Origin of the sequence: Mumia sp. zg.B53 (genome assembly GCF_019550935.1) — a bacterium.
Classification (GTDB): domain Bacteria; phylum Actinomycetota; class Actinomycetes; order Propionibacteriales; family Nocardioidaceae; genus Mumia.
In genome coordinates this window covers 1-57,240 of sequence record NZ_JAHWCK010000005.1, presented here as the reverse complement: position 1 = coordinate 57,240, position 57,240 = coordinate 1, and the positions used below count along the sequence as shown (strand labels likewise).

Sequence of the window (57,240 nt, the reverse complement as noted above, 5' to 3'; positions counted from 1 at the left end):
CATGATGGTGAAGGCGATCAGTGCCCAGGGGTAGGCGCCCCACGTGGTCTCGAACGTCGTCCCGAGATCGCCCTCGCCGACGGACCCGACCACGTGGTAGGTGCCGAACGCGGCGAACGGCAGCTCGACGTTCATCTCCAGACGACTGCTCTGGAGGGGCTGGATCGTCAGGTCACGGCCGACCCCCACGGTCGGCTCGGTCTCCGCCGACTGGCCGACGCCGATCTTGATCGGCGGGTTGACGGCCGGCGCGGTGCCGCGGTTCTCGATGGTCACGACCAGCTTGCGGGCGGGAGCGGCCCCGAAGAGGCCCCAGAACCCGCCGCTGCCCTCGAGCCTGACCTCCTTCACGTGGAGGTTCGGCAACGGCAGCACGGGTGTCGGGGGCGTCCCCGTCGGGTGTCCGGTGATCACGAGCGGCGAGTCCACGGCGAGCGCCGGCCCGGTGTACGAGGCGAGCCGGACGACGCACGGGCAGGGTCGCGGCGGGTTGCCGACGACGAGGTCGAGATCCACCTCACCGTCGACGTTGGCGACCCCGAGGACGGCGGTGCCCTGGTCGCAGGCAGACGACCCGCCGATCGCGAGGTCGCCGCAGACCACGGCCTGCACCTGCGTCATCGCCGGCCAGCCGACGCCCTTGACCTTCACCCGGTCGGCGTACCCGGCGGTGCCCGGAGAGACCGTGGCGGAGAGACCGCTCGCCGGCTCGTCCGCGGCCTGGGTCGGCGCCCAGAAACCGCCGGCGAACGTCAGCGTCGCCAGCAGTGCCAGCAGGATCCCGAGCTTTCGTGCTGTCCTCACCGGCTGCTCCCGATCGTAAGCGTGGGGGCGGTCGCGACGGCTTCGAAGGCTCGCCGTCGCTCGGCCCGTCGTCTCAGCCACCACCACAGGGCGCCGGCGAGGGCGAGCAGGAGAATCACGACGAGCGGCCAGGGGACGATCCAGGCGGTGGTCGACCTCTCGTCGCGGACGCCCTCCGGCGTCGCGAGGGTGACGTCGACCGACACCCGGTCGGCAGAGCCGATGCCCGCGACGTCGGCGCTCAGCTTCGCGGTCTGACCCGGGAGGAGATCGACCACGGCTGCGGTCTCCACCTCGTCGAGCTCGCGGCCCCCCAGGCCGGAGACAGTGATCACGCTCGCCGGCGACAGCCGCAGGTTGCCGGTGTTCTCGACGGTGTAGGTCACGCGGCCCTTGCCGGACCCCGACCAGGGGAAGAGTCCACGGTCGTGGTCGAGCTGGACGTCACTGACCTCGAGTGCGGGGGTCGTCGGACCACTCACGCGGAGGTAGAGGCGTGCGGCGACCGCGCGCTTGATGCCGACGTCGAGTCCGCCGGACTCGGCCGAGCCCTCGATGGCACCGTTGAGGGCGACGATGCCACCCACGTGGTCGCCGGGGGTCGCGTTGGCAGGGATCTGGATGGTGATCGGGACGTCCACCTGAGTCCGGCGCGCGACTTTGACCTGTTGGACGGGAAGCTTCACCCAGGCACCGACGTCGACCTGCGGACGGTCGAGCGTCCGCAGCGCGAAGAAACCGCCCTGCTCGGTGTTGTAGCCGTCGGCTCCGTAGAGCGAGAAGGTCAGCGCCCGCTTCGTGTAGTTGCGGATCCGCACCTTGTCGGTGAGCGTCGCGCCGGGAGCGCCTTCGAGAACGAAGTAGCTGCGAGGCGTCGGCGACGACTCGGAGCCGGGGGTGGGCGTGACCGACCAGGCGCCGTTGTCCGCAGCATGCACCGGCGACGGCACGACGGCCGTCGCCACGGCGAGCATGACGAAGGCGATCAGGGCACCCGCCAGGTGCTTGGTTCGGATCATCGGTCGGCACTCCTCGCCGAAGGGGGACGTGGCGATCCGGGTGGGTGCCGCGAGAGCGGCACCCACCCGGACCGGTGCTACGTGGTGCGTGTCATGACAGATGACGTGTCGAGAGCGGACTCACGACAGCGTCAACGTGAGGAGGCCGGTGTAGGTACCGGCCGCCTGGCTGGCTCCGACCTCGAGCGAGAGCCCGGCGTCGGCGACAGCGTCGCCTCCGCTGGTCCCGTCGGCACCGAGACCCGACGTCGCCACCGCGCACAGCGGCAGGTCGGTCGAGGCATCGGCGAACGATGCCGATGCGCCCGCGACGACGGTGTCGTCGGTGTTGCTCTGGGCGGCGCACTTCGGCGTCCAGGTCAGGGCGTTCGGAGCGATGGTGAAGTTGCCGCCGCTCGGCTTCGCGGGACCGTTGAGGCCCGAGAAGCGACCGACGAGCGACCACCCGAGGGAACCTCCGCGGTAGTCCTTCACCGTGACGTCCTTGAGATCGCCGGTCGAGGTCTGGTCCGTACCGTCGAGCGAGACGCCCGACATCAGAACGTTTCCTGCGTCCTTCGACATCTTCAGGTCGCCCGCGACGACCGTCAGGTCGAGCGTCTCGAGCAGCGAGCAGCTGCCCGTGGTCGCCGCTCCCTGCTTCGCCGTGCAGGTGTCACCGGAGAAGGTGAACGCCTGCGAGGCGAAGATGGCGACCGGCGGGGGGCCGGGCGCGTGGATGCGACTCGCACCGATGTAGGCAGTCCCGGAATCGTTCACGATGAACGTGGCCGAGATGTTGCCCGCGGAGTCGGCGGTCGTCGTGACAGCCGGGTCGGACGAGGCCGGCGGCGGGAACGGCGGACCGCTCTTGGTGCCGCTGACGCTCACCGGCTGGTTCGGGTCCCAGTTGGAGCCCGTGACGGTGACGACCGTGCCGGCGCCACCACCGGTGACGTTCGTCGAGACGGTGACGTTGCCCAGGATGGTGATCGGGGTCAGGCTCGTCTCACCGCCGGAGGTGACCTTCAGGGACCGCGCCCCGGTCGTCGGCGTGGCGGACACCGCGAGGGTGCCCGAGCCCGTGCCGTCGCCCGCGATCGAGAGCGTCGAGGACGTCGCGTCGCAGCTGGTCCCGCTGGTGTTGCAGAGCTCGGCCGTACCGGTGCCGGCCGCTGAGAAGTTCGTGACGCCGAAGCTGATCACGTCGTTCTTGCGTGCCGCGTTGGTGACGACCTGGTTGCTGATCCCCGTGATGGAGGCCGACGGACCGACCGCCGAGAAGCTCGCGCTGATGTTGGTGTCGACCGGCGTGGTGGCCGGGTTGACCCCGTTCGCCACTCCGCCCGACTGCCCGTTGCACTGGACGCGCAGCGTGTAGTCGGGGATGTCGTAGATCACCTTGCGAAGCTTCAGGGTGTTGGTCCCCGAGCTGGTGACCGGGAACGAGCCCTGGACCGTGTCCCCGGGGATCGGACCGAAGCCCGGCGCGGAGAACCCCTTCTGGACCACCGGCAGGTTCACGCCGTTGACCGAGAAGTAGTAGTAGACCGTGCCGGACGCCGCCGGACCGCCGTTGGTCGGTCCGGTGTTGAAGGTCAGCGTGAAGTTGCGTGAGCTGCCGACCGTGCTCCCGCCACTGGTGGTGAGGGTGTAGTCGGCATTGTTGCCCCACGCCGCCAGCGAGCTGGAGAGGTTGCCCGTCGTCGAGGTGTCCTCGAGGGCGGCACCAGCCGCCACGGAGTAGACCCAACACCCGCCTGACGGGGTCGCCGCGGACGCCGAGGTGGCGCCCACGGTGACTGCTGTCGTCGCAAGCATGCTGGCTCCAGCCAGCAGGGCCACGACGCGTTTCTTAGATCTCATCTACCCGCGCTCCTTCTTCGGGTAGGGGGCCCCGAGGGGCCCGACCTGAGTCGCAGTCCTGTCCACTGCATTGCACACATCGGGAGTGCAAGTAGGGATAGGCTCAACCACGCAGACGATATTGTCAATGATATATCCGAGAGGATTTTGATGGGCAGGTCCGTGATGAGCCAGTCCGCGAGGGTGGCCGGCACCGTGGTGCGCTCCGGCGCGGAGCTGCTGGTCACCGGTGGCGTGGTCGTGCTGCTCTTCGCCGTCTACCTCGTGGTCTGGAGCGATGTGCAGACCGCGGCCGCACAGGTCGACCTGCGAGACGACTTCGAGAGCCAAGTCGAGGCCGCCGCCGCCACACCGAGCTCGAACGTGCCCGCCGAGCCGGCCAAGGTCGCTCCCCCACGAGGGTCGGGTATCGCCGTCATGAGGATCCCCCGGCTCGGCGACGACTGGTCGTGGGTCGTGGTGGAAGGCGTGTCGGACGAGCAGCTCGCGCGTGGTCCCGGACACTTCCCCGAGACGGCGCAGCCGGGTCAGGTCGGCAACTTCGGCGTTGCCGGTCACCGCGCCACCCACGGTGAGCCGTTCGCGCACATCGACCGCGTCCGCAAGGGCGACACCGTGGTCGTCGAGGCGGTCGGAGACACCTACACCTACGTCGTCGACCGCACCGAGATCGTCGCACCGACCGCGGTCGACATCCTGCTCCCCGTCCCGGGCAAGCCCGAGGCCAGAGCCCGAAAGGCCCGGCTGACCATCGTGACCTGCCATCCCCGATGGGGCTCCAGCGAGCGCCTCATCGTGCACGGACACCTCGTCGAGACCCGCTCCGGATCGGAGGCCTGACGTGTACGCAGCCCTGTGGCGGATCCTTCCCGGGCCCACGGCCGTGAAGGCGCTGATCGCCGTGGCCCTGTTCGTGGGGGTCGTCCTCATCTTGTTCCTCGTGGTGTTCCCTGAGGTGGAACCGCTGCTGCCGTTCGACCAGATCACCCTCGAGCCCGAGCAGACGGCGGGCACGGTCGGCGGCGAGTCCGGGGTGGGGGAACCGTAACCTCCGAACTGGAACACTGTCTCGCGATTCCAGGAACCGTCTCAGTGCCCGGCACAGCACGCCCGGCACAGCACGTCTCCGCCGCCCGGCCGGAGGCGCGGGCGGCGGAGACGTGGACGGTGCAGACCGTGCAGGGCCGGGCCGGGGGAACACGGCCCTGCACGGAGACGGGGGGTGGTCAGTGGTCGCGCAGCAACGACCCGAAGCCGTGGAGCTTGTCCTCGATGCCGTTCTCGCGCAGCGCCATCCACCAGGTGGCGGCGTTGATCGCGATGACCGGCTTGCCCAGCCAACGCTCGGCCTCGTCGGCCAGCTCGGTCATGCAGAGGTTCGTCCCGCACTGGACGATCGCGTCGACGTCGGGTCCGTCCACCTCGATGATCGCCTCACGCAGCGTCTGCTCGCTGACGTGCGCGATCGCGACGGCGCTCTCGCAGCTGAGGCCCTTGATCTTGTCGACCTCGAAGCCGAGCTCGGTGAAGAACTTCCGGACGTTCTCGTCACCGATCGGGGTGTACGGCGTGACGATGCCGATCTTCCTGGCACCGTAGAGCTGGAGCGCGCGCTCGCAGGCCTCGGCGCCGGTGGCGACGCCGAGCCCGCCCGAGAGGTCCTGGATCTGCTGGACGAACTGGCGGTTGCCCTCGACGCCGTCCCAGAAGGTCTCGGCGCTCATGCCCATGACCATGTAGTCGGGCTCCATCGTCACGACGCCCTCGACGCAGTCGGCCATCGCGGCACGGATCTGGACGAGCAGGTTCTGCATGCCCTCGTCGTCGGCGATACGGCCGTCTCGGATGAGGATCCGTCCGTAGTGCGACGTGACACCGGGGACGCGCATCATGTCGAACTCGGGCTGGACGATCGTGTTGGTGCTCGGGGCGATCACACCGAACTTGCGGCGGTAGCCGAGGCGGTCGGTCATGAGAGGGAGGCTCCTTCGGGGACGGAGGGACGCTCGGCGTGCGGGAGCCGCCTGCTCAGGCGGAGCGCGCCGATGAGGAAGCAGAGCTGGACGCCGGAGTTCGTGAGCTGCTCGATCCACTGCAAGGCCTCGGTCTGGTTCGGCCGAGCGGCGAGCGGAGGGAGCACGAGGGTTCCGACGAGGTAGAAGATGAACAGCCAGCGTCCGAGCTGGTCGCCGTGGCGACGGGCGAGCGCCGAGGCCATGGCTCCGACCGCGACCGCGGAGAGGGCGGCGATGGCGAGCATCGGGGTGAGGTTGCGCGCGGCGCCGGAGATGCATGCACCGACGAAGGGCACGAGGGCGAACGGCGCCCAGGACACGACCTTGCCGACGTACACGCTGGCCAGTGCCCAGGCGATCGCGGAGAACCCGATCGCCAGGCAGGGGAAGAGCATCTGCTCGAGGAAGGGGATCTCCACGCAGGGGCCTGCGACGAGCAGCTTCCAGACCGCCTTGCCGAGGCCGCCCGCAGTGACGACGAGACCACCCAGAAGTGCGCCCACCCGTACGGCGGGAATCGCCTTGCCGAGCGCGTTCGCCAGGACGACCAGGCCCGCGCCGGCGAGGAGCACCGGCACGAAGTCCTCGATCGCCAGCGCCAGGCCGTACTCGGTGCACGGATCGATCGCCATCAGGCCACCGCTCCCGTGCTCGTGGCCGGGGACTCGTCGGTCGCGAAGATGTCCCGTGAGCGGAAGCCGGCGGTGAGGAACCGGCCCATCGCCTTCGACCGGGTCAGCCAGGCGACCCTTGTCCCGTTCTTGCTCGCGGCGAGCACGTGGTCGGCCAGCCACGGGGTGACGGTCTCGACCCGGTCACCGAGGATGTTGAAGATCTTGCGCGCCTTCTCGAACGCCTCGGGCTGGCCGTCGTAGTCGTCGACGAGCAGATCGGTCGCGACGATGCCGGGCGACAGGTAGCCGACTCGGACGTCGGTGCCCTTCGCCTCCTTGACCATCGCGGCGGTGAGGTAGGTGACTGCGCGCTTGCTCGCCCCGTAGACCGCCATGCCGGGTTGGAGCTGGCCGTCGGAGCCGAAGCCCTCCATGTTCCAGATCCATCCGCCGCCGGCCTGGGCCGACAATCCGGCGAGCGCGACGGCGCTGCCGTTGATGGCACCGACGAGATTGGTACGGATCACGCTCTCGACCGAAGCCGCGGGGATCTCCGGCAACGGACGGCGGGGCGCGGAGACGCCGGCGTTGTTGATCCACACGTCCACCCGGCCGAACGTCTCGGTCGTGTGGTCCCACAGCTTCTGCAGGGACTCCCGGTCGGTGACGTCGGCGGCGATCCCGCTCACGCGGTCACCACCGACGGCGCCGAGCTCGGCGACGGCGGTGTCGACCGCTGCCGACGACCGGCCGCAGACGACCACACGGCAGCCCCGCTCGAGGAGCTGGCCGGCGAGCCCGAGGCCGATGCCTCGAGTGCCGCCGGTCACGACGACCACCCGGGAGGCGCTCACGTCGCAGGCTCCCAGGTCAGCAGTCCGTGGACGAAGTGCGTCGTCCGCTCACCGCTGAGCAGCTGCCACACGATCGAGAGCTCTCGCGTCTGCGGGTCGAGCAGGAACTCACGACCGCGGATCTTCTCGACCCCGCGCGCGTCAGCCCCCATGAGGTGCTGCGTGGTGAAGAGCGCCCGGCCGTACGAGACCGCGTTGCCGAAGACGTCCGGCCCGTCGTACTGCACCCGCGCACCGTCGCGGTAGCGCTCGAGGGTGTAGGAGCGGTCGAGCGCGCCCTCCCACGTGACCCGCTGGCGGGCGCGCAGGAGAGAGAGCGGCTCGTGGTCGATGCGTACATCGGTCTGGCCGACGGTCGTCTGCGTCGCGGCGTCCTCGACCGAGAGGCTGCCTGTCCAGGCGCCCGCCTCCTTGGTGGGGAGGACCTGAGGGATGGACCCGCGACGGGTCTCGGCGGCGATCCATTCGTCGACGAACGTCTGGGTCTCAGGGTTCGTCTCGTGGTCCAGCGTGCGCTTGTAGACGCCGTTGAAGACCGCACAGACGGCCCATCCGTCGTGGAGGACCGACGAGTAGACCTGAGTCACGCCGTCGGGCAGCACCTGGTTCCAGGTCCGCAGGTCCGCCTGCCAGCCGGGCGAGTAGTAGTTCGCCTCGACGAAGAAGCCGTACGGCTGACCCGTCCCGTAGAAGTCGGGACCGCAGTAGACGCGGTTCTGGTCGGAGTCGACGATGCCGAAGTCGAAGTCCGCGCCGAGCTCGAAGCGGTTGCGCAGCGGGCCGCTGCCCTCGAGGTTCGTGCGCATCCAGTAGCGGGAGACGCCGTCCTCGACGACGCTCGCGCGGACCACGTGCTCGTAGCCGACGTGGTTGCCCTGGGCGTCGAACAGCGACGGCCGGCCGTGCCACTCCCCCTCGATGCGCTGCTGCCACTCGCTGGTGGTGTCGGCTCCTACCTCGGGATCGGCGGTCGCCGTCACGCGCGCACCTCGTTGTCGAGCAGGTGCGTGCGCACGTCCTCGGCCGACTCCTCGCCGATGAGGCGCGAGATCTGCGCCCAGACCTTGTCGACCTCGGGGCTGAAGACCAGGGCCCGGCTGCGGGCGTCACGTGCCACCAGGTCGGTGTCCTCGACGTCGGCGAGCACCTCGGACGGCACCTCGGCGTCGAGCAGCCCGAACCAGTGCTCGAGGTAGGTGGTGACCGCACTCCCGATCGCCACGAAGGCGTCCGCATCGGCCCGGTTGACCAGCATCCACGGCGACATCATCGCGTTCTGCCGGGGACCGATCGCCGCCTTGCTCAGGCCCGACCAGGTCGACACCTCCTCGTACGTCTCCGTCAGCGGCTCGTAGGCCCAGTCGAGGTACGGGAGGTGGGTGCCCAGGTCGGCCCGAGGGATGAGGTCCAGGTGGAACGCGTACGTGCCCTGACCCTGCACGGAGTCGAGCGTGAAGTGCGGGATCGGCGAACCGCCGCGGGTGAACGCGAACACCATGTGGCTGTCGAGACCGATCATCTCGACGGCGAGGCCGACGTAGACGAGCTTGGCGACCGGCTCGGCCTCGTCCTCGGAGACGAAGACCCGCACCTGTCCCACCGGCTCGGGCGTCATCGGCGAGGTGAGCGTCCGCAGGGCCGACCCGTCGTCGGCGGTGACCTCGACCAGGCGGCGCTCGGTGACGATGCGCTCCCAGGTACGGCGGCACAGGCCTTCGGGCAGGCTGACCGGGGCCTCGGACTCGGTGGTGCTCATGCGGGGACCTCTTCTCCACGGGTCTGATCGGTCGACTCGGTCGTGCCGTTGGTGTCGGTGCGGGGGACGTCGCCGCGCGCCTCGCGCTCGACGCGCTTGCCGAGCAGCTCCTTGCTGCGGACCTCCTTGAAGTTCCACGCCGACGCCAGCTCGGGGACCTCCTTGCGGATGGGCGACGGGATCACGCGCGCCTCCACCCGGGCCGGCCCCTCGCCGACGATCGTGTTGCCCTCGACCGACCAGCCCCTGTCGATGAGCTCCTGGCGCCGACGGCGGTAGAGCACGGCGTTGTAGTCGCTCTTGACGTGCAGCTCGGCCGACAGGTCGAACGGGAGCAGCTCGGGTCGGACCGCGTTGACGACGGCCTCGTCCTCGTACAGGACCTTGAACACCCGGCGTCGGGCGTCACGGTCGGCCCACTTGCCCTTGAAGAACGTGCGCAGGGCGATGAACTTGACGAGCGTGGTCTCCTCGTCGATCGGGATGTTCACGTCGAAGATCTTGAGCGCACCCATGGGCGTGTCGATCTCGAGGAGGATCATGTTGGGCAGCCACCACGTGGTCGACACCGGGACCGGCGGGCGGTTCTTGAGGTCCTGCTTGTTGGGGTTGATCATCCCCCAGATGCCCTTGGAGCGCGGCGGGTTGAGCTTCACCGACACCTTGCAGTGCCACTCGGACTCCTCGACCTCGAAGTCGGGGACCTCCGGCTTCTCGCGGTTGCCGAAGACACCGCCGTGCACGAACGGCGTGTGCGCGACGTCGACGCCGTTCTCGAGGATGCGCTCGTAGTTGGACTTCCAGAGGAAGCTGCCGGTCACCGCACGATAGGTCTCGGTGTCGTCGATGGCGGACCAGTCGGGCAGCGGCGGGCGCTCGGCCTCGGGCAGGTCACCCATGTAGATCCAGATGAAGCGGTGCTTCTCCTGGACGGGGTAGGAGTCGATGCGCGCCTTGCGAGGGATGCCCTTGTCGGGGTGCGCGGGGATCTTGCGCACCGAGCCGTCGGGCTCGTACTCCCAGCCGTGGTAGGGGCAGACGAGGCAGTCGTCCTTGATCTCGCCACCGGACAGCGCGGCACCGCGGTGCACGCAGAGGTCCGACATCGCGACCACGCTGTTGTCGCTGGACTTGCGATAGATGACGAGCTGCTGCCCGAGGAGCTTCACCTTCTTGGGCTGCCCCGCCGGGAGGTCCTCACTGAAATCGACGGCGTACCAGAAATTCTTGAACATCGCGGGTCTCCTCCTAGCGTCGCCGGATCTCGGCGATCTCCGGGCAGGGCTGCTCCGCCAGCAGCTCCAGGGCGTTCTTCGCCTCGGCATCCCCGCGCAGGCTGGCGCGGAGGAACGAGGTGACGGTGGTGGCGAGCGCGTCGCGTCGTGCGGCGTCGTCGCCGGTCGGCGGGTCCTCGAGGAACCCGCGTGCGGTGGTTGGATCGTGGGGATGGGCGGCGAGCATGTGCGATGCGCCCGCGAGGTGGACGAGCCACGCCTCGGTCGTCGACGGGAGCGCCCGCTCCCAGGTGGCTGTCACCGGGTCGTGCGTAGGCGCGCCGGGCTCCTCGCCGTACCGGACGGCGCTGGCGGCGACGACACCGTCCGCCGTGCCCGCCAGCAGCATCACGGGGGCCTCGACCGGTGCCGGCAGCAGGGTGCGCGGCGGGTGGCCGAGCATCTGCGACGCCATCGTGTGCGCGCCGTAGGTGACGACGGCGCGCACCTCGGGGAACCACCGAGGGCTCGCCGACTGGAGCGCGACGGTGCCACCGGCCGAGTGGCCGAACAGGGCGACGGTGTCGACGTCCAGGAGGCCCGCGAGCGGTCCTGCCTCCCCGAGCGCGGCGACGGCGTCGAGCACCGGACGCAGCGCCGGGGTCGTCGGACCGCTCCCGTAGGTCTGCGGGCCGACGGTGGCGAGATCGACGCCGGGGGTGAGCCCGACGTCTGCGGGACCGTCCTTGCCGGGGAAGAGCTCCGCGACCCAGTCATAGGTGACCGCGACGAAGCCGGCCTCGACGAGCCGCACCGCCAACCACGAGTACGCGTCGGCGGCGACGTTGACGCCGGAGAGGATGACGGCCAGCGGGTACGGAGCACCTGCTGGGTCCGCCGGGAGGCGGCCGCTCATCCGCTCGGCCGTGGTCGTCGCCGGCAGGGCCGGGTAGCGCACGGTGACGTGCGCGGTGTCGTACGGGGCAGGAGCCCCGGGGACACCGACGGCGGTACGGACCGCGCGGACGAGGACGGCAGGGCTCATCGGGACCGGTGTGCCTCGTGCTCGTGGGCGCGGGGCAGCACCCGGTCGCCGCCCCACAGCGCGCGGACGAGCTGCTGGGTGGTCTCGGCCCCGAAGTAGCGGTCGCCCATCACGTTGGCCGGGTCGCGCTCGGCGATGTTGCGTCGGATGGCCTCGTCGTCGGCCGCGAGGGCAGCCTGCTCCTCGACCGGGACGGTCTCGGCCTGGTCGACCCAGCCGAGCCAGCGATCGAGGTGCTCCTCGGCCAGCTCGGTGACGAGGCTCGTCATCTCGTCGGCGGCAGGCGCCATGTAGCAGAACGCGGTCGGTGACAGACCCGCGCGGACGAACGCCGACCGGCTGACGAAGGGCTCCAGGAAGGAGTTCTCGTTGCGGACCTGCTCCCACCGCTCGTTGACCGGCTCGTAGTAGCGGTCGAACGAGTCGGTGTCGGTGACGAGGTAGCTGCGGGGGACGGAGTCGAGATAGACCCATCCCTGCGGGAAGCAGCCCAGCGCCATCCCGAAGTGCGGGACCTTGACCTGGGGGCCGAGCCAGATCGTCAGGTGCACGTTGCAGAAGCCGGCGGCGGCGTTCTCCATGTGCGAGTGGACCATCCAGTCGATCTCCGGACCGGAGTAGGTGCGGACGCGGCCCCTGGCCCCGGTCTCTCCGCCGAAGTCCTCGAGGGCCTCCGACGACGGGTCGCGTTCGAGGGCGAACCGCTCGGACACCCGGGCCTTGAGCCGCTCCACGAGCGCCGCCCAGGTCGCGAAGGTCTCGCTGACGTCGGTGGGGCCCGACTCGTCGAGGTGCTCCTGCACGTACTTCAGACTCTGGCTCACGGGGGCTCCTTTAGGGCGTGCGACGTGGGTCACGTTGCTCAGACTATATATGATCTATTCCCGCGGCGGACAGGGTTCGAATGAGAATCTTGGCCCGTCGCGGGCGGCCGAGGACCGCCATGAGGGCAGCCGTGACCGAAACTTGATAGGTCGTCAGCTCGGGTACGCCGTCGCCGCCAACGCGACGCCGCCGGCCCTGAACGCGGCCGGCGCGTGGAGGACGCAGGTCTGCACGTGCTCGAGGACCCCCTCGTCGCCGTACTCCCTCCCCCACCCCGAGCGCTTCACGCCACCGAACGGCGCCCTCAGCGCCAGGCCGGTGCGGTTGTGCGTGTTGATGAAGGTGAACCCGGCATCGACACGCGCCCCGACGGCGAACGCGTGCTCCTCGTCGCGCGACCAGACCGAGGCGCCGAGCCCCAGCTCGCCGGCGTTCGCCCTCGCGACCACCTCGTCCTCGGAGTCGAACGCGAGGATGGGAAGCGTCGGACCGAACTGCTCCGTCGCCACCACGTCGTCGTCGTCGGCAGCACCGAGGACCAGGGTGGGTCGGACGAAGTATCCGCCCTCGAACGCGGTCGCGTCGTCGAGCGACCCCAGCTCGAGCACCTCGGCACCGCGGGCGCTCGCCCCCGCGACGAGCCCGCGCACACGCTCGGCCGAGGCCGCGCTCACGACCGGTCCCATCGTCACGCCGGGGTGGAGCGGGTCGCCTGTGCGCAGCACACGGGCCGCTGCTTCGCGGTAGGCGCCGACCACCTCGTCGTAGCGTGAGCGGTGGACGTAGAGGCGCTTCACCGCCATGCAGACCTGCCCGCTCGTCGCGAACGACGCCATCACGAGACGGTCCATGGCGCCGTCGTCGAGCGAGACGTCGGGGAGCAGGATCGCCGGGTCGTTGCCTCCGAGCTCGAGCAACGAGGGCGTCAGCGCCGAGGCGGCGGTCCGCGCGATCGCCCGTCCGGCGACGTCGCCCCCGGTGAAGGCCACCCGATCGACCCCGGGGTGCCCGACCAGCGCGGTCGCGGTGTCGGCGTGACCGTGGACGGTCTGGAGGAGCCCCTCGGGGAGCACCTCCCCCATCGTGGCGAGCAGCCGCTCGACCGCGAACGGAGCGAGGGGTGACGGCTTGACGACGACGGCGTTGCCGCCGACCAACGCCGGGGCGACCTTGAGCATGGTGAGGACGACCGGCGCGTTCCAGGGGGTCACCGCCGCGACCACGCCGTACGGCCGGTGGCGGCGGACGAGCCGGCCCTCGGCGTCGTCGACGACGTGGTCGACGAGCAGGGCCTCCCCGCGGTCTGCGGCCCACCGCAGGACGGCCACGCCGAACCCGACCTCGCCGCGGCAGTCCGCGAGCGGCTTGCCCGTCTCCCGCGCCATCAGGACGGCGAGATCGTCGAGTCCAGGCTCGAGCAGTTCCGCCGCGGCGCGCAGCGTCGCGGCGCGGTCGGCGGGTGCCGCGACGACCCAGCCGGCCTGGGCAAAGCGGGCTCGGGCCACCGCGACGTCGACCTCAGCAGCGCTGGCGACCGGAGTCTCGCCGACGATCTCGGTGGTGCGGGCCGGGTTCTCCCGCGGCGTGGTGGCCGCACCGCTCACCGGGCGCCCCCGAGAGTCGGGTCGAGCGGCCGCAACGAGTCGATCATGGACGTCCGGCGAAGGTAGGCCCGCTCCGCGGCCGGGTCGGCTGCCAGGGCGCGGAGCTCGGCGTGGTGGGTGGCGCGCGCGGCAGGGTCCTGCTCGCGCAGCTGCTTCCAGTTGTCGTGCGTGACGGTGCGTACGTACGAGAGGGCGACGTCACGCCTGCGCTCCATCACGTCGTCCAGATCGGCGACGGTGGCGGTGCCGGCCAGCACGTCGGCAAGGGCCGTCGCGGCGAGCACCGCGTCGTGGACGCCGCTGTTCATCCCCATCCCGCCGAGCGGGTTGTTGACGTGGGCGGCGTCTCCGACCAGGAGCACACGACCGGTCCGGAACCGGTCGGCGACGCGCTGGTGCACGGCGTACAGCGACGCGTGGAGCACCGCCCAGTCGCGCCCCAGGTCGGCCACGCGCCGAAGCCGCTCCTGCACGCGGGCGGCGGCGACCTCGTCCTCCGCCGGGCTGTCGGGGTCGGTCGGGAAGAGGATGCGCCAGTGCTCCGGCGTCCGCAGCAGGACCAACCACTCCGACGGGTCGAACACGTAGTTGACGTCGGCGATCCCCGGGAGGGCGGCAGTGAGGTCCTCCGTCGTGGAGACCACGAGGAAGCGCTCGGGATAGGTGATCCCCTCGAACGCGGCACCGACGGCCTTGCGCACCACGGAGCTCGCGCCGTCCGCTCCGACGACCCAGCCGGCCGACCACTCCCGTCCGGTCGCGCTCGTCACGCGCACTCCGGCGTCGTCCTGGACGACGCCGGTCACCGGCTCGCCGAACTCGACCGTGCAGCCCTCGTGCTGAAGCAGCCGCTCGAGGAGGATGGGAGTCAGCTTGCTCTGCTCGCACTGCACACGGAACGGGTACGGGGTGTCACCGGCCAGCGCGCCGAGGTCGAGCTCGGCGATCGGACCCTCGTGCCGGTCACGATACTGGAAGAGCCGGGAGACGATGCCGCGCTCCATCAGCGCGTCGAGCACACCGAGCTGCTCGAGCATCTCGAGCGTCGGCGGGTGGTACGTGCTCGCGCGCGACTCCGCCGAGAGGGTCTCCCCCGCCTCGAGCACCGTCACCGGATGGCCGGCGTGAGCCAGCGTCAACGCCGCGGTGAGTCCGACCGGGCCTGCGCCCACGACAACGACCGTGTCGGTCATCGCACGGTCACCTCCTCTGCATAGCGCTCCTCGAGCAGGAGCTGGTCATCGAGTCCGAGCAAGGCGGTCAGGTCGTCCCACGCCCAGCGCGGAGCCTCCCCGGCGCGTCCGGACCGCGCGATCGCCGCATAGACGTCGGCCACCGCGCGCGTCGCCGCGAGAAGGGCCGAGACCGGATGAATCACCAGCCGCACGCCGAGCGCGGCCAGGGTCGCGTCGTCCGGGACCTCGCCGTCGGAACCCGCTGCCTCCGAACGGTTCAGCACGAACGGGGCAGGCGTGCCGAGGGCAGCACGGACCTCGGCCAGGTCGGCAGGTGCGGCACCCTCGACGAAGACCGCGTCGGCGCCGGCGTCGACGAACGCGCGCGCCCGTTCCACGACCGAGCCGATGCCCTCGACCGAGAGGGCGTCGGTCCTCGCCACGACCACGATGCCGGTGCGGGCGTCGACCGCCGCGCGGACGCGGCCTGCGGCCTCGGCGACCCCGATCACCGCCTTGCCGCTCATGTGGCCGCACCGCTTCGGGGCCACCTGGTCCTCCAGGTGGAGGCCCGCGATGCCGGCCGCGGCATAGACGCGGGTCGTCTCGCGGGCCTGGAGCGCGTTGCCGTACCCGGTGTCGGCGTCGGCGAGCAGCGGCACACCCGCCAGCGAGGGGACGACGTCGCGAGCGCGCGCTGCGATCTGGCTCCCGTGGACGAAGCCGAGGTCCGGCAGTCCGAGCCCGACGGCCGAGGCCACCGCGCCGGAGAGGCACGCCGCCCGTGCGCCGGACGCGACGGCCAGTCGTGCCGTGACCGCGTCGTGGACGCCGGGCAGGTGGACGACTGCGTCGCCGGACAGGAGCTCGCGGAGCCGCTCGGCCGACGACCCCTCGGCGCTCATCGGCCGTGCAGCGCGAAGCTGCCTTCGACGCCGACGACGCGAGCCCCGGTGAAGCAGCGGATCGTCTCGATCGTGCCTTCCTCGCCGAGCCCGGACATGCCCCAGGCGGGTCGCGGCGTCATCAGGTGCAGGCTCATGATCGAGGAGCCGTTGACCTTGACCTCGCCCGCGCGGACGCGCCGTGCGAAGGCCAGCGCGCGCTCGGTGTCGGTCCCGACGACGTAGCCCTCGAGCCCGTACGCCGTGCCGTTGGCGATCGCCAGCGCCTCCGCCTCGTCGGCGTAGGTGTGGACCGTGGCGATCGGCCCGAAGACCTCCTCCACGGCGTCCTCGGGCGCCACGCCCGTGACGAGCGCAGGCGCCAGGTAGTTGCCGGCGTCAGGAAGCGTGGTCGCGCGGTGGATCTCGCCACCGGCGGCCTGGAGGCTCGCAAGCGCACCCTCGAGGCGCGCGAGGTGGACCGAGTGGACGATCGGACCCAGGTCGGACGACTCGTCGAGCGGGTCCCCCGCCTTGAGCGCCGCGAGCCGCTCGAGCGCCAGAGCCATGATCGCGTCGGCCGACGCCTCGGGCAGCACGAGACGCCCCAGCGCGCGGCACCACTGACCGTTGAGCGTCGTGAGCAGGTCGACGGCGGCGCGCGCGGCGACCTCCGGGTCGGCGTCGGGCATGACGACGAGAGGGTTGTTGCCACCCAGCTCGAGCTGGAGCGCACTGAGGTTCTCGGCGCAGGCCACCGCGACCGCTCGGCCGCCGGCGGCACCCCCGGTGAAGGAGACGGCGCGGATGCGGGGGTCGGTCACGACCGACCCACCGACACGGGGGCCGCCCTGGAGGAGCTGGAAGACTCCCCCGTCGACGCCGGCGTCACGGAGCACCTCCGCCACGGTCGTCCCGAGCAGCGTCGTCGCGTACGGCGCGTACTCGCTGGGCTTGAGGATCGTCGGGCACCCGGCCGCCAGGGCGCTCGCCACCTTGTGGGCCGCCATCGGTGCCGGCGCGTTCCACGGGACCAGGCAGACCGCCGGTCCGACCGGCAGCCGGAGCACCTCGACCGGCTGGCCGCTCGCGCCGGTGACCGGCGCCTCGACCAGCGCGCCCGAGCGGAGCATCTCCGCGGCGAGGCGGAAGGCGCCCGGCACGATCATGCCGACGATGGAGGTCTGACGGACAGGGACGCCGGTGGCGAAGGCCTCGAGAGCGGCGAGCTCGGGCTGACGCGCCTCGAGCGCGGTCGCGACGGCGTCGAGCAGGTCGGCCCGCTCGGCCGGCGAGGTCGACGACCACGTCCCCGTGGTGTGGGCGGCGTCGGCGGCGCGAAGGGCTCGCTCCACCGACTCCGGTGCACTCTCGACCGCGGGGCCGAGACGCACGGCACGGGATGGGTCTTCCAGGTACAGGTCGAGCGTGCCGGTCGCCGGGGCGACGTCCCCCGCCACGACCTCGACCAGCTCCGGCAGCGTCACCGCTGCCGGACCCGCAGTGTCCGCCGTACTCGTCATCCTCGTCCCGCCTCCGTCTTCGCCTTCGCCGCCGCATCGGCCGCGTCGGGGGTCGTGAGGCCGCTCCACGACTCGTCGGAGACGAGCAGCTGCGCGAGGTCGAGGCGTCCCCGCTCGGCGGGGAAGGCCTGGACCAGACCCATCGCGGTGTCGCGTACGGAACGACCGATCACGTTGTCGAGCAGTGCGCCCGACGTCCCGCACATCTTCAACGATCCGACCGCCACGGCGAAGGCTTTCTCGCAGATCGAGCCCTTGGCGAGCTTCCAGTTCTTGATGACCTCGGGCTTGGGCAGGATCGGCGGGTCGCTGGACTCGAGCTCCACCTGGTAGCGCAGCCACAGGTGCATGTCGGTCAGGTCGGTCTGGGCCTCGCCGATCAGCACCTGGTGCATCGGCGAGGAGGCGATCGGCTTGCCCGTGTCGGCGAAGCGCGCCTTCATCGTGCGCTCGAAGGCGTAGTCCCACGCGCCCTGGGCGATGCCGGCGTAGATCGCCGCGATCGCGATCTGGTTGCCCACCCAGGACCCGCGCGACATCGACGTCGCACGGGCGAACCCGGCGGGCACCGCCAGCGCGTGGTCGGCAGGGACGAAGCAGTCCTCCATCACGAGCCCGAAGTTGTCGGACGCGCGCATGCCGAGGCCGCTCCACTCCTGCCGCGGGCGGATGCCCTCGGAGTCGCGGGCGACGAGGAACAGCGAGATGCCGTCGATCCCGTCGATGTCGGCGCGGCGGGCGGTCACCAGATAGAAGTCGGCCGTGCCCGACAGGCAGCCGAACGACTTCTCGCCGTCGAGGCGCCAACCGCCCTCGACCGGGGTCGCGGTGGTCGAGATGAGGACGTTGGCATTGCTGGCCTTCGCAGCCTCGCTCGCGAAGTTGGCGAGGCAGCGCTTGTCGGTGCCCATCAGGTGCAGGACGCGCTCGGCGAACCCTCGCACCTCCGCGACCTCGTCGTCCTCGTACAGGCCGGCGTCGAGCGCGGCCAGCGGCAGCAACCCACGCGAGGACGCCGAGCAGTGGAAGAAGAAGGCGAGGGCGGTCGATCCGCAGACCGTGCCGAGCGCGTACGTCGTGGCGACCAGGTCGCGCAGGCCGCCACCGAGACCGCCGTACTCGGTGGGGACGACGAGCCCCAGCAGGCCGGCCTCGGCGAGGAGCTTCACGTGGCCCTCGGGGAACTGGCCGCGGGCGTCGGCCTCCTGGGCCGCGTCTCGGACGGCGGGGAGGATCGCCTCGACCCGCGCCGCCCGCTCGCGCTCGTCGGGAGTGAGATCGGTCAAGAGGTGTTCGGCGGTCAGCATGGCCGTCATCAGCTCCTAGAGAGTGGGGAGGGGGGTCGGTTCGGGAGAGGTGCTCGCGGTGGAGCCGTTCGGAAGAGAACCGTTCGGAGCGACGGCAGGAACCGCGGTGCGACCGCGGACACGGCGCGCGAGACGATCCAGCGCCGCGGCGTCGGCCGGCGTGGTGACGTCGAGCGTGCCGAGCAGACGGATGAGGTCCTCGGTGGCGACTGCGCCGTCGAGACCGCCCAGCGTCGTGTCGAAGTGGTGGACGCCGGACTTCAAGGCGGTCAGCACGTTCACCAGGCCGAGCCGGTCGTTGTCTCGCAGCCGCAGCCGTAGCGGGACGGGCCGCGCGAGGCCGACGGCGTCCTGGAGGAGGGCGCGGACCTGGAGCGGGGTCGCGGCACCCTCGGTGTCGTCGAGGCAGATCTCGGTCGCGCCGGCGCTGGCGAGCAGGTCGATCGCGGCGAGCGGGTGGTCGCCCCCCGGCACCGCGAACACGTCTTCGAGGATCACCACCCGGCCGTGGACGTCGGGCATGGCTTCGAGCTCTCGCAGCAGCACCGCGGCGTCCTCGACCGAGCGCAGGTCGCGACAGTCGGCACGGATCTCGAGGACGGGGATCCCCCGCTCGACCGCCTGACGAGCCTGGACGAGCGACTCGACGAGCGCACTGTGCTCCTGGGGAGCCCGGGCACCGGCCTCCGGCTGACGGCCCGTCCACGGCAGAGCCTCGAGCGGCGCGTCTGCGGTGAGATCGGCGACGCGCACGCGGATGCCGGACCTGCCGACGTGGTGCGCTGTCTGGCGGACGGTGTCACCACTCTCGCCGCGGCTGATCAACGACGAGACGAGTCCGCTGTCCGCGAGCGTCGCGACGTCGGGGAGCACGTCGGCGAACTGCCCCCATCCTCGCGAGTGGAACAGCAACGGCGCCGTACGGCGGGCCGCGTGCCCTGCGAGCACCTCGCCGACGAAGATCGTGTGATCGCCGCCCGGATAGGCATGGACGATGCGGCAGTCCAGCCAGCCGAGCGCGGAGTCCAGCAGCGGGACGCCGGTCGCCGCGGTGGACCACGTTTCGCCGTCGAAGCGGTCGCCCACGTCACCCGCCATGCCGGCGAACCGACGCGCCACCTCGCCCTGGTCCTTCGCGAGCACGCTGATGCCGAACACGCCGCTCGAGGTGAGGAGACCGTGGGTGTAGAGCCGACGGTCGAGACAGATGGAGACGAGCGGCGGGTCGAGGCTGACGCTCGAGAACGAGCTCGCCGTCATGCCGTGGCGCACACCGTCGACGACGGTCGTGACGACGGTGACACCGCTTGGCCACTGGGCCAGCACGTCGCGGAACGTCGACGACTCCACCACCGAACCACCTCCTCAGGTGGTAGAGAATATACAATATCAACTTGCGCCTGCGCCATCTTTACAACACGACAGTTCGGCTGCTCGCCAGTCGGCGTGAGATGCGCAAGAATCTATGATGTAGGGACAGCGCCGTACCCGGATCCGAGGAGCACCCGCATGGCACGACGAAGCCGGTCCGACCGGGCCACCCGCCCGATCGCCCACGTGTCGCTCGTCGACCGTGTGACGAGCGAGCTGAGGGCGTCGATCCTCACGGGGGAGATCCAGCCCGGGTCGTCGGTGTCGATCGTCGAGCTCTGCGAGCTGTACGACGTGAGCCACATCCCCGTCCGCGAGGCACTGCGCCGCCTCGAGAGCGAGGGCATCGTCAGCCTGCGCCCCGGACGGTCCGCCCTCGTGGCAGCGCTGAGCCCGGAGGACCTGGCCGACATCTACCGCCTCCGCCGCCTGATCGAGGGCGACCTCGCGGTCAAGGCGGCCCGCAGCATGACCGAGGAACGCCTCGCCGACGCCGAGCAGGCGCTCGAGGAGTACGCCGCGATCGAGCGCGAGCCCGCGACTCTCGCGGCCGCCCACCACGCCTTCCACGAGACGCTCCTGCTCGATGTGATGGGCAACGTCGACAGGAACGTCCTCGAGCTCCTCTGGCACTCGGCCGACCGCTACCTGCACCTGCTCATGAAGGACCTCGACCACGCTCCCGAGACCAAGGAGCAGCGCATCGACGAGCACCGCGAGCTCCTCGAGCTCGCGCGAGACGGCAAGGCTGCCGCCTTCAAGAAGTCGTGGATCGCCCATCTCGACGCCAGTGAGCGGTCGCTGATGGCCGCTCTCGGCAGCCGCGACGTGGCCGACAGCGCCTGATGGACCCCGCCTGATCTGCCGCGCCCGATCTGGCGCCGGCGTCCTCGCTCAGGCTGACGCGCCGCTCACGCGGAGGCCTCAGCCAGGTCGTGCGGGCGGACGAGCGCGTCGGCCAGGGCCCACGGGCGACCGTCGACGACGTCGGTGCCGCGAGAGACGAAGCGGTTGACCGCTTGCTCGGGTCTCAACGTCGCGGTCGTCACCGAGCCGGCCGAGAAGACAGGCTCGGACCTGCTGATGACGCCGTCGAACTGCCATCCGCCGCTCCACAGGGTGAAGTCGGCCGACAGCGGGACGAGCATGCCCGCACCGTGCGTGCCCGGTCGGGAGGCGACAGCGAGATTGAGCCGGTTCTCGGCGGCCCGCTCGAGCAGCAGGAGATCAAGGTCGTGCACGGCAGCCGTGGTGAACGGCACCGCGACCACGTCGGCATCCTGCAGTGCCGCGAGTCGGAAGGTCTCGGGATAGAGGGCGTCGTCGCCCACCACCACGGCCAGTCGGCCCCAGGGGAGGTCGATCACGTCGAGACCCTCGCTGAGCCTTGTCGCCCAGGCGGCGTGCCGCGCGCAGGTGTGCAGCTGCGGTTGCGAGTGCACCACGCCACCGGCACCCACCACCAGGCCGACGTGCCGGTCGTCGTCGACGACCGAGGTGACGGCCAGCGTCGTCGTACCGGCAAGGGCGTCTCGGAGCGCCTCCGTGGTGAGCTGCGGAGACGCACCGGGAGTGGCCACACCGTGCGCCCACCCGGCGAGCTCGGGGAGGACCACCAGCTCGGCGCCGCCGGAGGCCGCCTCGCGGACGAGGGCGAGGACGTCGTCGCCCTCGCGCGGGGCCAGCACGGCGGCCTCGAGCGTCGCCCTCCCGGCTGGCGCGCGACGACCTCGCGGCGCCTCGACGATCGCGCCGTACAGCTCCGGCCGACGTGAGGCGAGGAGGTCGGTGCCGTCGGGCCGTCGCTTGTCGTCAGCCTCGGCGACGTCGATGTCGGCGATCACGACCGCCTCACCGGTCCGGGGCCCGCGAGCGACGACGGTCCCGTCGGGGGCCACGATCTGGCTCTCCCCCGCCCCGTGGAGCAGCTCGGTCGGCACGCCCACCGCGGTCGCGACCGCGTCGATGCTGTGCCCGGGCACCAGCGGACCGACCTTGTTCGCCGCGACCACCCACACCCGGTTCTCGACGGCGCGCACCGGGACGTGCAACGACGCCTCGTCGAGCGCGAAGGAGTTGAGACTGTTGAGCAGGATCTGCGCCCCGCCGACGGCGAGCATGCGCGGCGTCTCGTTGATGACGCCGTCCATGCAGGAGTAGAGGCCGATCCGGCCGAGCGGTGTCTCGACGACCGGCGACGCCTCGGTGGCCGGGTCGAGGTGGTCACGCTCGCTCCCCATGAGGACCTGTTTGTCGCTGGTGGCGAGGACCGAACCGTCGGGCCCGAGGAGGACGTTGCTGCCGGTCGTCCGGCCGTCCTCCTGGGCGAGCGTGCAGTTGACGAGGAGATAGAGCTCGTGCTCGGCAGCGGTCGCGGCGAGAGTCCCGACGAAGGGGCCGTCCAGCGTCTGCGCCATCCGGCGCGCGTGGTCACGGTCGGCGTACCAGGAGACGTGATTGCCGAACTCCGGGAGCACGACGATCTGCGCGCCCTGGCCGGCGGCGGCCTCGACGAGGCGGACGGCACCGGCGAGATTGGCCTGGGTGTCCTCGGTCACGGCCAGCTGGATCGCGGCGACGCGTACGACTGTCATGCGTAAACCATATATCCTTCTACGATCGTCCCCTAGACTTTCACGAACCTGAATGCCGACGAGAGGACCCGGACGTGAGCGAGCCGAAAGAGCCGCCGGCGCTCGAGCAGGACGCGGTGCCTCCCCCGGCCGGCGCGAAGACCACTGTCCCGCTCGACGTGTTCGTGGGACGCCCCCCGGTCGACGTCGACCTGGCCCGTCCCGCTCCCTTCGGGTGGTGGCCGGCCATCGTGATCGCCCTCGTGGCGTTCATCGACCGCGTGGAGGTCAACCTCATCGCCGGCGCCCTGCCCGCCATCCAGGAGGAGTTCGGGTTCAGCGACACCATGGCCGGCGCCATCCCGACCGCAGCCGCCCTGGCCGGCGTCGTGCTCCTCCTCCCTGCCGGTCGGCTCGCGGACAAGGGTCGCCGGACGAGCATCGTCGCTCTCGTCGTGCTCGTCTGGGCGGTCTGCTCCGTGCTGAGCGGCCTCGCGACGACGTTCGCGCTGTTCTTCATGACGCGCATCATGCTCGGTGCCGCGGGTCAGCTCTACAACCCCCCGTCGTCCAGTCTCCTCGCCGACTTCTACCCGGGGACCTCCCGCGGGAAGGCATTCGGCCTGGAGCGGGCCGGCTACTACATGGGCCTCCCCATCGGCGTCGCCGTCGGTGGCGCGATCTCCGAGGCGCTCGACTGGCGGTCCGTGTTCTTCCTGGTCGCGGTCCCCGGGGTCCTCGTCGCGGCGCTCGTCCTCACGGTCCGCGAGCCGATCCGCGGGATCGGCGACCGCATCGACCGCCTCCGCGCCGCGACGGTGGCGGGCGCGGCTGCCGATCCCGACGGTGAGGCGCCGCCGCCGAGCCTCACGACCTCGATGTTCAGGGAGGCGCGCGCGGTCCTCGCCATCGCGTCGCTGCGGGGGATCACCATCAGCCTCGCGTTCCTCTACCTCGGTCTGGGAGGCCTCTTCTACTGGCTCCCGACGCTGCTCGAGCGCACCGAGGGACTGGCGAACGACTCCGCGGCGGCCATCACCGGAGGGATCGGCGGCGTCGGCATCGTGGTCGGCATCGTCCTCGGCAGCCGGATCGGCGACCGGCACCACGGCACGCGGTCGGGGTGGCGCATCCGCGTGAGCATGTGGTTCCTGCTCGTCGGCGCCGTGTCGATCACCGGCGTCGTCCTGCTCCCGGGCCTCGGGCTTCGGATCGCTCTCGTCGCGGTGGCGTGCGTGGGCTTCTCGGGAGCCATCCCGAACCTGACAGCCGCCTCCGCCGACGTCGTACCCGCCGAACGACGAGGCCTCGGCTTCGCCGTCGTGCAGTTCCTGCTCAGCCTCGGTGGCGCAGGCGGGCCGCTGCTCATCGGCGCCGTCTCCGACGCCACCGGATCGATCAACACCGCGTTCCTGGCGTTGGTGCCGCCGCTGTTCACCAGCGTCCTGATCCTGCGGTGGGCCGCTCGGACGTACGACAAGGACGCGGCACGAGCGCTGTCAGGACGCTGACACGAGAGACGAGCCCCCCACCCGATGTCGGGTGGGGGGCTCGCGCTCGTTTCGGGACGTCGTCAGGCCCAGTGGCGGACGACCGCCGTGCCTTCACCCGAGGGAGCGGCTTCTCCGGCCGCGAGGTGCGCCCACCGTCCCAGCGCGGGCCAGTAGACGTCGGCGTCCGTCGGGAAAGCGCCGAGGTCGGCGCCGTCACGCAGCTCCACCGATCCGGACAGCGCTCCTCCGCCAGGGCGTACGACGCCCGGCGCGAGGTCGGTGACGGCGATCGTTCCGGGCTCAGGGGCGACGCCCTCGACCCAGCCGCCGGCCGCCCCGCTGAACCAGACGAGCGCACGCGTCTCGTCCTCGACGCCCGTCTCGGAGCGGGTGGCACGCGGCTCCACGACGAGGATCTGCCCCGGACGGCACGTGCTGCCCGACATCGACAGCGCTCCCTCGAGCACCAGCATCTCCTCGCCGGCGGGCTGGTTGCCGGTCATGGCCCGTTGCCACCGTGCGGGGAAACGGACGAGGACGGTGCGGGAGGTGGCGTCGGCGGACTGGTGCAGCAGCACCATCTCCGCCTTCTGGTCGGCACCGGCAGGGGCGAAGCTCGCCCATTCCAGCGCATCGTCGAAGAGATCCTGCTCGATCACGGTACGGCTCCTTCTGAGGTGCGGGACAAGGATGGGGCGAGAAAGTGAGCGACCACGTCGCTCACCGCGACCACGTCCGCATACTTCGCGTCGAGGTCGAAGAGGTTGTGCTCGTGCACGTCCACGTCGCGGTCCCCACAGGCGTCGGCAGCGACGATCGGGCGGAAGCCGTGCTGGAGGGCGTCGACCGCCGTGGCGCGCACGCAGCCGCTGGTCGAGAACCCGACCACCACGACCGTGTCGACGCCCCACGCCGTCAGGGTGGAGGCCAGCGAGGTGCCGAAGAAGGCGGACGCGTACTGCTTGGACACGACGACCTCTCCCGGCAGCGGAGCCGGCTCGTCGGGGAACGCCGCCCACGGCGAGCCCGCCTCGAAGGCGGCGAGCGCCGGCACCTTGCGCCGGAACAGGCCGCCGTCGGCGCCGCCGGCCATCAGCCGTACCTCGGTGAAGACCACGGGGACACCGCCGGTCCGGGCCGCGTCGACGACCTGCGCTGCGGCCTCACGAGCCCGCTCGAAGCGGCCACCGCGATCGCTGAGCGGTGACTCCGGGTCGAGATAGGCGGTCACGACGTCGACCACGACCACGGCCGGACGCACACCGAAGCCCAGGCGGCCGAGGAAGCCCGCCGCCGCGTAGTCGTCGCCGCGCTCCATCAGATGACGCCGGCCTCGGCAAGCGCCGCCCGCTCGTCGTCGGAGAGACCGAGCAGCGTGCCGTACACCTCGTCGTTGTGCTCGCCGAGCGACGGGCCCGTCCAACGGATGCTTCCGGGAGTGCCCGAGAGGCGCGGGACGACGTTGGGCATCGCGAGCGTGCCGAAGGTCGGGTCCGGGACACGGACCACGGCTTCACGCGCCGCGTAGTGCGGGTCCTTGAGCATGTCGGCGGCACGGAAGATGCGCCCTGCGGGGACGCCGGCCTCGTGCAGCAGCACCAGCAGGGCGTCGGCGTCGTACTTCGCCGTCCAGTCGGCGATCCGGCTGTCGAGCTCCTCCTGGTGGGCCCCGCGCGCCCCGTGGGTCGCGTAGGACGGAAGCTCGGCGAGCTCCGGCTCCCCCATCGCCGCAGCCAGGCGCCGGAAGACGGTGTCCTGGTTGGCGGCGATGAGGATGGTGTGGCCGTCCGCGGTCGGATAGACGTTGCTGGGAGCGACGTTGGGCAGGATCGGACCGGTCCGCTCACGCTGGTAACCGGCGACGTCCCACTCGGTCACCAGGCTCTCGGTCATCGCGAGCACGGCCTCGTAGATCGCGCTGTCGACGACTTGTCCCTCACCCGTCCGCTCCCGGTGCAGCAGCGCGGCGAGCGTCCCCACGGTCGCATGGGTCGCGGCGAGCGAGTCGCCGATCGAGAGCCCGGTCCGCGACGGCGGTCGGTCAGGCTCACCGGTGATGTAGCGAAGCCCACCCATCGCCTCACCGATGGACCCGTACCCGGCACGGCCGGCGTACGGGCCCGTCTGGCCGTAGCCGCTGACCCGGACGAGGACGATGCCGGGATTGCGCTCCTTGAGCCGCTCGTAGCCGAGGTTCCACCGCTCGAGCGTGCCGGGCCGGAAGTTCTCGAGGACGACGTCGGCGTGCTCGACGAGGCGCAGGAAGAGCTCTTGGCCCTCGGGTCGGCGGAGGTCGAGGGTGACCGAGCGCTTGTTGCGCGCCACGACGGGCCACCACAGCGAGTGGCCGTGCGGCTTCTCGCGGCCCCACTGGCGCATCGGATCACCGACACCCGGCGCCTCCACCTTGACCACGTCGGCGCCGAGGTCACCCATCAGCTGTCCGGCGAAGGGACCCGCGAGCAGCTGGCCCGCTTCTACGACACGCACCCCGGCGAGAGCGCCGGGCGTCTGCTCCATTGACATGGACAAGATCGTATATCAGATAGACTCCGACGCCCAGGGATCCCAGGAGGACGCGATGACAGCGAGCACCATGCCCCAGGCGGTCGAGATCGTCGAGGTCTCTCCCCGCGACGGTCTGCAGAACGAGGCCACGATCCTTCCCACGTCGGTGAAGGCCGAGCTGGTGCGCCGCAGCCTCGACGCCGGGGTGCGACGGATCGAGGTCACCGCCTTCGCCCGGCCCGACCGCGTCCCCCAGATGGCCGACGCCGAGGACCTCATGGCGGCGGTGCGCGACGACCCGCGACTGAGCGCGATCGGGCTGGTCCTGAACCGTCGTGGGCTGGACCGCGCCATCGCGGCGGGCTGCGACGAGGTCACCGTCGTCGTGGTCTCCTCCGAAGGCCTCGCCGTGCGCAACCAAGGCGTCGGGACGTACGACCAGGTGGCCGCGTGGCATGCCATCGCACCGGTCGCACGCGCCGCAGGACTACGGACGTCGGTGATCCTCGCCGCAGCGTTCGGCTGTCCCTTCGACGGCGAGGTCCCCACCAGCCGCGTGCGCGACGTTGCCGCCGCGGTCCTGGACGAGGCGCCGGACGAGCTGGCGGTCGCCGACACGATCGGCGTCGGGGTGCCGACCCAGGTGACCGAACTCGTCTCCGCGCTCGGCGACCTCGCGCCCGACGTGCCGCTCCGGGCGCACTTCCACAACACCCGCAACACCGGCTACGCCAACGCGCTGGCCGCGGTGCAGGCCGGGGTCTCGGTCCTCGACGCCTCGGCCGGCGGGATCGGCGGATGCCCCTTCGCTCCGGGCGCGACCGGCAACGTGGCGACCGAGGACCTGCTCTATCTGCTCCACCGCTCCGGCTTCACCACCGGTGTCGACCCGACCCAGGTCGCCGAGACCGGCGCGTGGATCTCCGACCAGCTCGGACTCCCCCAGGCTCCTGCGCAGCTCGGCCGGGCCGGCTGGTTTCCCTCGCGGGGGCAGTGACCTGCGGCCGTACGGCTCAGGCGCCGTACGGCTCAGGCGGCCGTGGACATCCGGGCGGCGCGGACCCGACGGGCCGCACCTCAGAAGAGGTCGCGGATCTCCTTGGGGATCTCCACGTCGCCGTCGGGCTGCGGGGTGCCACCGAAGCCGAACGCCGAGGCGCCGTCGGCCTTGGGCTTGGCCGCCTCGGCCTGCGCCGCGGCAGCGCGCTTCGCCGGGTTGCCGGAGACGCGCTTGCCCTTGCCCTTGCCCTTCTTGGCCTGCTGACGGGCACCCGCACGCTTGCCACCCATGCCGGGCATCCCGGGCATCCCGGGCATGCCGGGCATCCCCGGCATCCCGCCGCCCTTGGCCATCTGCTGCATCATCTTGCGGGCCTCGAAGAAGCGGTCGACGAGCTGGTTCACGTCGCTGACCTGGGTCCCGGAGCCACGTGAGATGCGCGAGCGGCGGGAGCCGTCGATGATCTTGGGGTTGTGGCGCTCCGCCGGCGTCATCGACTGGATGATCGCCTGGATCCGGTCGATCTCGCGCTCGTCGAAGTTGGCAAGCTGGTCCTTGAACTGGCCGGCGCCGGGCAGCATCCCGAGGATCTTGCTGAGCGACCCCATCTTGCGGACGGCCTGCATCTGCTGGAGGAAGTCGTCCAGCGTGAAGTCGCCGCTCTTGCCGGCGAGCTTTTCGGCGGCCTTCTGCGCTTGCTCGACATCGAAGGCCTTCTCAGCCTGCTCGATCAGCGTCATCATGTCGCCGAGATCGAGGATGCGCGAGGCCATCCGGTCGGGGTGGAACACGTCGAAGTCGGTGAGCTTCTCGCCGTTGGAGGCGAACATCACCGGGCGGCCGGTCATCTGCGCGATCGAGAGCGCCGCACCGCCGCGCGCGTCGCCGTCCAGCTTGGACAGCACGACGCCGGTGAAGTCGACCCCCTGGAGGAACGCCTCGGCGGTCCGCACGGCGTCCTGGCCGATCATCGCGTCGACGACGAAGAGCACCTCGTCGGGATCGGTGGCGTCACGGATCTCCGACGCCTGCTTCATCAGCTCCTCGTCGATGCCGAGGCGACCGGCGGTGTCGATGACGACCACGTCGTGCAGGGACTTGCGCGCCTCCGCGAGAGCGTCCTTGGCCACCTGGACGGGGTCGCCGACACCGTTGCCGGGCTGCGGGGCGTACACGTCGACCCCGGCCCGCTCGCCCACCACCTGCAGCTGCGTCACCGCGTTGGGGCGCTGGAGGTCGGCCGCCACCAGCATCGGCGAGTGACCCTGGCCCTTGAGGTAGAGGCCGAGCTTGCCCGCGAGCGTCGTCTTGCCGGCGCCCTGGAGGCCGGCCAGCATGATCACGGTCGGCGGGTTCTTGGCCAGCCTGAGCCGACGGGTCTCACCACCGAGGATGCCGACGAGCTCCTCGTTGACGATCTTGATGACCTGCTGGGCAGGGTTCAGCGCCTGGCTGACCTCAGCGCCACGGGCGCGTTCCTTGACCCGGGCGACGAACTCCTTGACCACGGGCAGCGCGACGTCCGCCTCGAGCAGAGCCACCCGGATCTCTCGGGCGGTGGCATCGATGTCGGCCTCGGACAACTTGCCCTTGCCGCGGAGGTTGCGGAAGGTGGTCTGCAGGCGGTTCTGGAGTGTGTCGAACAAGACAGCCGTTCCTCACAGGTGTCGTGACAGCCGCGACGTGCGGCGTGCGCGGGTTCCAGCCTAACGGCTGCCCCGAAGCGACCCTCCGCCCGTACGCCCGTCGCGTCGTCGAGGGCGGATGCGCCCGTCAGAGCGGAAGCCCTCGCAGCCGTTCGACCAGCGCGTCCGCCTGCTCCGTGCTCAGCGTGGCGCCCGCGCCGTCGACGACGTAGAAGACGTCTCGAGCCTGCGGCCCGAAGGTCGAGAGGTGGGCCGAGCGGATGCCGTAGCCCTCCTGGGTGATGGTCCGCGCGACGGCCCACACGAGGCCGCGCTGATCCTGAGCGCGCACCTCGACCACCGCCGAGGTCGACGAGTCGTGGTGGAGCATCACCTGAAGAGGCTCCGTCGGCCCCTCCCCCGACGGAGCGAGACGGTCGTCCAGCGACAGCTGACCCTCCAGCACCTGCCGGATCCGGCGGACGAGACGTGCCTCGTCCACGTCTCGACCGGCCACCTCCCAGATGCTGGTCGTCGTCCCGTCGCGCTCGACCAGCCGCGCCGACCGGATCTGCTGACCGGCGACGCTGAGGGCGCCGGCGAGATCGGCGAGCAACCCGTGACGGTCGGGTGCGGTGACCTGGACCAGCGATCCCTCGTGGTGCCCGGCGACGTCGACCAGGAACGGCGCGTCCCCCAGCACCCTCGACGGGACCGCGAGTCCCGCCGGCCAGCCCTCGTACGAGGGGTCGTCCAGCGCCGCGGCGTCGCCGAGCACGACCCGCACCTTCGCCGCGAGCCCTCGGATCAGCCCGGACCGCCACGCGGACCAGGCCTGCGGGCTCGTCGCGCGGGCGTCGGACTCGGTGAGCGCGAGGAGCAGGTCGAGACGGTCGGCGTCGCCGACGAGCGCGGCGACGTTCGCGGCCGTGTCGGGGTCCTCGATGTCCCGCCGCGTCGCGATGGTGGGCAGGAGGAGGTGCCGCCGGACGAGGTCCTCGATCGTGTCGGCGTCGGCCTCCCCGAAGCCCCACCTCGTCGCCACCGCACGCGCGATCGGTGCTCCCACCTCACTGTGGTCGCCCTCGCGTCCCTTGCCCACGTCGTGGAGCAGGGCCGCCACCGCCAGGAGGTCCGGGCGTGCGACCGTGCGCATGAGGCCGGAGGCGACGACGGCCGTCTCGACGGAGTGCCGGTCGATGGTGAACCGGTGCACCGGGGACGACGAGCCACGCAGCCGCAGGGGCGCCCACTCCGGCAGCCAGCGGTCGACCAGACCCGCGAGGTCGATCTCGTCCCACACGGTGACCAGTCCGCGTCCGGCGGTCAGCCCCTCGACCAGCAGACGACGCGCCTCAGGGGGCCACGGTTCGGGCGGCACCGCGCCCCGGGCGAGCCGTGCCGCGGAGGCCGCAGCCAGCGGGAGGCCTCGCCGGGCGGACTCCGCCACGGCGTGCAGCGCCACGAGCGCGTCCTCGTCGGGATCGGGCGACCCCGTCAGCACGACCTCGTCGCCGACGACCGCCACCCCGGGCGCGACCGGGTCCAGGCGAGGACCTGGGGCGCTGCGGGAGCGCGGACGCTCCCCGAGCAGGGCATCGACGCGTCGCCACGTGCGGTTCGCCAGGTGAGCGGTGCGGCGGCCGAGGTCGCGCACGTGGAGGTCCAGCTGGTCGGGCGCGTAGCCCATCACGGACGCGACCTCCGGCACGAGGTCGGGTGTCAACCGGTCGGTGGGACGGCCCGCGACCTCGTGCAGGACGTCACGGACGTCCAGCAACGCCGCGCGGAGCGCCTCGAGCTCACGGTGCGGCACGTCGACCAGCCAGCTGGCGACCAGGGCACGCATGACCGTCCCGTCGCGCAGGCCACCCCCTGACTCCTTGAGGTCCATCACCGCCGACTGCGCGAGCCAGCCGAGCCGCTCGACGCGTTCGTGGGTGGCGCGCTCCAGCTCGGGGAGGCGACGACGGGCCGTACGGCGCCACGCGGTGAGGATCTCCGACCGCAGCGCGACCACCGCGGCGGTGTCACCCGCCACCGCACGCGCGTCGAGCATCCCGAGCGCGGCGCGGTAGTCCTCGTCGGCGGTCTGCAGCATCTGGCCGGCGCTGCGGACCGCGTGGTCCAGCGTGACGCCCCCGTCCCACAGCGGGTACCAGATCTTTTCGGCGACCTGCGCGACGAGCGCAGACGAAGCGCCGTCGCGATGGACGAGGACCACGTCGACGTCGCTGAAGGGCGACATCTCGGCACGTCCGAAGCCGCCGACCGCGACCAGCGCGAGGCCGTGCCGCTCACCCTCAGGCAGGTCTGAGGCGGCCTCGGTGAAGCACTCACGCAAGCGCCGGTCCAGGGCGTCCGCCCTGGACCGGCGCCGTGCGCTGAGCTCCTCGGTCAGAGCGCCGCCTCGTCCGTCTCTCCGGTACGGACCCGGACGACGGACTCGACCGGGACGACCCAGACCTTGCCGTCACCGATCTTGCCAGTCGCGGCCGACTTCACGACCACGTCGACGACGTCCTTGACGTCCTCGTCCTCGGTCACGATCTCGACCCGGATCTTGGGGACGAGCGAGACGTCGTACTCGGCGCCACGGTAGACCTCGGTGTGGCCCTTCTGACGGCCGTAGCCGCTGGCCTCCGTCACGGTCATGCCGGTGATGCCGAAGGTCTCGAGGGCCTCGCGGACCTCTTCCCACTTGTGCGGCTTGATCACCGCGGTCACGAGCTTCATGCCTTGGCTCCTTCGGGGGTGGTGGTCAGCGTAGCCGCCGTGACGGGACGGGCGACGCCCGACGCGGGTGCGAGGTCGTACCCCGACTCGCCGTGCTCGGCCAGGTCGATGCCCTCCACCTCGTCCTCCTCGGCGACGCGCCAGCCCATGACCGCCTTGATGGCCAGGCCGATGAGCAGCGTGAAGACACCCGACCAGAGGATGGCGAAGGCAGCGATCGCGGCCTGGACGACGAAGAGCTTGATGCCGTCTCCGTAGAGCAGCCCGCCCTCGACCGCGAGGAACCCGATGCCGAGGGTGCCGACGAGGCCGCCGACCAGGTGGACGCCCACCACGTCGAGCGAGTCGTCGTAGCCGAACCGGAACTTCAGGCCGACCGCGAGGGCGCAGAGGCCACCCGCGACGATGCCGAGGGCGATCGCGCCGATCGGGCTCAGCGCGCCACACGCCGGGGTGATGGCGACGAGGCCGGCGACGATGCCCGAAGCGGCACCGAGCGAGGTGGCCTTGCCGTCACGGATCTTCTCCACGACGAGCCAGCCGATGATGGCCGCCGCAGCGGCGACGGAGGTGTTGACCCACACGAGACCGGTCTCACCGGAGAACGCGGTGGCGTAGGCGATGGTGTTCTCGACGAAGCCCTCCGCACCGGCGCTGATCGGCTCGTCGGGCACCGACACGTACGAGCCCACGTTGAAGCCGAACCAGCCGAACCACAGGAGGCCGGCACCCAGCATCGTCAGCGGGAGGTTGCCCGGGCGGGTCGGCTCCTTGCCGAAGCCCCTCCGCTTGCCGATCAGCAGCACCAGGACGAGCGCCGCCATACCGGCGTTGATGTGGACGACCGTACCGCCGGCGTAGTCGATGGGGGCGATCGTCGCGGCGCCGTCGGTGGTGCCGAAGATGGCCGCGGCCAGGCCGTCGGCGCTTCCGGAGAGGAAGCCGCCACCCCAGACCATGTGCGCGAGCGGGAAGTAGGCGAGCGTGACCCACAGCGGCAGGAACAGCAGCCACGAGGAGAACTTCACGCGCTCGGCCAGCGCACCGCTGATCAGGGCCGCCGTGATGATGGCGAACGTCGCCTGGAAGGCGACGGTCAGGTAGTCGGTGCCCGAGACGTCGCGCAGCCCGAACAGGGTGAACGGGTTGTCGAAGAAGCCACCGATGCTGTCCTCGCCGCCGGAGGCGTAGGACATCGAGTAGCCCCACAACACGTAGACGACCATGACGACGCCCATGGCGCTGAAGGACATCATCATCATGTTGAGGATGGACTTGGTCCGCGTCATCCCGCCGTAGAAGAGCGCCAGGGCCGGCGTCATCAGGAGCACGAGCGACGCGGAGGTCAGGATCCAGGCTGCGTGGCCGGTGTCCATGGAACCTCCAGGGGATTAGGTATCTGAGACGTGACCGGCGCTCGAACGGCAGTGTCCGGGTCGGCTTCGTTGCGTTCAGATTCGCGGCGGTTCGTTTCCGGTCGAGCGACGCTGTGTTTCATGGAGGTGACACTTGACCAGGTTGTGTTACGCCTGAGTTTCAACGACGCTCCGTCCCACCCGGCCGCTCTTGTCGACCGATGAACCTCCGGCGGGTGAGGATGAGGGCATGGCCTTCTCCCCCTCGTCCGCCCGTCATCGTGTGACCCTCGTCCTGGCCACCGTGCTGGGCGCCAGCGTGCTCGGCGCCTGCAGCGGCTCGCCGGCCGAGCCGGAGGCCGAGCAGCTCGCCGAGGGCCTCTCGAGCCTCGACCTCTCCGGCGTCGAGATCGACGACTCCGCCGCGGGCGCCGAGCTGACGCAGATCACCAAGGGCCTCGACGACCTCCGGCCGACCGTCTCGGTGAAGGGCGTCGCCGAGGAGGACGAGACGGCGACCGCCACCCTCGCCTACCGCTGGGAGTTCGGGCCCGACGTCGCCTGGGAGTACGAGACAAAGGCCGAGATGCGTCGTGCCGACGACACCTGGACGGTCGCCTGGTCGCCGTCGCTGGTCGCCCCGGACCTCGCCGAGGGCCAGCGTCTGCGCGTACGCACCGTGCCGGCGCAGCGCGGAGACATCCTCGGCGGCTCGGGGACCGTCCTGGTCACCGAGCGCTCCGTCCAGCGCATCGGGATCGACAAGACGGCCGTCCCCGCGGCCCGCCAGCCGTCGTCTGCCCGCGCGCTGGCGCGGATCCTCGGCATCGACGCGGACGACTACGCCGCCGAGGTCGCGGCCGCGGGTCCCAAGGCGTTCGTGGAGGCGATCGTGCTGCGTGCCGAGCAGCGAGCACCCAACGGGGACCCCGAGTCGGTCTTCGGAGCGAGGGTCCTTGGTGACACGCTGCCGCTGGGGCCGACCCGGACCTTCGCCTCCGCCATCCTCGGCTCGGTCGGCGAGGCGACCAAGGAGCTCATCGACAAGAGCGACGGACGTCTGTCCACCGGCGACCTCACCGGTCTGTCGGGGCTCGCGCTGCGCTACGACGAGCAGCTGCGCGGTCGCGACGGCTACGTCGTCGACATCGTCAGCGACGCCGTGTCCGACCCGGCGAACCCGTCCCCGTCGATCAAGGACGTGCCGGCGTACGAGCAGGCGCCGGTCCCCGGTGAGCCGCTGCGCACGACGCTCGACCAGCGTCTGCAGATCCTCGCCGAGGAGGTGCTCGCCGGGACGAAGCCGGCCAGCGCGCTGGTGGCGATCAAGCCCTCGACCGGCGCTGTGCTGGCCGCGGCGACGGGCCCGGGTGCCGCAGGACAGGCGATCGCGACCACCGGGCAGTACGCCCCGGGCTCGACGTTCAAGATCACGACCGCGCTCGCCGCGCTGCGCGCCGGTGTCGACCCGACGACGACCACGCCGTGCCCCGCGACGACCGTCGTGAACGGCAAGTCGTTCAAGAACTACGACGACTACCCCAGCAGCTCGCTCGGCCGCATCCGGTTCACCGAGGCCTTTGCGCAGTCGTGCAACACGTCGATGATCGGGCTGCGGGACAGGGTGGCGCAGAGCGACCTCGCCTCCGCCGCGGCCTCGCTCGGGATGGGCGTCGACCAGGACCTGGGCTTCCCGTCCTACTTCGGCTCCGTGCCCACCGAGGCACCCACGACCGAGCACGCGGCGTCGATGATCGGCCAGGGCAAGGTGCTCGCCTCGCCGTTCACGATGGCGACCGTGACCGCGTCGGTCGCCGCCGGCCGTACGGTCGTGCCCGTGCTGCTCCCCGATCGCGAGGCGCCCAAGGTCGAGTCCACGCTCGAACCCGCCGAGGCCCGCCAGCTCCGTGCGCTGATGCGCCGCGTCGTCACCGACGGCAGCGGCCGCGCGCTCGCAGGGCTCGGCGGTGAGGTCGGCGCCAAGACGGGGACGGCCGAGTACGGCTCACCGGTGAAGACTCACGCCTGGATGGTGGCGACCAAGGGCGACCTCGCGGTCGCGGTGTTCGTCGAGACGGGCGAGTCCGGCTCTCAGACCGCCGGGCCCCTCCTCAAGCGGTTCCTCGCCCGCGCACGCTGACCCCGCCCCGTCCCCGTCCCCGATTTGTGCAGTTGGCACGGGTTTGCGTCCCCGGATTCCTTGCTCAACTGCACAAATCGGGGACGGGGACGGGCGGTCGGGGACCGGGTGGGTCAGGACAGGAGCGCGTCCACGAACTCGTCGGCCACGAACGGCGCCAGGTCGTCGGCGCCCTCTCCGAGCCCCACGAGCTTGACGGGGACCCCGAGCTCTCGCTGTACGGCGATGACGATCCCGCCCTTGGCGGTGCCGTCGAGCTTGGTGAGCACGATCCCGGTGACGTCGACGACCTCGGCGAAGACCCGAGCCTGCGTCAGGCCGTTCTGACCGGTGGTCGCGTCGATGACGAGCAGCACCTCGGTGACCGGTGCCTGCTTCTCGATGACCCGCTTGACCTTGCCGAGCTCGTCCATCAGGCCGGCCTTGGTGTGGAGGCGGCCGGCGGTGTCGATGACGACGGTGTCGTAGCCGCCCTCCTTGCCGGTCTTGACGGTGTCGAACGCGACCGAGGCGGGATCGCCGCCCTCGGGACCACGGACGGTCGGGACACCGACGCGCTCGCCCCAGGTCTGGAGCTGGTCGGCGGCCGCGGCGCGGAAGGTGTCCGCGGCGCCGAGCACGACACTGTCGCCGTCGGCGATCAGCACGCGTGCGAGCCGCCCGACGGTCGTGGTCTTGCCGGTGCCGTTGACGCCCACCACGAGCACCACGCCGGGGGCGCCGTCGACACCCTTGGCGGCGATGCTGCGGTCGTACGACGGGTCGACCAGCGTCACGAGCTCCTCGCGCAGGATCGACCGGGCGACCGCGGGGTCGGCGACACCCTCGACCCGGATCCGGGTGCGGAGGCGCTCGACGAGCTCCTGCGTCGGCGCAACGCCCACGTCGGCGGTCAGGAGCGTGTCCTCGATCTCCTCCCAGGTGTCCTCGTCGAGACGGTCACGGCCGAGGAGTGCGAGCAGGCTCTTGCCGAGCGAGGACTGGGAGCGGGCGAGCCGGGTACGGAGCCGGACCAACCGGCCCGCGGCGGGCGCAGGCTCCTCGATCGCGGGTCCCGGCGCGGTCGGAGCGGTCGCGACGGCTCCGGGCTCGTTGCCGGTGTCGGACTCGTCGATCTCGCCCGGCTCGGGAAGCACGGGCTCCACCCCGTCACCGGTCGGTGCAGGCTCCTGCTCGGGGCGCTCGCGGAGGTCGTCGAGACGGCGGTCGACGGTGTCGGCCGGCGGCAGGGCCTTGCCCCGCGAGCCGACCACGAAGGCGGCGATCCCTCCGATCAGGAGGACGGCGACGGCGAGACCGATGAAGACGTAGAGCGTGGTGGTGTCAGACACGATCCCTGATCCTAGTGGGCTCGCCGATCCGGACGACGTGCGACGCGGCCGCGAGCGCTCGCTCGTCGTGGCTGACGAGCAGGATGGAGCGCTCCGGGGCGAGCGCGACGAGGTCGCGCAGCAGGGCCTCGGCGGTCGCCGCGTCGAGGTGCTCGGTGGGTTCGTCGAGCACGAGGACGCGGTGCCCTCCGAGCAGCAGCCGGGCCAGTCCCAGACGCTGCCTCTCCCCGCCGGAGAGGCGGCCGCCGTTCTCCCCCACCTCGGTGTCGAGACCGTCGGGCAGCCCTGCGACGAAGGCCCCGAGACCCGCCGCGTCGAGGGCGGCCAGGAGCGTACGGTCGTCGGCCTGCGGGTCGGCGATCCTCAGGTTCTCTCGGATCGAGGTGTCGAAGACGTGCTCGTCCTGGCGGAGGGTCGCCACCACCTGGCGGACCTGGTCACCGGTCAGCGCGTCGATCGGCGTACCGCCGAGGGTGATCGTGCCCGCCCTCGGTGCGGCGAGCCTCAGGAGCACCGCGGCGAGGGTCGACTTGCCCGACCCGCTCGGTCCCGAGACCGCGACGACCGCACCCTCTGGGAGGTCCAGGTCGAGGCCACGGACGAGATCCTCGCCCTCACCCCACCCGAGGGCGACGTCGCGCAGGTGGAGGTCGAACCCGGCGGGGTCGGGTGCAGGGTGCTCCGGATCCACCACGTCGTCGTGAGCGGCGACCAGCTCGTCGATGCGTCGCCGGGAGGCTGCCGACCGTTGCGCCTGCTGCTCGATCGCGCTCAGGCCCTCGAGTGGCTCGGCGAGCGCCACCGGGGCGAGGACGACCACGGCGAGCAGGACCGGGCTCAGGGCGCCGTCGGCGACGGCGGCCACACCCGCCCATGCGATCAGGCACGTCGCGACGCCGAGACAGATCCGGACGACCATGACGCCGAGTCCGTCGAGGAAGGCGGCACGGCGCTCGGTCTCCGCGAGCCTCTCCCCCGTGCGCGCGACCGTGGCACGGGCATCCTCGGCGGCACCGTACGCCACGAGGTCGCGCGAGGTGCGCAGCGTCTCCGCGACCTCGGCGGCGAGCTCACCGCGCAGCCCGGCGGTCGCCGCGTTGGAACGACTCCCTCCGGTCCGTACGGCGACGAGGACGCCGACCCACGCCACGACCACCGCCGCAGCCAGCACGAGGCCGCCGCGGGGGAAGATCGCGAGGACGAACCCGACCACGATCGCCGACGAGACCGCGGTCACGGCCCGCGGGATGGTCGCCCGGACGATCCGGTCCTGGATCGCGTCGACGTCGGAGACGATCCGAGCGATCCTCTCCCCGCGTCGGCCCGCGGCGAGCGTCGAGGGCGACAGCCGCTCCAGCCGCTCATAGACCGCGAGCCGGATCGAGGTGCCCACACGCAGGGCGCCGTCGTGGGTGTAGAGCCGCTCGACGTAGCGCAGCGCGGCGCGCGCGATCCCGAACGCCCGCACGGAGACGATCGCGAGCATGAGATAGAGCACGGGCGGGTGCTGGGCCGCACGCGAGATCAGCCAGGCGGAGACGAGGAGCAGCCCGATCGAGCTGAGGCTCGCGAGCAGCCCGAAGAAGCCGCCGAGGACCAGCTGGCGGCGCGCGGTGGTCATGCCGCCATCCCCGCGGGCACGAGGGGTACGACCCGGTCGGCGTCGTCGACGAGTGCGCGGCGGTGCGCCACGACCAGCACGGTGACGTCGGCGGCGCGCAGCGCTCGTCGTACGTCCTCCTCGGCCGCGGTGTCGAGGCCGGCGGTGGGCTCGTCGAGCAGCATCACGGTCGCTCCTGCTCGGCGTACCCGCAGCAGCGCCCGGGCGACGGCCAGACGCCGCCGCTCCCCCGCCGACAGGTTGGCCCCGCCTTCGTGGACCTCGCGCTGCGGCGAGAGATCGGGCGCGCCGGCGTCGCGGAGCGCCTCGGCGACCTCGTCGTCGGAGGCGTCACGCGCCCCCAGACGGACGTTGCCGGCGACGGTCCCCGACAGCAGACCGGGCACCTGCGGCACCCAGGCCATGCGCGAACGCCACGAGGCGAGGTCGATGTCTGCGAGGTCGTACGTCGTTCCGTCGGCCGCACGGACGGTGACACGGCCGGTGGTGGGGGCGACGAATCCCATCAGCACATCGACCAGGGTGCTCTTGCCGCACCCCGACGAGCCGGTGACGGCGAGCACGCGTCCTGGTTCGAGCACCAACGACGTCGGCGCGAGAGCGGGTGTCGTACGCCCCGGGTAGGACACGGAGACGTCGTCCACGACGATCGTTGCGCCGCCGAGGTCCGGTGCGACGGTCCGGCGGACGGCGACGTCCTGGTCGTCGAGGATCGCGTAGACGTCGTCGGCGACCGCCTGCCCCTCGGCCGAGTCGTGGAAGTGGGCGCCGACCTGGCGAATCGGCAGGTAGGCCTCCGGCGCGAGCACGAGGACGAACAGACCAGTCATCAGCGAGAGGTGGCCCTCGACGATCCGCAGACCGATCGACACGGCGACGAGGGCGACAGAGATCGTTGCGACGAGCTCGAGCACGAACGACGACAGGAAGGCGAGGCGCAGGGCACCCATCGTCTCCTTGCGGTTGCGCTCGCCCACCTCGGCGATGCCCTCGGTCTGGTTGCGCGAGCGCCCGAAGACCTTGAGCACGACGAGTCCGTCGAGCACGTCGGCGAAGTGGTGGCTGAGCCGGACCATCGCGCGCCACCGCCGCTCGGTCCGGTCACGCGTCATGTAGCCGACCAGCACCATGAACACCACGATGAGCGGGAGCGTCACGGCGATCGTGATCCCCGACAACGGGTCGGCCACGAACACCGCGACGACGACCACCGCCGGCACGGTGAGGGCCAGCGCGAGCTGTGGGAGGTAGCGCGCGAAGTAGGTGTCGAGCTTGTCCATGCCGGGCCCGAGCAGCGTGACGACGTGGCTCGACTCCGGGCGAGCCCCGTGGTGGGGCGCACCGTCGAGAAGCCGGCCGACCACCTCCTCGCGCAGCTGCACCTTCACCCGTGCCGCCGCGCGTGCCGACACGACCGCGTGGAGCCAGCCGAGCACGGCGCGGGTGAGGATCACCGCAGCCAGTGCCAGCACGGCGGCGGTGACGACGTCGACCAGTCCCGACCGCTCGAACCCCTCCGAGACGACCCGGGCGATGAGCCACGACTGGCCAACGACCAGCGCCGCCATCGCCGTCGCGATCACGACGCTGGCGGCGAGGTAGGTACGGACCGCCCGCGACCGCCGGACGAGGCGGGGGTCGAGCGGCGGCGACGAGGCGGTCCGTACGTTCAGGGTTGTCATACCGGCGAGTGCAGGTGCTCGTCGTCCTCGACCGCGATCGAGTCGACGCTGATCCGCTTGCGGAACACCCAGTAGCTCCACGCCTGGTAGCCGATCACGATCGGGACGAACACCACGGCCACCCAGCTCATGATGGTGAGCGTCTTGTCGGTGGAGGCCGCGTTCTCCGTCGTCAGGCTGTAGGCCGGATCGAGGGTGGACGGCATCACGTCCGGGAACAGCGCCACGAACAGCGACATCACGGCGAGACCGATCGCGGCCATCGTCCCCATGAACGCCCAGCCGTCGCGCCGTGCCCAGGCTGCGAGCAGGCCGCCCACGAACGTCAGCGCCGCGAGCCCGGACAGGGCCCAGACCCAGACCTTGTCGTGGTCGAGGCAGGTCCAGAGCAGGAATGCGACGGCCAGCACCGCGGCGACGAGGCCGATCTTGAGCGAGAACGCCCGCGCCCGCTCGTGGATGATGCCGCTGGTCTTGAGGGCGAGGAAGTTGGCGCCGTGGGTGAGGAACAGCGTCAGCATGACCACGCCCGCCAGCAGCGCGTACGGGTTGAGGAGGTCGAAGAAGCCGCCGACGTAGTTCTTGTCGGCGTCGATCTCGACGCCGCGGACGATGTTGCCGAACGCGACACCCCACAGCAGGGCCGGGACGAAGGAGCCGAAGATGATCGCGGCGTCCCAACGGCTCTTCCAGGTCGCGTCGTCGCGCTGGTGGCGGTATTCGAAGGCGACCCCGCGCACGATCAGCGCCACCAGGATCAGCAGCAGCGGGAGGTAGAACCCGCTGAACAAGGTGGCGTACCACTCGGGGAACGCGGCGAAGATGCTCGCGCCGGCGACGATCAACCAGACTTCGTTGCCGTCCCAGAGCGGGCCGATCGTGTTGATCATCGTGCGGCGTTCGCGGTCGTTGCGGCCGAGGATCGGCAGCAGCATCCCGACACCGAAGTCGAATCCCTCGAGCACGAAGTAGCCGATGAAGAGGAACGCGATGACGCAGAACCAGATGGTGGTGAGTTCCATGATCCCTCTCCTCTCAGTACGCGAACGCCATCGGGCGGTCGTCGGGCTGCTTGCCTGTCTCGTTGTCCGGGTCCACCTCGGGCAACCCCTTCTTGACGGCTGCCAGGAGCAGCTTGACCTCGATCACCGCGAGAACGCCGTAGACGAGGGTGAAGACGATCAAGGACGTGAGCACCGTGCCGGCGCCGACGTTGGGCGACACTCCGGCCTCGGTCGGCATCAGGCTGAAGACGATCCAGGGCTGACGACCCATCTCGGTGAAGATCCAGCCGAAGGAGTTCGCGAGGAGCGGAAGGAGCATCGAGGCGACGGCGAGCCAGATCGGCCAGCGCTTGTCGCCACGCGGCACACGACCCCCGCGGGTCGACCAGAGCATCCACGCGCCGATCGCCATCGCCAGACCACCGCACGTGATCATCAGGCGGAAGCTCCAGTAGGTGACGGGGATGTACGGCTTGTAGTTGCCGGGGCCGTACGTCTCCTCGTACTCGGCCTGGAGCGAGTTGATGCCGCGCACCTCACCGTCCCACGTGCCCGTCGCGAGGTAGGACAGCACGTGCGGCACCTCGAGCTGGTAGAACGGCTTGTCACCGCTGAGCGACCCGATGGTGAGCACGGAGAACGGCGCGGGCTGGGCATCCTCGTACAGGGCCTCTGCAGCCGCCATCTTCATCGGCTGCACCTCGGTCATGATCTTGCCCTGGATGTCGCCGGTGACGATCGTGCCAAGGCCCGCGACGAGCAGGGTGACCGCTCCGAGGCGCAGGGTGGATCGGAAGGCGTCGGCGTCCGCGGGCTTGCGGCGGATCAGCCACCACATCGACACCGCGGCCATCAGCCCGCCGGCGACCATGAAGGCACCGAACAGCGTGTGCGGGACCGTGATGAGCACGACCTTGTTGGTGAGGACGTCGGTGAAGCTCTCGAGCTCCGCGCGTCCGCGCTCGGCGTTGAACGTGTAGCCGACCGGGTTCTGCATGAAGGAGTTGGCCGCGAGAATGAAGTAGGCCGACAGCGCGGTGCCGACAGCGGCGATCCACATGCAGGCGTTGTGCAGCGCGGGCGAGAGCTTGTCCCACCCGAAGATCCAGATGCCGAGGAATGTCGACTCGAGGAAGAACGCCAGCAGGCCCTCGACGGCGAGCGGCGCACCGAAGATGTCACCGACGAACCGCGAGTAGTCGGACCAGTTCATCCCGAACTGGAACTCCTGCACGATGCCGGTCACGATGCCCATCGCGAAGTTGATCAGGAAGATCTTGCCGAAGAACTTCGTCAGACGGAGCCACTTCTCGTTGCGCGTGCGCACCCAGGCCAGCTCGAGGCCTGCGACGAGAAATGACAGTCCGATGGTGATCGGTACGAAGAAGAAGTGGTACACGGTGGTGATCCCGAACTGCCACCGTGCGATCTCGAGTGCTTCCATGGTGCCCCTCAAGGCTCGATCAATCGTCAGGCTAAATCCGGAGCCGGTGGGCGGCGAATCCGGCGAGTCCTCGCCAGACCGTCGACGACGCTCTGTAGGAGAAACGCTACTACGCAGTGTCGTAGATCAGCAGGTGGGGTACGACACAGAGTCGTAGCCCCCCGGTACCCTTGAGCCATGGCACGACTGGGCGAGCTCGAGCGCGAGGTGATGGACCTCCTCTGGGAGTCCGCCACCCCCCTGACCGGACGCGAGGTCCTGGACCTTCTGACCCCCCGCAGGGACCTGGCCTACACGACGGTCACGACGATCCTCGACCGGCTCGCCCGCAAGCGTGTCGTCGACCGTGACCGGAGCGGACGCGCGTTTACCTACGCGCCCACCGTCGGTCGTGACGAGCTCACCGCCACGCTGCTGCACGAGGTCCTGGCCTCGGCCGGAGACGACCGTACGGCGGCGCTGGTGCACTTCGCCGAGACCGCCAGCAACGACGACGCCCGAGCTCTGCGCGAGGCTCTCGCGCGCATCGAGGCGAAGCAGCCTCCGGAGACGCCGGCCACGAGCTCATGACCACCCCGCTCCTGCTCGGGCTGATCGGTCTCGCGCTGGCTCAGCCCGTCCCCGCGATGCTCGCGCGGATGGACTGGCCCTATCGCGCGCCGCGGGCTGCCGTCGTCCTCTGGCAGGCGCTCGCGCTCGCCGCGATCCTCGCCGTCGTCGGCGCCGGGCTGTCCGCGTCGCTGTGGCTGGTCGTCCGCGAAGGCGCCCCGAACCCCGAGCCCGGCGTGGCACGGATGGTGCTGCACGTCGCGTTCCTCGGGCTCACCGTCGTCGTCGTCGCCCGGACGGTGTGGTCGTTCCTCAGTGTGGCCGCCGAGGTGCGCACGACCCGCCGGCGACACCGCGCGATGGTGGATCTTGTCGGCACCCGCGACGACGCGGGCCGCTCGGTCCGCATCCTCGACGCCCACGAGCCCTTCGCCTACTGCGTCCCTGGCCTCGACGCGCGTGTCGTGGTCTCCCGAGGGACCCTCGACTCGCTCGACCCGGCGGAGCTCGACGCCGTCCTCGCGCACGAGCGCGCCCACCTCCGGGCACGGCACGACGTCGTGGTGGACACGTTCTCGGCTCTGCACCGGGCCTTCCCGCGGGTGCTGCGGACCGAGGCGGCGCTCGAGAGCACGCGTGTCCTGGTGGAGCTGCTCGCCGACGACCACGCGAGGCGCCGCGCGGGCACCACGCCGCTGGCGCGTGCGCTCGTCAAGCTCGGCACCCGCCCCGCCCCTGCCGGGGCGCTCGGAGCGAGCAGCACGCTCGTACGCCGGATGGATCGGCTCGAGAACGAGGTCAGCGCCGCCGCACCTGCGGGTCGCGTCGAGGCGCTCACCTGCTACGTCGTCGCCGCCGTCGTGGTGCTGGTGCCGACCTTCAGCCTGGCGGTGCCGTGGATCGCCTCAGCCTGGTCGACGCTGACCTGACGCGTCGGCGACCTCGGCGACCTCGGCCTCGGGGTGCCGACCGATGTCGAGCCGGTCCGCGATCGCCACGAGAAGCCGGTCGATGCTCTCCGCGCCCCACACGGACGACGGCACGTGCTTCCCTCGGTACGGGTAGGCGAGCACTGCGCCGAGCATGACGGCCGCTGCCACGATGATCAGCATGACGGGCACGATGACGACGACCGGCGACACAGGACGACCCCCAAGATTCGGTCTAAAACGGACTCGATCAGGCTCTCACACGAGAGGGGCAGCCGCGTCCTCGGACACCACGCCTCGGACATGACCTGCGTCACGTGGCGCCAACCGGGCACAGGTCGCGCCGGGCATCTCGGCGCGGCGTGGGTCGGGGTCCGGCGGTGAGAGGTGAGTCACTACGCTCCGCCCATGACGAGCACGAGCGACCCATTGGCGATGGCAGAGCACTGGCTGGACGTCGGCAACCCGCAGCGTTGCCTGGACCTCCTCGCCGAGGGCGCGTCGGAACCCGACCAGGCTCGCGCCTTCGAGCTCCGCTCGCTCGCGCTGATCCGCCTCGGACGTCGCCAAGAAGGGTACGAGGTAGCGCTCCGAGGCCTCGAGATCGACCCCGACAGCGGTCCGCTGCACTTCTACGCCGCGCAGGCCGCTGACTTCTCCAGGCGCCCCAAGGAAGCCGAGCGACACTTCCAGCGTGCTCTCGCCCTGTGCCCGTCCGACTTGGCGATACGCACCCGGTACGGCGCGTTCCTCGTCGACGAGAAGCGGCTCGCTGAGGCCGACCGTCAGGTCACTCAGGCACGCGAGCTCGACCCTGAGGCTCTGGAGCTCACCCTGCTGCGTGCGCGCATCGCGGTGGCCCGCAAGGGCTGGGAGCAGGCGCGTGCGCTGGCGCGCCGCGTGCTCGCCGAGGAGCCCAACAACTCGGAGGCGCTCCAGCTCGACGCCGTCGCCGCCTCGGAGCTCGGCGACCAGGAGACGGCGGTCCGCAGCATGCGCCGGGCTGCGGCGACCAACCTCGACGATCGGGAGCTGGCCCTCGCGGCGCGACGTGCCGCGATCGCGATGCTCCCCGTGATGTGGCCGCTGCGGTTGTTGAGCCGCTTCGCCTGGTGGCAGGTGGCGCTGGTCACCTTCGTCGCCCTGAGACTGGTCCGGGCGACGATGCCCGAGCCGGTTCAGATCACCGTGGCGGCCGTGTGGGTCGCCTTCCTTGTGTACAGCTGGGCGCTCCCGGCGGTCCTCACGGCCTGGGTGAAGAGGAGGGCGCGGTGACCACCTCGGGGCACGCGCGCATCACGGGACTGCGCGCCGCGCTCGAGGCCAGCCCGGACAACGAGACCCTCCTGCTCCTCCTGGCCGAGGCACTGCGCGCCGACGGCGACGACGACGCGGCACTCGAGGTGTACGCGCGCCTGCTCGCGGCGCATACCCTTCCTCCCGAAGAAGCCTTGGTGGCCGCCGATCTCGCCCTCACGCTCGGCCACCTCGGCGTCGCGCGCGGGTGCCTCGAGGTCGCGCGCGGCGGGGGCCAGATCGAAGGGCTGTCGGATCTCGAGTCGCGCATCGCGACGGCACTCGCCCCCTCCGGAGATGCCCCGGCCGAGCCGGCGGAGGTGGTCCGTTTCAGCGACGTCGGTGGCCTAGAAGACCTGAAGAAGCTCCTGCACCGCATGATCGTGATGCCCTACGTCCGGCCCGACCTCTACGCGAAGTACGGCCGACACGGCGGCGGCGGTGTCCTGCACTATGGACCTCCAGGTTGCGGCAAGACGCTGATGGCGCGCGCGGTGGCCGGCGAGTGCGGGCTGCCCTTCATCCCGATCCGGATCGAGGACGTCGTCTCCCCCTACTTCGGGGCATCGGAGCGCAACCTCGCCGACGCGTTCGCCCACGCACGGGCGTTTGCCCCCTGCGTCGTGTTCATCGACGAGCTGGACGCCCTGGCCTACAAGCGCCACCGCGCGGAGGGAGACTCCGCGCGACGCTTGACCAACGTGCTGCTCCAGGTGATGGACGGGGTCGGCAGCGATACCACCGACATCCTCGTGATGGGTGCTTCCAACGCACCGTGGGACGTCGACACTGCGCTCGTCCGACCAGGCCGGTTCGATCGGCACGTGTTCGTCCCTCCGCCAGACGCGCGTGCCCGCGAGATGATCCTGGAACGACTGCTTCGTGATGTCCACGCCGAGCCGGGCAGCACCGCTCGTGTGGCCGGGCGGACCGAGTTCTTCTCCGGAGCGGATCTGCGTGCCCTCGTCGAGCGGGCCGCCGACCGAGCGATCGACCGTGCACTCGAGACGGGGGACGAGGCTCCGCTCGGTGCAGGCGACATCGAGCACGGGCTGGCTGGCCTGCGCCCCAGCACCCTCGACTGGCTACGCCGCGCACGCGACTACGTCGAGTTTTCCAACGCCGACGACCGTTGGGACGACGTCGCCGCCTACCTGCGGAGCCGGCCGATCCGAAAACGGCTCTGAGGCCCGCCACGCACCGCCTACGATCGCCCGGTGCCCCTCCCCCGTGTCCGCATCATCCAGCTGTCCCCCGAGACCCTCCGCGCTCTCGCCGACGGCGACCTCGACGCGGCTGACGCGACGGCGCCGGTCCCGCTGTCCCCGGCGTTCGTCAGCCCGACCTTCCGCAGGATCTGGGCGATGCGTGCCGATCAGGTCGTCACCGATCCCTCCAGCGCCGCGTGGGTCACCGGCGTCATGTGGGACGAGGACGCAGAGCGCGCGGTCGGCCGGGCGGGCTTCCACGGTCCACCCGACTCCGACGGGATGGTCGAGATCGGCTACGAGGTGGATCCGGAGCTCCGACGGCGCGGCTACGCGCGGGCTGCGCTCGAGGCGCTGCTCGCCCGCGCCGACGCGGATCCGAGGGTGCGCGTCGTCCGCGTCACGATCGGCCCGCACAACACCGTCTCGCGCGATCTCGCCCTGCCGTACGGGTTCGTCGAGGTCGGCGAGCAGTGGGACGACGAGGACGGGCTCGAGATCGTCTACGAGCGCGCGGCGATCAACCCCGCACCAGCGGAGCGACCGCCGCACGGATGACGTCCGGCACCGGGGTGACCGTCCGGTCGGCGCGAGTCACGTAGACGTGCACGAACCGCCCGATCGCCGCCGGCTCGGGAGAGGTGCCCTGGAACAGCCCGATCTCGTAGACGATCGAGGACGTGCCGAGCTTCTCCACCGCCAGGCCCACCTCGACGTCCTCGGGGAAGCCGAGCTCGCGCTTGAATCGGCAGCCCGTCTCGACCACGAGTCCGATCGCATCGAGCCGGCGGATGTCCGTGCCGGCGGCGTCGATCAGGTAGCCATTGACCGCGGTGTCGAAGTAGGAGTAGTAGGTCACGTTGTTCACGTGCCCGTAGACGTCCTCGTCCGACCACCGCGTGGTGATGCGGCGCAGCACCGGGAAGTCGTCGCGGCTCGGGCTCGAGGGACCTTCAGGAGTGGCGCTCACGCGCCGACGATAGCGGGGGCTAGGCGGGCTCGGCCTCGCGCATCCGCTGGCTGATCACCGCGGAGACGCCGTCACCGCGCATCGACACGCCGTAGAGCGCGTCGGCCACCTCCATCGTGCGCTTCTGGTGGGTGATGACGATGAGCTGGCTGTTCTCGCGCAGCTCCTCGTAGATCTCCAGCAGACGCCCGAGGTTGGTGTCGTCGAGCGCGGCCTCGACCTCGTCGAGGATGTAGAACGGGCTCGGTCGCGCCTTGAACAGCGCCACGAGGAACGCCACCGCCACCAGCGACCGTTCGCCACCCGACAGCAGCGACAGCCGCTTCACCTTCTTGCCCGGGGGCCGCGCCTCCACCTCGATCCCCGTCGTGAGCATCGAGGACGGGTCGGTGAGGATCAGGCGCCCTTCGCCTCCGGGGAACAGCCGGGAGAACACCCCCTCGAACTCGCGGGAGACGTCGTGCCAGGCGCTGGTGAACACCTGCTCCACGCGCTGGTCGACCTCGATGACGATGTCGAGGAGGTCCTTGCGGGTCTTGCGCAGGTCCTCGAGCTGCTCGGACAGGAACTTGTGCCGCTCCTCCAGCGCCGAGAACTCCTCCAGCGCCAGGGGGTTGACCTTGCCCAGGAGAGCGAGCGACTTCTCGGCCACGCGCAGCCGCTTCTCCTGCTCGGCGCGGACGAACGGCACCGGCTCCGGGTCGGGCTCATCCTCGTCCGCATCGACAGGACGGGGTACGGGGACGAGCGTCTCGGGGCCGTACTCGGCGACCAGCGTGTCGACCTCGACACCGATCTCGTCCAGCGCCCGCTGCTCGAGCGCCTCGATACGGAGCCGCTGCTCGGTCCGGGCGACCTCGTCACGGTGGACGGAGTCGGTCAGCCGCGCAAGGTCGACGGACAGGTCGCGGAGCCGACGGCGTACGTCGGCCAGCTGCTGGTCGCGTCCCGCACGCGCCTCCATGATCTCGTCGCGCGACTTCTTGGCCGCAGCGAGCGACACCGCCACGTGCTCCAGCACGACCTGCGCGGCCTCACCGACGGCACGCGCGGCAGCGCCCTCACGACGCAGCCGCTCGCGGCGTACGCGGTCGCGCTCGCGGGCGGCGCGCTCCTCGCTCGCCCGGCGACGCAGACCGGCCGCGCGGCCAGAGATCGCGCGAGCCCGCTCCTCGCTCGTCCGCAGGGCCAGCCGCGCGTCGGTCTCCGCGGCGCGGCTCGCCCGAGCCGCCTCGGCGAGCTCTTCCCTCGCGCTGTTGTCCGGCTCGTCCTCGGGCGCCTCCTCGGCGTCCGCGAGGCGCTGCTCGAGCTCGACGAGACCGGAGGCCGCGTCGTCGCGCGCCTTCTGCGCCGTCGTGATCGCGGCCGCGACGCGGGTCGCCTCGTCCTTGGCCGCCTTGACGGTCGACCCGAGCTGGGCGAGCTTCTCGGTCAGGGCGTTCGACTTCGCCTCCGACTCGCGGCGCTTCGCGACCGCGACGTCGAGGCGCTGCTTGGCCTCGTCGCGCTGCACCGTCAGGTCGGCGACCTCCACGTCCAGCTCGTCGCGACGGGCAGCGACCTCGCGGAGGCTCTCACCGGCGTGGTCGACCGCGGCCTGGACCTCGATGAGGCTCGGGACGTCCTGCGAACCCCCGGCCACGTAGTGGCCACCGACCAGGTCGCCGTCGCGCGTCACCGCGACGACCGCCGGCATCCGCTCGACCAGGGCGCGCGCCGCCTCGACGTCATCGACGACCGCGACACGGTCGAGCAGGCGACCGAGCGCCGCGTGCACCCCGGCCGGAGCCTCCACGACGTCGAGGGCGTACGAGGCACCAGAGGGCAGCGACGGCCACGACGTCCGGTCGCCGGCCTCGGCCGATCCGAGGACGAGTCCGGCGCGGCCGTCTGCGCCCTCCTTCAACGACGCGACGGCGCTGAGCGCGGTCTCCAGCGTGTCGACGGCGACGGCATCGGCGGCCGGGCCCAGGGCTGCGGCCACGGCCGTCTCGTACCCCTCCCGCACCGTCATGACCGCGGCGACCGAGCCCAGGACACCGCCGAGCCGGTCGGAGGCGCCGAGCACGGCACCGGCACCGTCCTTGCGCGCGAGACCCATCTCGAGGGCCTCCTTGCGTGCCTCGAGAGCTGCACGCTCGCGATCGGCGGAGTGGACCGCGTCCTTGGTCTTGGCAAGCCGCTCGGTCGCGTCGGCGAGCGCGGCCTCGGCGGCCTCGATCTCCGCGGCCAGGCCGGTCTCACCCGACCCGAGACCCGCCACCTGCGTCTCGGCGACCGTGAACTCGTGCTGAGCGCGCTGGGCGCGCTGCTCGGCGAGCAGGCGGTTCTCCTCGAGCCGACCAATCTCCTCCTCCGCGGCGAGGACCCTCGTGCGGAGCGTGTTGACCTGACCGGTGAGACGCGCGAGCCCTTCACGCCGGTCGGAGGCGGCTCGGACGAGGCCGGCGATGCGGCGGTCCTCGACCTGGAAGGCCTGCTCTGCCTCCTTGCGGGCGGCGATCGCGTCCTGGAGCCCTTTCTCGGCGGCGGCGACCTCCTCGGCGATCGCCTTCTCCTGGGCCTCGAACCGACCGGCCTCGTCCTCGAGCTCCTCGGGGTCGCGACCCCGTCGCTCGTCAGGAGGGAGCGCGGCGGCGTTGCGGACCCGCTCGGCGGCGAGACCGGCCGTGCCCTGGACGCGCTCGCGCATGCTGGTGAGGCCGTACCAGGTGTCCTGCGCCTCCTGCAGCCGCGGCGCGTCGGCACGCAGCGCGTCCTCGAGCGCCGCCTCCTCGGCGCGCATCTGATGGACGGCTCCCTCGACGGCGGCACGCCGGTGCTTGAGCGCCTCCTCGTCGGCGAGCTCCGAGCGCAGGACCTCGCGGGCACGGACGACGTCGTCGGCGAGCAGCCGCGCTCGGGCGTCGCGGACGTCGGCCTGGACGACCGCAGCCCTGCGGGCCACCTCCGCCTGGCGGCCCAGCGGCTTGAGCTGGCGACGGATCTCGGCGAGGAGGTCCTGGAGACGAGTCAGGTTGCCGTCGGTCGCGTCGAGCTTGCGGAGCGCCTTCTCCTTGCGCTTGCGGTGCTTGAGAACACCGGCCGCCTCCTCGATGAAGCCTCGGCGTTCCTCCGGCGACGCCCGGAGGACGGAGTCGAGCTGGCCCTGGCCGACGATCACGTGCATCTCACGACCGATGCCGGAGTCGCTGAGCAGCTCCTGCACGTCGAGGAGCCGGCAGTGGTTGCCGTTGATCGCGTACTCGGAGCCGCCGTTGCGGAACATCGTGCGCGAGATCGTCACCTCGGCGTACTCGATCGGGAGCGCACCGTCGGCGTTGTCGATCGTGAGGACGACCTCCGCGCGCCCGAGCGGCGCCCGACCCGCGGTCCCGGCGAAGATGACGTCCTCCATCTTTCCGCCGCGCAGCGACTTGGCCCCCTGCTCGCCCATGACCCAGGCGAGGGCGTCGACGACGTTGGACTTGCCGGAGCCGTTGGGTCCGACGACACAGGTGATGCCGGGCTCGAGCTGGAGGTGGGTGGCAGACGCGAAGGACTTGAACCCACGCAGCGTCAGGCTCTTGAGATGCAAGCCATGCTCCTTCACGCGTACGACAGGGACTGCGGGCAGCGGGGAAGGATGCCGCTCTCAGGGTAGGCGACCGACACCGGTCGCCCGTCGCGCCACGCCCGGGGCAGCGCCACGCCCCCCGTCGGACCCAGAGGGGACCCGGGGGTCAGGAGCCGGCGGTCTCCAGCAGGTCGGCAGTCGACAGACGCACCTGGTCGAGGTCGGTCGAGGCGCTCAGCTCGTCGTTCTCGTGCTTGAGCCGGACCACCTCCGCCTCGAGATCGGCGATGCGTCGGCGAAGCTGGGTTTCGCGGACCTGCTGGTGGACGCTCGGCGTCGCCACGTAGCCGAGGAGAGCCTTGGCCATCGGATTCCTTCTCATCGGGACTGATGGGCGGGGCGACGCCGCATCCGGAAGGTCGAGCCGGCCTGTCGAGTGACCCTTGACCGGCGAGCCGTCGTGGGACGGACGACGCCGTCTCCTAGTGTCCCACCCGGGTCCCATTCGGGTCAATCCGGCTCCGCCGTCCACCGCTCGGGCCTGTGGCGCTTGACCGGCGGTGGCCCCGTCCGATGGACTGACCGGGTGAGCGAGGGATGATCGCCGACGCCTCCGTACGCCGAGCCGCGCACCGGACCGTCCTCGGCGCGTTCGAGGGGACCTCGGTGCCCGGATGGTTGGCCGGCCTGGCCGACGACGGGCTCGGCGGGATCTGCCTCTACGGCAACAACCTCGCCGCCGACCCCCTCGAGGTCGCGAGCCTCGGCCGGGCGCTGGCCGCCGCGTGTCCCTCGCTGGTGCTGGCCCTCGACGAAGAGGGCGGTGACGTCACCCGGTTGCACTACGCCGACAGCAGCCCGTACCCGGGCAACGCCGTGCTCGGTCGCGCCGACGACCTGAGGACCACCGGCGCCGTCGCTCGCGCGATCGGCGCGGAGCTCAAGGCGGCCGGGATCTCGCTCGACCTCGCGCCGGACGCCGACGTCAACTCCAACCCGCGCAACCCGGTGATCGGGACCCGCAGCTTCGGCGCCGATCCCGCCCTCGTCGCCCGCCACACCGCGGCGTGGGTGCGTGGGCTCCAGAGCCAGGGTGTCGCCGCGTGCGTGAAGCACTTCCCGGGCCACGGCGACACCTCCACCGACTCCCACCTGGCGCTCCCCCGTGTCGACGCGGACCTCTCGACTCTCCTGAGGCGCGAGCTCGTCCCCTTCGTGGCGGCGAGCGCGGCCGGCGCCGCGACGATCATGACCTCTCACATCGTGCTGCCCGCGCTCGACCCCGAGCGTCCGGCGACGCTGAGCCCGAGGATCCTCACCGGGCTCCTCCGCGGCGAGCTCGGGTTCAGCGGCGTCATCATCACCGATGCCCTCGACATGGCGGGCGCGAGCGCCATGATCGGAGTCCCGGCGGCCGCCGTGGCGTCCCTCGCCGCGGGGGCCGACCTGCTGTGCATCGGGCCCTCGCTGCGTGGACGCGGGCGGGACGAGGTGCGCGACGTCGTCGACGCCGTCGTCGCCGCCGTCGGGGACGGGACGCTTCCCGTCGAGCGGTTGTACGACGCCGCCGCGCGGGTGGACGCGCTGAGCGCCGCTTATGCGACAGGCGCGAGGCCGGCCGACCCGACGCTGGTCGAGACCGGGCGAGCCGCCGGGCGGCGCGCCGCCGTGGCGGTCGTCGGCGAGGTGGGGACCGTCGGCGACGGGCCACCCCTCGTCGTCCGCCTCGAGACCGGCGCCAACATGGCCGTCGGGGACGCGGCGTGGGGAGATCTCGGCGTCACCGGCGCCTCCGTCGTCTCGGTCGTCGACGGCCACCCCTCGGCGACCGACCTGCGGGGACACGACGGTCCGCTCGTGGTCGTCGCCCGCGCCGCCGCCTCTCATGCCGACAGCTGGGCGTGGCTCCGTACTCTCGTCGACGCGCGCCCCGACGCCGTCGTGGTGGAGCTGGGCTGGCCCGCGCCCGAGATCGACGCCCTCCCCCGCGTCGTACGAGGGTGGGGGGGCTCTCTGCCCCCGTCCCGGGCCGTCGGCGAGGCGATCGACCGCGCACGGCGGGCGACGGCACCCGCACCCGCACCCGCACCCGCACCCGCACCCGCACCCGACGGTCCCCACCGAGAGGAACGATGATCGCCACCACCATCGGGTTGGACATCGGCGGGACCAAGGTCCACGGCATCGCCGCCGACCAAGCCCGTCCCGACGAGGTGCTGGCGGAGGCCCGCCTCCCCACGGCACCGGGCCCCGCCGGGGTCGTCGCCACCGCGCTGGAGGTGGTCGGGCGGCTGGTCGAGAGGCTGCCGAGCGGGACGACGCTCGTCGCGGCGGGCGTCGGGATCCCCGGTGCGGTCGACGCGGCCGGTGTGCTGACCAACGCCGTCAACCTCGACGTCCACCACCCGCTCGATCTCCGGGGCGTGCTCAGCCAGGCCCTGTCGATCCCGGTGACCGTCAACAACGACGTGAACGCGGCCGCGTCCGGCGCCGCCACCTGGCTCCGCTCGCGCGGCGAGCCCCAGGACCTCGCGCTGCTGTCTGTCGGGACCGGCCTCGCCGCGGGCCTCGTCCTCGGCGGGCGGCTCCGGCACGGCGCGTCGGGGCTCGCGGGTGAGGTCGGGCACCTCACCGTCGTCGAGGACGGGCCCCTCTGCACGTGCGGGCAGCGTGGATGCCTCGAGCTCTACGCCTCGGGTCGCGGACTCGCACGCCAGTGGCCGTACGACGGTCCCTCCCCCCAGCCGGTCGCGATGTTCGACGCCGCCGACGCCGGGGACGAGCGGGCGATCGCCGTCCGTGAGTCGTTCGTGGGTCGGCTCGTGGAAGCGGTCCGCATCGTGACCCTTGCGGTGGACCCGGCACGCGTGGTGCTGACGGGTGGCGTGATGCGGCTCGGCGACCGCGTGACCAAACCGTTGTTCGCGCGGATGGACGCCGACGCGACCGCCTCGGCGTTCGTGTCGAGCATGCGGCTGCGGGAGCGGACGCTCGCGCTGCCCGTCGACTACCCGGCTGCCGCCCTCGGGGCCGCCGCCCTCGGGTCAGCCGCCCTCGCGAGCGAGGGCCGGCGTGCGGGCGGGACGCCGTGACGCCGGCGCCCCGCCCGTCGCTCAGCCGAGACGCAGGCCGGTCGCCTTCGAGAAGACGTGGACGCGCTCAGGGTCGACCGTGAGGTGGACGACGTCGCCGATGGCCGGCGGCGTACGCCAGTTGACCCGGGAGACGAGGAGCTGGTCCTTGTCATCGTGCTTGGTGTGGCCGTAGGCGAACGCGTCCGAGCCGAGCTCCTCGACGACGTCGACGACGGTCGCGATCCCCTGCTCACCGAGCGCCATGTCCTCCGGGCGGACGCCCAGCGTGACCGTGGCGGCGTCGGCGTGCGCGAGCACCTCGCGCGTCACCGGCACGACGGTGTCGCCGACCTTGACTCCTCCCTCGGTGACCTCCACCTCGAAGAGATTCATCGCCGGAGAGCCGAGGAAGCCCGCGACGAAGACGTTGTTGGGCGCGTCGTACGTCGCACGGGGGGTGTCGATCTGCTGGAGTACACCGTCCTTCATGACCGCGACCCGGTCGCCGAGCGTCATCGCCTCGACCTGGTCGTGCGTCACGTAGACCGTGGTGGTGCCGAGACGGCGCTGCAGCTGCGCGATCTGTGCGCGGGTCTGGACGCGCAGCTTGGCGTCGAGGTTCGACAGCGGCTCGTCCATGAGGAACACCTGCGGCGACCGTACGATCGCGCGGCCCATGGCGACGCGCTGGCGCTGGCCGCCCGAGAGCGCCTTCGGCTTGCGGTCGAGGTACTCGGTCAGTCCCAGCATGTCAGCAGCCTCGGCGACACGTGACTTGATCTCGCTCTTGGACTTGCCGGCGATCTTGAGCGCGAAGCCCATGTTCTCGGCGACCGACATGTGCGGATAGAGCGCGTAGTTCTGGAAGACCATCGCGATGTCGCGGGACTTGGGCGGGAGGTCCGTGACCTCGCGGGTCCCGATGAGGATCCGGCCGGCGTCGACGTCCTCCAGTCCCGCGAGCATCCGCAGGGAGGTGGACTTGCCGCAGCCTGAGGGCCCGACGAGGACGAGGAGCTCGCCGTCGTTGACCTCGAGCTCGAGCTTGTCGACGGCGGGCCGCTCCTGGCCCGGGAAGACGCGCGTCGCCTTCTCGAAGGTGACAGATGCCATGACTGATACATCCCTTCAGCGGCAGGAACGTGCCGCACGATCCGAGTGAAGTGGAGACGACCCGGGACGGGCCTGCGGCTCATTGTTGCCCAGGACGACTTATCCGTCTACGGGGTGCGGTGATCCGAGGTCCGCGACGCCGGACCGGCGGGGTTCTGCCGACGGCCCCCGATAGGGTCGGAGCGTGGATCCGCTCTTCGCACCACCCGCCGAGACGTGGCACCCCGTCTCGGTCAAGCTGCGCACGCTGCACCGCCTCGTCCTGGTGCTGTGGACGGTGGTTCCCGCGGTCGTGGTCTGTGTCGCCCTCGCGCTCCTGCTCCAGTGGTGGTGGCCGGTCGCCGCCGTGGCGGGCGTCGCGGTCGCCGTTCTCGTCTGGGGCTGGTTCTGGGCGGCCCGCAACCAGGCGGCGTGGGGCTTCGCCGAGAACGCCGAGGACCTGTGGATCCGCCACGGAGTCGCGTGGCGCAAGATCGTCGCGGTCCCGTACGGCCGTGTCCAGTACGTCGACGTCACGGCCGGTCCGTTGGAGCGCTCGCTCGGGATCGCCAAGGTCTCGCTGCACACCGCGAGCTCCCACACCTCGGCCGTGATCCCCGGGATCCCCTCCGACGAGGCCGCCCGACTCCGCGACCGGCTGACCGAGCTCCGGAAGACCCGTGGCTCCGGGATCTGAGCACCCGGCGCTCCCCCCGCAGGAGGCGCTTCCCGCGGTCGGACAGCGGACGCACCCGGCGAGCGCGCTGGTGCGGGTGTGGCTGTGGGTCGCGGCCGGTCTCGTCGGATTCGGACGCGACGTCCTCGAGGGCGGGCCGGAGCGCAGCCTGCTGTCGGCACTGTGGATCGGGCTCGCCATCGTGGCCGCCGCCGCGGTCCTCGGGATCGCGTTCGGCTACCTGTCGTGGCGGTTCACGCGCTACTTCATCGACGGGCGCGAGGTCCGGGTGGAGAGCGGCGTCCTCACACGACGCTCGCGGCGCGCGCCGTACGAGCGGATCCAGTCCGTCGACGTGGCCGAGCCCTTCGCCGCCCGGATCTTCGGGCTGTGCGAGCTCAGGATCGAGCTGGCGGGTGGCGACGACTCACGTGTCTCGCTCCAGTACCTCCGGCGCGGCGAGGCCGACCGGCTGCGCGCGATGCTCCTGCAACGGGCGTACGAGGCAGGCTCGCAGGCCCTGCGGGAAACCGCGGCGGTCCCCGCGCCGGCCGCGCCCGGTGTCGCAGGCTCGGACGGGGCCGGCACTGCCCCGCCGGGTCCGCCACCGGTGCCATCTCTCGATCTCTCCCCGCCGATCCTCGTCGTACCCCCGACCCGACTCGTGGTGGCGACCGTCCTGTCAGCGGAGTTCCTGACCCCCGCGGTGTTCTTGACGGCACTCGTGGTCGGCGGAGTCGTGTTCCCCGGCCTGATCGTCTTCGGTGTGGTCCCCCTGCTGCTGTGGGCGGGCCAGGTGATCATGTCGCGCGTGATCGCTCAGTGGGGCTTCACGCTGCGGCGCGCTCCCACCGGGCTCCATGTCACGCGCGGGTTGCTCTCGCGGATCTCGCAGACAATCCCGTACGACCGGGTGCAGGCGGTCGTCTCCCGCCAGGCGGCGCTGTGGCGGCCGCTGCACCTCCACCGCGCCGAGGTCACCGTCGCCGGCGCCTCGCGCGACTCCGACGACTCGGGGAGCGCGACCCTCGTCCCGGCGGCGACGCCGGAGGAGGTTCGGCGTGTCCTTGCCGAGCTGTTCGCCGACGTCGATCCGTCGGCGGTGCCGAAGGTGCGGGCGCCGCGTCGGTCGTGGCTGCTCGCGCCCGTGGGCTGGCGGTTCCGTGCGGCGGGGTCGGACGGGCACGCCTTCGTCGCCGAGCAGGGGTGGGTGACCCACCGGACCGACGTCGTCCCGCACGCGAAGACGCAGTCCGTGACCCTCTCGCAGGGGCCGCTGCAGCGTCTGCGGGGTGTCGCGGACGTCGCCGTCCACACGCCCGACGGGCCCGTCGCGGCACGCGGCCGCTCCCTCGATGCGGCTGATGCGCGTGCCCTCGCGACCACTCAGCTGGTTCTCGCACGTCGGGCCCGCGAGGCCCTCGGCGAAGCCTGACGCGCCGTCGCTCAGCCGACCGTCCGCGTTTCGTGGGGGGGGGGGGGGGGGGGGGGGGGCCCCCCCCCCCCCCCACCCGCCCCGGCGG

General features: G+C 71.4%; 50 protein-coding genes (1 of these 50 only partly in view). 15 read left to right on the top strand and 35 right to left on the bottom strand.

Going from position 1 to position 57,240, the window contains the following annotated elements; genetic code table 11:
* The 3 genes from KV102_RS16275 to KV102_RS16265 form a co-directional block, all read right to left on the bottom strand.
* Positions 1–804, bottom strand: partial view of a hypothetical protein gene (locus tag KV102_RS16275; protein WP_220341264.1) — the 5' portion only. It extends 486 nt beyond the left edge of the window; the window shows 804 of its 1,290 coding nt (coding positions 1–804); it begins with the start codon at positions 802–804; its stop codon lies off the left edge, out of view.
* Positions 801–1,823 (bottom strand): WxL protein peptidoglycan domain-containing protein, encoded by a 1,023-nt coding sequence (locus KV102_RS16270; RefSeq protein WP_220341263.1) that lies wholly within the window; start codon positions 1,821–1,823, stop codon positions 801–803. The genes KV102_RS16275 and KV102_RS16270 overlap by 4 nt, the downstream gene beginning before the upstream one ends.
* A gap of 120 nt (positions 1,824–1,943) precedes the next feature.
* Positions 1,944–3,647, bottom strand: a complete 1,704-nt coding sequence (locus KV102_RS16265; protein ID WP_220341262.1) for a hypothetical protein — start codon at positions 3,645–3,647, stop codon at positions 1,944–1,946.
* Between the two features lie 171 nt (positions 3,648–3,818).
* Between KV102_RS16265 and KV102_RS16260 the strand changes: the two genes are divergently transcribed.
* Together KV102_RS16260 and KV102_RS16255 are read left to right on the top strand one after the other, a co-directional pair.
* The gene (locus tag KV102_RS16260; protein WP_220346916.1) at positions 3,819–4,508 is read left to right on the top strand and encodes a class E sortase; all 690 of its coding nucleotides are present in this window, start codon (positions 3,819–3,821) and stop codon (positions 4,506–4,508) included.
* 1 nt (position 4,509) lies between these two features.
* Complete coding sequence (locus KV102_RS16255; protein ID WP_220341260.1) at positions 4,510–4,716, top strand: hypothetical protein; 207 nt, start codon at positions 4,510–4,512, stop codon at positions 4,714–4,716.
* A 178-nt stretch (positions 4,717–4,894) separates the two neighbouring features.
* Here KV102_RS16255 and KV102_RS16250 read toward each other — a convergent pair whose 3' ends face one another.
* The 14 genes from KV102_RS16250 to KV102_RS16185 all read right to left on the bottom strand — a co-directional run bounded on the left by KV102_RS16250 (position 4,895) and on the right by KV102_RS16185 (position 19,837).
* A complete protein-coding gene (locus KV102_RS16250; protein WP_220346915.1) occupies positions 4,895–5,641 on the bottom strand; it encodes a hypothetical protein in 747 nt (248 codons plus the stop codon).
* Entirely contained in the window at positions 5,638–6,315 is a 678-nt protein-coding gene (locus KV102_RS16245; RefSeq protein ID WP_220346914.1) for a hypothetical protein, read from the bottom strand. The genes KV102_RS16250 and KV102_RS16245 overlap by 4 nt, the downstream gene beginning before the upstream one ends.
* The gene (locus KV102_RS16240; RefSeq protein ID WP_220346913.1) at positions 6,315–7,151 is read right to left on the bottom strand and encodes an SDR family oxidoreductase; all 837 of its coding nucleotides are present in this window, start codon (positions 7,149–7,151) and stop codon (positions 6,315–6,317) included. The genes KV102_RS16245 and KV102_RS16240 overlap by 1 nt, the downstream gene beginning before the upstream one ends.
* On the bottom strand, positions 7,148–8,131 hold the full coding sequence (locus KV102_RS16235; RefSeq protein WP_220341256.1) for a hypothetical protein: 984 nt from the start codon (positions 8,129–8,131) through the stop codon (positions 7,148–7,150). Before KV102_RS16235 ends, KV102_RS16240 begins: the two co-directional genes overlap by 4 nt.
* A complete protein-coding gene (locus KV102_RS16230) occupies positions 8,128–8,907 on the bottom strand; it encodes a hypothetical protein (protein ID WP_220346912.1) in 780 nt (259 codons plus the stop codon). The genes KV102_RS16235 and KV102_RS16230 overlap by 4 nt, the downstream gene beginning before the upstream one ends.
* Positions 8,904–10,142, bottom strand: coding sequence for an aromatic ring-hydroxylating dioxygenase subunit alpha (locus KV102_RS16225; RefSeq protein ID WP_220341254.1), 1,239 nt, complete (start codon positions 10,140–10,142; stop codon positions 8,904–8,906). Before KV102_RS16225 ends, KV102_RS16230 begins: the two co-directional genes overlap by 4 nt.
* A 13-nt stretch (positions 10,143–10,155) precedes the next feature.
* Complete coding sequence (locus KV102_RS16220) at positions 10,156–11,166, bottom strand: hypothetical protein (RefSeq protein WP_220341253.1); 1,011 nt, start codon at positions 11,164–11,166, stop codon at positions 10,156–10,158.
* Positions 11,163–11,990 carry a hypothetical protein gene (locus KV102_RS16215; protein ID WP_220346911.1) on the bottom strand — a complete coding sequence of 276 codons (828 nt, stop codon included), beginning with the start codon at positions 11,988–11,990 and terminating at the stop codon, positions 11,163–11,165. Before KV102_RS16215 ends, KV102_RS16220 begins: the two co-directional genes overlap by 4 nt.
* Positions 11,991–12,143: 153 nt before the next feature.
* Entirely contained in the window at positions 12,144–13,595 is a 1,452-nt protein-coding gene (locus KV102_RS16210) for an aldehyde dehydrogenase family protein (protein WP_220346910.1), read from the bottom strand.
* On the bottom strand, positions 13,592–14,788 hold the full coding sequence (locus KV102_RS16205) for an NAD(P)/FAD-dependent oxidoreductase (RefSeq protein ID WP_220346909.1): 1,197 nt from the start codon (positions 14,786–14,788) through the stop codon (positions 13,592–13,594). Before KV102_RS16205 ends, KV102_RS16210 begins: the two co-directional genes overlap by 4 nt.
* The gene (locus KV102_RS16200) at positions 14,785–15,675 is read right to left on the bottom strand and encodes an oxaloacetate decarboxylase (RefSeq protein WP_220341249.1); all 891 of its coding nucleotides are present in this window, start codon (positions 15,673–15,675) and stop codon (positions 14,785–14,787) included. The genes KV102_RS16205 and KV102_RS16200 overlap by 4 nt, the downstream gene beginning before the upstream one ends.
* Positions 15,672–17,177 carry an aldehyde dehydrogenase gene (locus KV102_RS16195; protein WP_220346908.1) on the bottom strand — a complete coding sequence of 502 codons (1,506 nt, stop codon included), beginning with the start codon at positions 17,175–17,177 and terminating at the stop codon, positions 15,672–15,674. Before KV102_RS16195 ends, KV102_RS16200 begins: the two co-directional genes overlap by 4 nt.
* Positions 17,174–18,493, bottom strand: a complete 1,320-nt coding sequence (locus KV102_RS16190) for an acyl-CoA dehydrogenase family protein (RefSeq protein ID WP_220346907.1) — start codon at positions 18,491–18,493, stop codon at positions 17,174–17,176. The genes KV102_RS16195 and KV102_RS16190 overlap by 4 nt, the downstream gene beginning before the upstream one ends.
* A gap of 6 nt (positions 18,494–18,499) precedes the next feature.
* Positions 18,500–19,837 carry a flavin reductase gene (locus tag KV102_RS16185; protein ID WP_220346906.1) on the bottom strand — a complete coding sequence of 446 codons (1,338 nt, stop codon included), beginning with the start codon at positions 19,835–19,837 and terminating at the stop codon, positions 18,500–18,502.
* A gap of 156 nt (positions 19,838–19,993) precedes the next feature.
* Here KV102_RS16185 and KV102_RS16180 point away from each other — a divergent pair, with 156 nt between their 5' ends.
* Positions 19,994–20,701 carry a GntR family transcriptional regulator gene (locus KV102_RS16180; RefSeq protein ID WP_220341245.1) on the top strand — a complete coding sequence of 236 codons (708 nt, stop codon included), beginning with the start codon at positions 19,994–19,996 and terminating at the stop codon, positions 20,699–20,701.
* A gap of 65 nt (positions 20,702–20,766) precedes the next feature.
* Here KV102_RS16180 and KV102_RS16175 read toward each other — a convergent pair whose 3' ends face one another.
* Entirely contained in the window at positions 20,767–22,449 is a 1,683-nt protein-coding gene (locus KV102_RS16175) for a carbon-nitrogen hydrolase family protein (RefSeq protein WP_220346905.1), read from the bottom strand.
* A gap of 74 nt (positions 22,450–22,523) precedes the next feature.
* On the opposite strand from KV102_RS16175, the gene KV102_RS16170 reads away from it, so the two are divergent.
* Positions 22,524–23,939 carry an MFS transporter gene (locus KV102_RS16170; RefSeq protein WP_220346904.1) on the top strand — a complete coding sequence of 472 codons (1,416 nt, stop codon included), beginning with the start codon at positions 22,524–22,526 and terminating at the stop codon, positions 23,937–23,939.
* 62 nt (positions 23,940–24,001) lie between these two features.
* Here KV102_RS16170 and KV102_RS16165 read toward each other — a convergent pair whose 3' ends face one another.
* The 3 genes from KV102_RS16165 to KV102_RS16155 are packed head-to-tail and all read right to left on the bottom strand — an operon-like array spanning position 24,002 to position 26,447.
* Positions 24,002–24,580: a hypothetical protein gene (locus KV102_RS16165; RefSeq protein WP_220346903.1), complete on the bottom strand. Its 579-nt coding sequence runs from the start codon at positions 24,578–24,580 to the stop codon at positions 24,002–24,004.
* The gene (locus KV102_RS16160) at positions 24,577–25,239 is read right to left on the bottom strand and encodes an isochorismatase family protein (protein WP_220346902.1); all 663 of its coding nucleotides are present in this window, start codon (positions 25,237–25,239) and stop codon (positions 24,577–24,579) included. Before KV102_RS16160 ends, KV102_RS16165 begins: the two co-directional genes overlap by 4 nt.
* The gene (locus tag KV102_RS16155; protein WP_220346901.1) at positions 25,239–26,447 is read right to left on the bottom strand and encodes a CaiB/BaiF CoA-transferase family protein; all 1,209 of its coding nucleotides are present in this window, start codon (positions 26,445–26,447) and stop codon (positions 25,239–25,241) included. Before KV102_RS16155 ends, KV102_RS16160 begins: the two co-directional genes overlap by 1 nt.
* A gap of 55 nt (positions 26,448–26,502) precedes the next feature.
* Here KV102_RS16155 and KV102_RS16150 point away from each other — a divergent pair, with 55 nt between their 5' ends.
* Positions 26,503–27,426 carry a hydroxymethylglutaryl-CoA lyase gene (locus tag KV102_RS16150; protein ID WP_220346900.1) on the top strand — a complete coding sequence of 308 codons (924 nt, stop codon included), beginning with the start codon at positions 26,503–26,505 and terminating at the stop codon, positions 27,424–27,426.
* 80 nt (positions 27,427–27,506) lie between these two features.
* Here the strand turns inward: KV102_RS16150 and ffh are convergent, their stop codons facing one another.
* The 4 genes from ffh to KV102_RS16130 form a co-directional block, all read right to left on the bottom strand.
* Entirely contained in the window at positions 27,507–29,075 is a 1,569-nt protein-coding gene (gene ffh, locus KV102_RS16145; RefSeq protein WP_220346899.1) for a signal recognition particle protein, read from the bottom strand.
* A 127-nt stretch (positions 29,076–29,202) separates the two neighbouring features.
* On the bottom strand, positions 29,203–31,455 hold the full coding sequence (locus KV102_RS16140) for a [protein-PII] uridylyltransferase (RefSeq protein WP_255561186.1): 2,253 nt from the start codon (positions 31,453–31,455) through the stop codon (positions 29,203–29,205).
* On the bottom strand, positions 31,452–31,790 hold the full coding sequence (locus tag KV102_RS16135) for a P-II family nitrogen regulator (protein ID WP_220341237.1): 339 nt from the start codon (positions 31,788–31,790) through the stop codon (positions 31,452–31,454). Before KV102_RS16135 ends, KV102_RS16140 begins: the two co-directional genes overlap by 4 nt.
* A complete protein-coding gene (locus KV102_RS16130) occupies positions 31,787–33,166 on the bottom strand; it encodes an ammonium transporter (protein WP_220341236.1) in 1,380 nt (459 codons plus the stop codon). Before KV102_RS16130 ends, KV102_RS16135 begins: the two co-directional genes overlap by 4 nt.
* A 229-nt stretch (positions 33,167–33,395) precedes the next feature.
* Between KV102_RS16130 and KV102_RS16125 the strand changes: the two genes are divergently transcribed.
* Positions 33,396–35,285, top strand: coding sequence for a penicillin-binding transpeptidase domain-containing protein (locus tag KV102_RS16125; RefSeq protein ID WP_220346898.1), 1,890 nt, complete (start codon positions 33,396–33,398; stop codon positions 35,283–35,285).
* Positions 35,286–35,398: 113 nt separating this feature from the next.
* On the opposite strand, the gene ftsY is transcribed toward KV102_RS16125, so the two are convergent.
* The 5 genes from ftsY to KV102_RS16100 are packed head-to-tail and all read right to left on the bottom strand — an operon-like array spanning position 35,399 to position 42,367.
* Positions 35,399–36,616 carry a signal recognition particle-docking protein FtsY gene (gene ftsY, locus KV102_RS16120; protein ID WP_220341234.1) on the bottom strand — a complete coding sequence of 406 codons (1,218 nt, stop codon included), beginning with the start codon at positions 36,614–36,616 and terminating at the stop codon, positions 35,399–35,401.
* The gene (gene cydC / locus KV102_RS16115; RefSeq protein WP_220346897.1) at positions 36,609–38,237 is read right to left on the bottom strand and encodes a thiol reductant ABC exporter subunit CydC; all 1,629 of its coding nucleotides are present in this window, start codon (positions 38,235–38,237) and stop codon (positions 36,609–36,611) included. Before cydC ends, ftsY begins: the two co-directional genes overlap by 8 nt.
* On the bottom strand, positions 38,234–39,919 hold the full coding sequence (gene cydD / locus KV102_RS16110) for a thiol reductant ABC exporter subunit CydD (protein ID WP_220346896.1): 1,686 nt from the start codon (positions 39,917–39,919) through the stop codon (positions 38,234–38,236). The genes cydC and cydD overlap by 4 nt, the downstream gene beginning before the upstream one ends.
* Positions 39,916–40,941: a cytochrome d ubiquinol oxidase subunit II gene (gene cydB / locus KV102_RS16105; RefSeq protein WP_220346895.1), complete on the bottom strand. Its 1,026-nt coding sequence runs from the start codon at positions 40,939–40,941 to the stop codon at positions 39,916–39,918. The genes cydD and cydB overlap by 4 nt, the downstream gene beginning before the upstream one ends.
* Positions 40,942–40,954: 13 nt before the next feature.
* On the bottom strand, positions 40,955–42,367 hold the full coding sequence (locus KV102_RS16100; RefSeq protein WP_220346894.1) for a cytochrome ubiquinol oxidase subunit I: 1,413 nt from the start codon (positions 42,365–42,367) through the stop codon (positions 40,955–40,957).
* 177 nt (positions 42,368–42,544) lie between these two features.
* Between KV102_RS16100 and KV102_RS16095 the strand changes: the two genes are divergently transcribed.
* Complete coding sequence (locus KV102_RS16095) at positions 42,545–42,937, top strand: BlaI/MecI/CopY family transcriptional regulator (RefSeq protein ID WP_220346893.1); 393 nt, start codon at positions 42,545–42,547, stop codon at positions 42,935–42,937.
* On the top strand, positions 42,934–43,845 hold the full coding sequence (locus KV102_RS16090) for a M56 family metallopeptidase (protein WP_220346892.1): 912 nt from the start codon (positions 42,934–42,936) through the stop codon (positions 43,843–43,845). Before KV102_RS16095 ends, KV102_RS16090 begins: the two co-directional genes overlap by 4 nt.
* Here KV102_RS16090 and KV102_RS16085 read toward each other — a convergent pair.
* On the bottom strand, positions 43,822–44,028 hold the full coding sequence (locus KV102_RS16085) for a hypothetical protein (protein ID WP_220346891.1): 207 nt from the start codon (positions 44,026–44,028) through the stop codon (positions 43,822–43,824). The two genes, KV102_RS16090 and KV102_RS16085, sit on opposite strands and share 24 nt — an antisense overlap.
* Positions 44,029–44,253: 225 nt before the next feature.
* On the opposite strand from KV102_RS16085, the gene KV102_RS16080 reads away from it, so the two are divergent.
* The 3 genes from KV102_RS16080 to KV102_RS16070 are packed head-to-tail and all read left to right on the top strand — an operon-like array spanning position 44,254 to position 46,907.
* Positions 44,254–45,120 carry a tetratricopeptide repeat protein gene (locus KV102_RS16080; RefSeq protein ID WP_220346890.1) on the top strand — a complete coding sequence of 289 codons (867 nt, stop codon included), beginning with the start codon at positions 44,254–44,256 and terminating at the stop codon, positions 45,118–45,120.
* A complete protein-coding gene (locus KV102_RS16075) occupies positions 45,117–46,328 on the top strand; it encodes a 26S protease regulatory subunit (protein WP_220346889.1) in 1,212 nt (403 codons plus the stop codon). Before KV102_RS16080 ends, KV102_RS16075 begins: the two co-directional genes overlap by 4 nt.
* A 30-nt stretch (positions 46,329–46,358) precedes the next feature.
* On the top strand, positions 46,359–46,907 hold the full coding sequence (locus KV102_RS16070; RefSeq protein WP_220346888.1) for a GNAT family N-acetyltransferase: 549 nt from the start codon (positions 46,359–46,361) through the stop codon (positions 46,905–46,907).
* Here KV102_RS16070 and KV102_RS16065 read toward each other — a convergent pair.
* From KV102_RS16065 to KV102_RS16055, 3 genes are all read right to left on the bottom strand, one after another.
* On the bottom strand, positions 46,870–47,319 hold the full coding sequence (locus KV102_RS16065; protein ID WP_220346887.1) for a thioesterase family protein: 450 nt from the start codon (positions 47,317–47,319) through the stop codon (positions 46,870–46,872). The two genes, KV102_RS16070 and KV102_RS16065, sit on opposite strands and share 38 nt — an antisense overlap.
* Before the next feature lie 19 nt (positions 47,320–47,338).
* Complete coding sequence (gene smc, locus KV102_RS16060) at positions 47,339–50,896, bottom strand: chromosome segregation protein SMC (protein ID WP_220346886.1); 3,558 nt, start codon at positions 50,894–50,896, stop codon at positions 47,339–47,341.
* Between the two features lie 145 nt (positions 50,897–51,041).
* Positions 51,042–51,242, bottom strand: coding sequence for a hypothetical protein (locus KV102_RS16055; protein ID WP_220341220.1), 201 nt, complete (start codon positions 51,240–51,242; stop codon positions 51,042–51,044).
* Positions 51,243–51,472: 230 nt separating this feature from the next.
* Here KV102_RS16055 and KV102_RS16050 point away from each other — a divergent pair, with 230 nt between their 5' ends.
* Positions 51,473–53,011 (top strand): glycoside hydrolase family 3 N-terminal domain-containing protein, encoded by a 1,539-nt coding sequence (locus KV102_RS16050; protein WP_220346885.1) that lies wholly within the window; start codon positions 51,473–51,475, stop codon positions 53,009–53,011.
* Positions 53,008–53,967: an ROK family protein gene (locus tag KV102_RS16045; RefSeq protein WP_220341218.1), complete on the top strand. Its 960-nt coding sequence runs from the start codon at positions 53,008–53,010 to the stop codon at positions 53,965–53,967. Before KV102_RS16050 ends, KV102_RS16045 begins: the two co-directional genes overlap by 4 nt.
* 21 nt (positions 53,968–53,988) lie before the next feature.
* On the opposite strand, the gene KV102_RS16040 is transcribed toward KV102_RS16045, so the two are convergent.
* A complete protein-coding gene (locus KV102_RS16040; protein WP_220341217.1) occupies positions 53,989–55,062 on the bottom strand; it encodes an ABC transporter ATP-binding protein in 1,074 nt (357 codons plus the stop codon).
* Positions 55,063–55,246: 184 nt separating this feature from the next.
* Between KV102_RS16040 and KV102_RS16035 the strand changes: the two genes are divergently transcribed.
* Together KV102_RS16035 and KV102_RS16030 are read left to right on the top strand one after the other, a co-directional pair.
* Entirely contained in the window at positions 55,247–55,738 is a 492-nt protein-coding gene (locus tag KV102_RS16035) for a PH domain-containing protein (RefSeq protein ID WP_220341216.1), read from the top strand.
* Positions 55,722–57,152, top strand: coding sequence for a PH domain-containing protein (locus KV102_RS16030; RefSeq protein WP_220341215.1), 1,431 nt, complete (start codon positions 55,722–55,724; stop codon positions 57,150–57,152). Before KV102_RS16035 ends, KV102_RS16030 begins: the two co-directional genes overlap by 17 nt.
* Positions 57,153–57,240: the final 88 nt, after the last annotated feature.

What these genes read in the sequence shown, in the direction of transcription:
- KV102_RS16270 (WP_220341263.1), bottom strand. Translation starts at nt 1,823, where the DNA reads ATGATCCGAACCAAGCACCTGGCGGGTGCCCTGATCGCCTTCGTCATG.
- KV102_RS16260 (WP_220346916.1), top strand. Translation starts at nt 3,819, where the DNA reads ATGGGCAGGTCCGTGATGAGCCAGTCCGCGAGGGTGGCCGGCACCGTG.
- KV102_RS16250 (WP_220346915.1), bottom strand. Translation starts at nt 5,641, where the DNA reads ATGACCGACCGCCTCGGCTACCGCCGCAAGTTCGGTGTGATCGCCCCG.
- KV102_RS16245 (WP_220346914.1), bottom strand. Translation starts at nt 6,315, where the DNA reads ATGGCGATCGATCCGTGCACCGAGTACGGCCTGGCGCTGGCGATCGAG.
- KV102_RS16230 (WP_220346912.1), bottom strand. Translation starts at nt 8,907, where the DNA reads ATGAGCACCACCGAGTCCGAGGCCCCGGTCAGCCTGCCCGAAGGCCTG.
- KV102_RS16225 (WP_220341254.1), bottom strand. Translation starts at nt 10,142, where the DNA reads ATGTTCAAGAATTTCTGGTACGCCGTCGATTTCAGTGAGGACCTCCCG.
- KV102_RS16220 (WP_220341253.1), bottom strand. Translation starts at nt 11,166, where the DNA reads ATGAGCCCTGCCGTCCTCGTCCGCGCGGTCCGTACCGCCGTCGGTGTC.
- KV102_RS16205 (WP_220346909.1), bottom strand. Translation starts at nt 14,788, where the DNA reads ATGACCGACACGGTCGTTGTCGTGGGCGCAGGCCCGGTCGGACTCACC.
- KV102_RS16200 (WP_220341249.1), bottom strand. Translation starts at nt 15,675, where the DNA reads ATGAGCGCCGAGGGGTCGTCGGCCGAGCGGCTCCGCGAGCTCCTGTCC.
- KV102_RS16195 (WP_220346908.1), bottom strand. Translation starts at nt 17,177, where the DNA reads ATGACGAGTACGGCGGACACTGCGGGTCCGGCAGCGGTGACGCTGCCG.
- KV102_RS16190 (WP_220346907.1), bottom strand. Translation starts at nt 18,493, where the DNA reads ATGACGGCCATGCTGACCGCCGAACACCTCTTGACCGATCTCACTCCC.
- KV102_RS16180 (WP_220341245.1), top strand. Translation starts at nt 19,994, where the DNA reads ATGGCACGACGAAGCCGGTCCGACCGGGCCACCCGCCCGATCGCCCAC.
- KV102_RS16175 (WP_220346905.1), bottom strand. Translation starts at nt 22,449, where the DNA reads ATGACAGTCGTACGCGTCGCCGCGATCCAGCTGGCCGTGACCGAGGAC.
- KV102_RS16160 (WP_220346902.1), bottom strand. Translation starts at nt 25,239, where the DNA reads ATGGAGCGCGGCGACGACTACGCGGCGGCGGGCTTCCTCGGCCGCCTG.
- KV102_RS16155 (WP_220346901.1), bottom strand. Translation starts at nt 26,447, where the DNA reads ATGTCAATGGAGCAGACGCCCGGCGCTCTCGCCGGGGTGCGTGTCGTA.
- KV102_RS16150 (WP_220346900.1), top strand. Translation starts at nt 26,503, where the DNA reads ATGACAGCGAGCACCATGCCCCAGGCGGTCGAGATCGTCGAGGTCTCT.
- KV102_RS16135 (WP_220341237.1), bottom strand. Translation starts at nt 31,790, where the DNA reads ATGAAGCTCGTGACCGCGGTGATCAAGCCGCACAAGTGGGAAGAGGTC.
- KV102_RS16130 (WP_220341236.1), bottom strand. Translation starts at nt 33,166, where the DNA reads ATGGACACCGGCCACGCAGCCTGGATCCTGACCTCCGCGTCGCTCGTG.
- KV102_RS16125 (WP_220346898.1), top strand. Translation starts at nt 33,396, where the DNA reads ATGGCCTTCTCCCCCTCGTCCGCCCGTCATCGTGTGACCCTCGTCCTG.
- cydC (WP_220346897.1), bottom strand. Translation starts at nt 38,237, where the DNA reads ATGACCACCGCGCGCCGCCAGCTGGTCCTCGGCGGCTTCTTCGGGCTG.
- cydD (WP_220346896.1), bottom strand. Translation starts at nt 39,919, where the DNA reads ATGACAACCCTGAACGTACGGACCGCCTCGTCGCCGCCGCTCGACCCC.
- cydB (WP_220346895.1), bottom strand. Translation starts at nt 40,941, where the DNA reads ATGGAACTCACCACCATCTGGTTCTGCGTCATCGCGTTCCTCTTCATC.
- KV102_RS16100 (WP_220346894.1), bottom strand. Translation starts at nt 42,367, where the DNA reads ATGGAAGCACTCGAGATCGCACGGTGGCAGTTCGGGATCACCACCGTG.
- KV102_RS16095 (WP_220346893.1), top strand. Translation starts at nt 42,545, where the DNA reads ATGGCACGACTGGGCGAGCTCGAGCGCGAGGTGATGGACCTCCTCTGG.
- KV102_RS16090 (WP_220346892.1), top strand. Translation starts at nt 42,934, where the DNA reads ATGACCACCCCGCTCCTGCTCGGGCTGATCGGTCTCGCGCTGGCTCAG.
- KV102_RS16085 (WP_220346891.1), bottom strand. Translation starts at nt 44,028, where the DNA reads ATGCTGATCATCGTGGCAGCGGCCGTCATGCTCGGCGCAGTGCTCGCC.
- KV102_RS16080 (WP_220346890.1), top strand. Translation starts at nt 44,254, where the DNA reads ATGACGAGCACGAGCGACCCATTGGCGATGGCAGAGCACTGGCTGGAC.
- KV102_RS16055 (WP_220341220.1), bottom strand. Translation starts at nt 51,242, where the DNA reads ATGGCCAAGGCTCTCCTCGGCTACGTGGCGACGCCGAGCGTCCACCAG.
- KV102_RS16050 (WP_220346885.1), top strand. Translation starts at nt 51,473, where the DNA reads ATGATCGCCGACGCCTCCGTACGCCGAGCCGCGCACCGGACCGTCCTC.
- KV102_RS16045 (WP_220341218.1), top strand. Translation starts at nt 53,008, where the DNA reads ATGATCGCCACCACCATCGGGTTGGACATCGGCGGGACCAAGGTCCAC.
- KV102_RS16040 (WP_220341217.1), bottom strand. Translation starts at nt 55,062, where the DNA reads ATGGCATCTGTCACCTTCGAGAAGGCGACGCGCGTCTTCCCGGGCCAG.